Origin of the sequence: Sphingomonas molluscorum (assembly GCF_039522995.1) — a bacterium.
Classification (GTDB): Bacteria; Pseudomonadota; Alphaproteobacteria; order Sphingomonadales; family Sphingomonadaceae; genus Sphingomonas; species Sphingomonas molluscorum.
The window spans coordinates 57,672-115,342 of record NZ_BAAAEL010000004.1; the positions used below are offsets into that span (position 1 = coordinate 57,672).

At 67.2% G+C, this 57,671-nt stretch carries 35 protein-coding genes (2 of these 35 cut by a window edge); 12 read left to right on the top strand and 23 right to left on the bottom strand.

The features are described from left to right. Both ABDZ92_RS07540 and ABDZ92_RS07545 read left to right on the top strand, forming a co-directional pair. On the top strand, positions 1 to 663 hold the final stretch of the coding sequence (locus ABDZ92_RS07540; protein WP_125961911.1) for a glycoside hydrolase family 9 protein. It extends 1,893 nt beyond the left edge of the window; only the last 663 of its 2,556 coding nucleotides appear in the window; the start codon falls outside the window, past its left edge; its stop codon occupies positions 661 to 663. Positions 664 to 703: 40 nt separating this feature from the next. Then, the gene (locus ABDZ92_RS07545) at positions 704 to 2,350 is read left to right on the top strand and encodes a glycoside hydrolase family 43 protein (protein WP_125961913.1); all 1,647 of its coding nucleotides are present in this window, start codon (positions 704 to 706) and stop codon (positions 2,348 to 2,350) included. 86 nt (positions 2,351 to 2,436) lie between these two features. Here ABDZ92_RS07545 and ABDZ92_RS07550 read toward each other — a convergent pair whose 3' ends face one another. Then, positions 2,437 to 3,873 carry a sugar porter family MFS transporter gene (locus tag ABDZ92_RS07550; protein WP_125961915.1) on the bottom strand — a complete coding sequence of 479 codons (1,437 nt, stop codon included), beginning with the start codon at positions 3,871 to 3,873 and terminating at the stop codon, positions 2,437 to 2,439. 130 nt (positions 3,874 to 4,003) lie between these two features. Beyond that, on the bottom strand, positions 4,004 to 5,089 hold the full coding sequence (locus tag ABDZ92_RS07555) for a LacI family DNA-binding transcriptional regulator (RefSeq protein ID WP_125961916.1): 1,086 nt from the start codon (positions 5,087 to 5,089) through the stop codon (positions 4,004 to 4,006). Positions 5,090 to 5,277: 188 nt separating this feature from the next. Here ABDZ92_RS07555 and ABDZ92_RS07560 point away from each other — a divergent pair, with 188 nt between their 5' ends. The 4 genes from ABDZ92_RS07560 (at position 5,278) to ABDZ92_RS07575 (ending at position 10,465) form a co-directional block, all read left to right on the top strand. Beyond that, complete coding sequence (locus ABDZ92_RS07560; RefSeq protein WP_125961918.1) at positions 5,278 to 6,384, top strand: glycoside hydrolase family 43 protein; 1,107 nt, start codon at positions 5,278 to 5,280, stop codon at positions 6,382 to 6,384. Between the two features lie 7 nt (positions 6,385 to 6,391). Next, positions 6,392 to 7,834 carry a xylulokinase gene (xylB, locus tag ABDZ92_RS07565; protein ID WP_272695593.1) on the top strand — a complete coding sequence of 481 codons (1,443 nt, stop codon included), beginning with the start codon at positions 6,392 to 6,394 and terminating at the stop codon, positions 7,832 to 7,834. Beyond that, entirely contained in the window at positions 7,831 to 9,141 is a 1,311-nt protein-coding gene (gene xylA, locus ABDZ92_RS07570; protein ID WP_125961921.1) for a xylose isomerase, read from the top strand. The genes xylB and xylA overlap by 4 nt, the downstream gene beginning before the upstream one ends. 217 nt (positions 9,142 to 9,358) lie before the next feature. After that, positions 9,359 to 10,465, top strand: a complete 1,107-nt coding sequence (locus ABDZ92_RS07575) for a Gfo/Idh/MocA family protein (protein WP_125961923.1) — start codon at positions 9,359 to 9,361, stop codon at positions 10,463 to 10,465. Positions 10,466 to 10,600: 135 nt separating this feature from the next. On the opposite strand, the gene ABDZ92_RS07580 is transcribed toward ABDZ92_RS07575, so the two are convergent. The 5 genes from ABDZ92_RS07580 to ABDZ92_RS07600 form a co-directional block, all read right to left on the bottom strand. Continuing rightward, positions 10,601 to 13,819, bottom strand: a complete 3,219-nt coding sequence (locus ABDZ92_RS07580; protein ID WP_241211969.1) for a TonB-dependent receptor — start codon at positions 13,817 to 13,819, stop codon at positions 10,601 to 10,603. Positions 13,820 to 14,001: 182 nt separating this feature from the next. Continuing rightward, positions 14,002 to 15,633, bottom strand: a complete 1,632-nt coding sequence (locus tag ABDZ92_RS07585) for a GH35 family beta-galactosidase (protein WP_206432242.1) — start codon at positions 15,631 to 15,633, stop codon at positions 14,002 to 14,004. A 38-nt stretch (positions 15,634 to 15,671) separates the two neighbouring features. Further along, positions 15,672 to 16,988, bottom strand: coding sequence for an MFS transporter (locus ABDZ92_RS07590; protein ID WP_125961926.1), 1,317 nt, complete (start codon positions 16,986 to 16,988; stop codon positions 15,672 to 15,674). 1 nt (position 16,989) lies between these two features. After that, positions 16,990 to 18,201 (bottom strand): D-mannonate dehydratase ManD, encoded by a 1,212-nt coding sequence (gene manD / locus ABDZ92_RS07595; RefSeq protein WP_125961928.1) that lies wholly within the window; start codon positions 18,199 to 18,201, stop codon positions 16,990 to 16,992. An 8-nt stretch (positions 18,202 to 18,209) separates the two neighbouring features. Then, positions 18,210 to 18,491, bottom strand: coding sequence for a hypothetical protein (locus tag ABDZ92_RS07600; protein WP_125961929.1), 282 nt, complete (start codon positions 18,489 to 18,491; stop codon positions 18,210 to 18,212). Positions 18,492 to 18,603: 112 nt separating this feature from the next. Between ABDZ92_RS07600 and ABDZ92_RS07605 the strand changes: the two genes are divergently transcribed. The 3 genes from ABDZ92_RS07605 (at position 18,604) to ABDZ92_RS07615 (ending at position 23,919) form a co-directional block, all read left to right on the top strand. After that, positions 18,604 to 20,703 carry an alpha-glucuronidase family glycosyl hydrolase gene (locus ABDZ92_RS07605; RefSeq protein ID WP_125961931.1) on the top strand — a complete coding sequence of 700 codons (2,100 nt, stop codon included), beginning with the start codon at positions 18,604 to 18,606 and terminating at the stop codon, positions 20,701 to 20,703. A 34-nt stretch (positions 20,704 to 20,737) separates the two neighbouring features. Next, the gene (locus ABDZ92_RS07610; protein WP_343762235.1) at positions 20,738 to 21,970 is read left to right on the top strand and encodes an SGNH/GDSL hydrolase family protein; all 1,233 of its coding nucleotides are present in this window, start codon (positions 20,738 to 20,740) and stop codon (positions 21,968 to 21,970) included. A gap of 98 nt (positions 21,971 to 22,068) precedes the next feature. Further along, positions 22,069 to 23,919 (top strand): M1 family metallopeptidase, encoded by a 1,851-nt coding sequence (locus ABDZ92_RS07615; RefSeq protein WP_125961934.1) that lies wholly within the window; start codon positions 22,069 to 22,071, stop codon positions 23,917 to 23,919. 43 nt (positions 23,920 to 23,962) lie between these two features. Here the strand turns inward: ABDZ92_RS07615 and mnhG are convergent, their stop codons facing one another. Genes mnhG through ABDZ92_RS07645 form a run of 6 tightly spaced genes read right to left on the bottom strand, consistent with a single transcriptional unit; the run spans position 23,963 to position 29,972 of the window. Continuing rightward, positions 23,963 to 24,340, bottom strand: coding sequence for a monovalent cation/H(+) antiporter subunit G (mnhG, locus tag ABDZ92_RS07620; protein WP_206432243.1), 378 nt, complete (start codon positions 24,338 to 24,340; stop codon positions 23,963 to 23,965). Then, a complete protein-coding gene (locus ABDZ92_RS07625) occupies positions 24,337 to 24,618 on the bottom strand; it encodes a K+/H+ antiporter subunit F (protein WP_125961935.1) in 282 nt (93 codons plus the stop codon). The genes mnhG and ABDZ92_RS07625 overlap by 4 nt, the downstream gene beginning before the upstream one ends. Then, positions 24,615 to 25,103 carry a Na+/H+ antiporter subunit E gene (locus tag ABDZ92_RS07630; RefSeq protein WP_125961936.1) on the bottom strand — a complete coding sequence of 163 codons (489 nt, stop codon included), beginning with the start codon at positions 25,101 to 25,103 and terminating at the stop codon, positions 24,615 to 24,617. The genes ABDZ92_RS07625 and ABDZ92_RS07630 overlap by 4 nt, the downstream gene beginning before the upstream one ends. Then, positions 25,100 to 26,710 (bottom strand): monovalent cation/H+ antiporter subunit D, encoded by a 1,611-nt coding sequence (locus ABDZ92_RS07635; RefSeq protein WP_343762239.1) that lies wholly within the window; start codon positions 26,708 to 26,710, stop codon positions 25,100 to 25,102. Before ABDZ92_RS07635 ends, ABDZ92_RS07630 begins: the two co-directional genes overlap by 4 nt. Then, positions 26,707 to 27,045 (bottom strand): Na+/H+ antiporter subunit C, encoded by a 339-nt coding sequence (locus ABDZ92_RS07640; RefSeq protein WP_125961939.1) that lies wholly within the window; start codon positions 27,043 to 27,045, stop codon positions 26,707 to 26,709. Before ABDZ92_RS07640 ends, ABDZ92_RS07635 begins: the two co-directional genes overlap by 4 nt. Continuing rightward, positions 27,045 to 29,972 carry a monovalent cation/H+ antiporter subunit A gene (locus ABDZ92_RS07645; protein ID WP_125961941.1) on the bottom strand — a complete coding sequence of 976 codons (2,928 nt, stop codon included), beginning with the start codon at positions 29,970 to 29,972 and terminating at the stop codon, positions 27,045 to 27,047. Before ABDZ92_RS07645 ends, ABDZ92_RS07640 begins: the two co-directional genes overlap by 1 nt. A gap of 288 nt (positions 29,973 to 30,260) precedes the next feature. Here ABDZ92_RS07645 and ABDZ92_RS07650 point away from each other — a divergent pair, with 288 nt between their 5' ends. Continuing rightward, the gene (locus ABDZ92_RS07650; protein WP_164521334.1) at positions 30,261 to 34,085 is read left to right on the top strand and encodes a Mur ligase family protein; all 3,825 of its coding nucleotides are present in this window, start codon (positions 30,261 to 30,263) and stop codon (positions 34,083 to 34,085) included. Here the strand turns inward: ABDZ92_RS07650 and ABDZ92_RS07655 are convergent. The 7 genes from ABDZ92_RS07655 to ABDZ92_RS07685 form a co-directional block, all read right to left on the bottom strand. After that, positions 34,024 to 35,034: an alpha/beta hydrolase family protein gene (locus ABDZ92_RS07655; RefSeq protein ID WP_272695596.1), complete on the bottom strand. Its 1,011-nt coding sequence runs from the start codon at positions 35,032 to 35,034 to the stop codon at positions 34,024 to 34,026. The two genes, ABDZ92_RS07650 and ABDZ92_RS07655, sit on opposite strands and share 62 nt — an antisense overlap. A 17-nt stretch (positions 35,035 to 35,051) precedes the next feature. After that, positions 35,052 to 36,245, bottom strand: coding sequence for a beta-barrel domain-containing protein (locus tag ABDZ92_RS07660; protein WP_125961944.1), 1,194 nt, complete (start codon positions 36,243 to 36,245; stop codon positions 35,052 to 35,054). Continuing rightward, on the bottom strand, positions 36,245 to 38,455 hold the full coding sequence (locus ABDZ92_RS07665) for a type I secretion system permease/ATPase (RefSeq protein WP_125961946.1): 2,211 nt from the start codon (positions 38,453 to 38,455) through the stop codon (positions 36,245 to 36,247). Before ABDZ92_RS07665 ends, ABDZ92_RS07660 begins: the two co-directional genes overlap by 1 nt. After that, positions 38,452 to 39,723, bottom strand: a complete 1,272-nt coding sequence (locus ABDZ92_RS07670) for a TolC family protein (RefSeq protein WP_241211971.1) — start codon at positions 39,721 to 39,723, stop codon at positions 38,452 to 38,454. Before ABDZ92_RS07670 ends, ABDZ92_RS07665 begins: the two co-directional genes overlap by 4 nt. A 130-nt stretch (positions 39,724 to 39,853) precedes the next feature. Then, positions 39,854 to 44,590 (bottom strand): BapA/Bap/LapF family large adhesin, encoded by a 4,737-nt coding sequence (locus ABDZ92_RS07675; RefSeq protein WP_343762244.1) that lies wholly within the window; start codon positions 44,588 to 44,590, stop codon positions 39,854 to 39,856. A gap of 253 nt (positions 44,591 to 44,843) precedes the next feature. Beyond that, positions 44,844 to 46,640 (bottom strand): PAS domain-containing protein, encoded by a 1,797-nt coding sequence (locus tag ABDZ92_RS07680; protein ID WP_125962331.1) that lies wholly within the window; start codon positions 46,638 to 46,640, stop codon positions 44,844 to 44,846. 508 nt (positions 46,641 to 47,148) lie between these two features. Continuing rightward, the gene (locus ABDZ92_RS07685) at positions 47,149 to 48,768 is read right to left on the bottom strand and encodes a DUF5597 domain-containing protein (RefSeq protein ID WP_125962332.1); all 1,620 of its coding nucleotides are present in this window, start codon (positions 48,766 to 48,768) and stop codon (positions 47,149 to 47,151) included. Between the two features lie 194 nt (positions 48,769 to 48,962). Here ABDZ92_RS07685 and ABDZ92_RS07690 point away from each other — a divergent pair, with 194 nt between their 5' ends. Next, positions 48,963 to 50,627: an alpha-L-fucosidase gene (locus tag ABDZ92_RS07690; RefSeq protein ID WP_125962333.1), complete on the top strand. Its 1,665-nt coding sequence runs from the start codon at positions 48,963 to 48,965 to the stop codon at positions 50,625 to 50,627. A 259-nt stretch (positions 50,628 to 50,886) separates the two neighbouring features. Next, positions 50,887 to 51,237: a hypothetical protein gene (locus ABDZ92_RS07695; RefSeq protein ID WP_125962334.1), complete on the top strand. Its 351-nt coding sequence runs from the start codon at positions 50,887 to 50,889 to the stop codon at positions 51,235 to 51,237. Between the two features lie 219 nt (positions 51,238 to 51,456). Here ABDZ92_RS07695 and ABDZ92_RS07700 read toward each other — a convergent pair whose 3' ends face one another. The 3 genes in view from ABDZ92_RS07700 to ABDZ92_RS07710 are tightly spaced (at most 35 nt apart) and all read right to left on the bottom strand, a layout consistent with a single transcriptional unit that may run on beyond the window. After that, on the bottom strand, positions 51,457 to 54,327 hold the full coding sequence (locus tag ABDZ92_RS07700; protein WP_125962335.1) for a glycoside hydrolase family 31 protein: 2,871 nt from the start codon (positions 54,325 to 54,327) through the stop codon (positions 51,457 to 51,459). 35 nt (positions 54,328 to 54,362) lie between these two features. Further along, on the bottom strand, positions 54,363 to 56,093 hold the full coding sequence (locus ABDZ92_RS07705; protein WP_125962336.1) for a DUF5597 domain-containing protein: 1,731 nt from the start codon (positions 56,091 to 56,093) through the stop codon (positions 54,363 to 54,365). Beyond that, positions 55,979 to 57,671: the 3' portion of a WD40/YVTN/BNR-like repeat-containing protein gene (locus ABDZ92_RS07710; protein WP_272695599.1), read on the bottom strand. It continues 515 nt past the right edge of the window; 1,693 of the gene's 2,208 nt are visible here — the last part of the coding sequence; its start codon lies off the right edge, out of view — the gene reads right to left on this strand; it ends in the stop codon at positions 55,979 to 55,981. Before ABDZ92_RS07710 ends, ABDZ92_RS07705 begins: the two co-directional genes overlap by 115 nt.

Below are 57,671 nucleotides of genomic sequence, written 5' to 3' on the forward strand. Positions count from 1 at the left end.
CTGGAGGCAGAGCGCTTCTCGGCGGCGGTGGAGTTGCTGCGCGCGACAAAGGACCAGCGCTATGTCGCGGCCGTCCAATCAGCGTGGCCAGCGATCGAGAAGACCTTTGCGTCGAACCTGCGCGACGCCGTCGCGGCTCTGCCCTTCATGCCCGCGAGCTATCGCGACGGCATGATCCCGGCAGTGCGGACCTATGCCGAGGCCACCCGCACGGGGGCAGCAGCCAATCCGTTCGGCGTGCCGATCACCACCGGTGGCTGGGCCGGCAGCGGCGCCGTTTTGGGATCGGCATTCAACGCCTATGCCCTGCACAAGGCGTTCCCGGACATCATGCCGGCCGATCCGGTATTCCGCGGGATCGAGTTCCTGCTCGGCCATCACCCCGGCTCCGACATCTCGTTCGTTTCCGGCGTCGGCACCGTCTCCAAGGAAGTGGCCTATGGCAACAACCGTGCCGACTTCTCCTTCATTGCGGGCGGCGTCGTCCCCGGCGTTTTGATCATCAAGCCCGACTTCCCCGAGAACCATGAGGACTGGCCCTTCTTCTGGGGCGAGAACGAATATGTGATCCCCGAAGGGGCGATGTGGATCGAGCTGGCCCATGCTGCGCACGAGCTCGCCACTCAGGGCGCTGCGGCCAAAGCGGCACCGAGCAAGCAATAAGAGCAAGTTCGTCCCGAACAGGATCACGGAGAGGATCGACATGCATTTTCACACGCTTGTCCTGGCGCTGGCGGGTCTCGCCGCCGGCTCCGCGGCTCTGGCGACGGAGCCGGCACGGTTCAGCCGCTTCACCTACGACGGCCGTACGCAGGAACGGGTGACCGTCCGTGCGGGGCAACACCGCAACCCGATCCTCTCCGGCTATTATCCCGATCCGTCGGTCACGCGGGTCGGCGACGATTATTACCTCGTCCTCTCCTCCTTCGCGCACTTCCCGGGGTTGCCGATCTTCCGCTCGAAGGACTTGGTGAACTGGACGCAGATCGGCAACGCGATCGATCGGCCGGAGCAGCTCGACTTCACCGGCATGCGGACTTCGCAGGCGGTGTTCGCCCCCGACATCTCGTACCACGACGGCACCTTCTACATCGCGAACACCTGCGTGGAGTGCGGCGGCAACTTCGTCATCACGGCGAAGGATCCGGCCGGGCCCTGGTCGAAGCCGGTCTGGCTGCCGTTCGAAGGGATCGATCCTTCGATCTACTGGGAAGGCGACCGCGCCTATATCGTCAACAACCGAGCACCCGCCGAACCGCCGCGCTACGACGGCCATCGCGCGATCTGGATCCAGGAGTATGACTGGCGCGCCGGCAAGATGGTGGGCGAAAGCACGCAGCTGGTGAACGGCGGCGTCGATATCTCCAAGAAGCCGGTGTGGATCGAGGGTCCGCACATCCTCAAGAAGGACGGCTGGTACTATCTGACCGCTGCCGAGGGCGGGACCAGCGTCAACCATTCCCAGGTGGTGCTGCGATCGAAGAACCTGCGCGGCCCCTTCGTACCCTATGCGGACAACCCGATCCTGACCCAGCGGGATCTCGATCCGGCACGTCCAAATCCGATCACGTCTGCGGGGCACGCCAAGCTGGTCGAGACGCAGAACGGAGAGTGGTTCGCGACCTTCCTCGCCGTGCGCCCCTATGAAGGCGACTTCTACAACATCGGGCGCGAAACCTTCCTTCTGCCTGTCACCTGGAAGGACGGCTGGCCGATCATCCTGCCCAAGGGCGAGGCCATCCCCTTCGCAAGCAGGGTGCCCAAGCTGCCGGCCCAGGCGCCCGGCCCGGTGCCGACGACCGGCGACTTCGGCTATGTCGACGAGTTCGAGGGCGACAAGCTGGCGATGCAATGGATCGGCGTACGCACGCCCAAGCGCCCCTTCTACCATCTCGAGGCCGGTGACCTGGTGCTCGACCGCGGCACACCCATCGGGGACCTCTCGGGCGTGCCCGCCTTCGTTGGCCGACGGCAACAGCATCATGTCGCCACGGTGAGCACTACGGTGCGCTTCGATCCAGGGGCGGACGGGGAACGCGGCGGGCTTGCGGCGATGCAAAGCGACCGGAACTACCTGTTCTTCGGCGTGACGCGGATCGCAGGCAAGCCGGTGGTGGCGCTCTATACGGCCGACCAGGGCCAGGAGCGGCTGGTCGCCTCGGCTCCGATATCGCCCGGAAACCCCGTGACGCTGACGATCCGGGCCGATGGGGGGACCATGGCGTTCGACTATGAAGGCGCGGCTGGCAGGAAGACGCTGGCAGCCGACGTGGACGCGCGGTTTCTGAGCACCAAGGTCGCGACGGGCTTCGTCGGAACGCTGATCGGTCCCTACGCCTGGAGGAAGTAAGCCTCCCCAGGCGCCAGAAATGAGAAAGGCGGGAGTACCGGTGTGGTACTCCCGCCTTTTTCTGTGTTGGTGACGAGCAGGAGGGCTTAGCCCGCCATGTCCTCCAGCTCGCGGCCACGGGTCTCGTTCACCATCGCCTTCACGAAGAAGAACGACACGGCCGCGAAGAACGCATAGCCGAAGTAGGTGACGGCCAGGCCCGGCGAGACGGCAAGCGCCGGGAAGCTCACCGAGATCGCCGCATTGGCGATCCACTGCGCGAAGCCCGAGACCGCGAGGCCGGAACCGCGGATCTGGTTCGGGAACATCTCACCCAGCATCACCCACATGACCGGGCCCCAGCTGGCATTGAAGAAGATCACGTAGAGGTTGGCCGCGACCAGCGCGATCATGCCGTTGTGGCCCGGCAGCGAAACCGCGCCGGACGCATCGGTGACTGCGGTCGAAAAGGCATAGGCCACCACGGCCAGGGTGACGGCCATGCCGGCCGACCCGACGAGCAGCAGCGGCTTGCGACCGATGCGATCGACGGTCGCGATGGTGAACAGGCAGGCTGCGATCGACAGCACGCCCGACAGGATGTTGATCTGGAGCGCGTTGTCCTCGGTGAAGCCAACCGCCTCCCACAGCACCGCGCCATAGTAGAAGACGACGTTGATGCCGACGAGCTGCTGGAAGATCGCGAGGCCAATACCGGCCCACAGGATGGGACGGATCTTGCCGGTTGCCTTGTCGCGGAGGTCCGACAGCTTGGGCTTGTGATGGTCGGCCGCGAGGGAGTTGCGGATTTCGACGACCTTGCGGTCGGCCTCCGCACTGCCGAACAGGCGGGTGAGCACCGCATGCGCGTCCGCATCACGTCCCTTGGCAACCAGGAAGCGCGGGCTTTCCGGAATGACGAGCAGCGCCAGCAGATAGATGGCGGCCGGGATGGCCTGCAGCCAGAACATCCAGCGCCAGGCCGGGAAGCCCAGCCAGAACTCGGACGTCGAGCCACCGGCATAGCGCGCCAACACGAAGTTGGCGACGAACGCACCCGTCAAACCGGTGATGATCATCACCTGCTGCACGCTCGAAAGCCGCCCGCGGATCGACGCCGGAGTGACTTCAGAGATGTACACCGGGGAGATGACGCTGGCGGCGCCGACGCCCAGGCCGCCGACGATGCGGGCGAGGATGAAGACCAGCGAGCCGTTGGCTGCGCCGGCAAGGACGGCGCTGACCAGGAACAGGACCGCCGACAGCATCATCACGTTGCGGCGACCGATCGCGTCGGCCAGCCGTCCCGCGCCAAAGGCGCCGATGGCGGAGCCCACAAGGATGGCGCCGACGTTGACGCCGATGCCCAGGCGGCCGAGGTCGAATGCCGACTCTAGCCCCTTTTGCGTGCCGTTGATCACGCCCGAATCATAGCCGAACATGAAGCCGCCGATCGTCGCCACTGCGACGATTGCGGCGATGAAGCCGTGGTTGGTGGCGATGCCTGCCCCCCCCTGCCCCGGTCCCCTAAAGCTGTCAGTCATCGTCTCTCCTCGCCCGGCCCACGCCGGATTGATCAATTGTGCGGCTTCTTGCTCCCCGCGGCTCGTCGCTCGAGGTGGCCAACTGCCCGTCCGCCTTAACCTGTTATCGCTATCAAGTTGCCTGCTGCCGTCAAGCGCCGAGCGCGCGTGGCCGGCGACGCGGCGGCGCGTCCGATTGACGGCGGATCAGCGTGTAATCGAGAACCTGCTGCTCTGCGGCGCCATCCAGCCGCTTCTGCTGGCGCAGGGTGGCAACGAGCAGTTCCACCGCGGCGCGGGCCATGTTGGCGATCGGCTGGTGGATGGTCGTCAATTCCGGCCAGATCGCGGTCGCCAAGGTGGTGTCGTCGAAGCCGCAGACGGTAAGGTCACCCGGCACGTCGAGGCCGCGGCGATGCGCGATCGCGACCGTCGCTGCCGCCATGTCGTCGTTCGAGGAGAAGATCGCGGTGGGCGGCTCCGGCAGGTCGAGCAACTGCTCGGCCGCGTCCAGCCCGGAGCGGTAGGTGAACAGCCCGTCCACGATCAGCGCCGGATCCTCGGCCATGCCGGCAGCGGCCAGCGCTTCCCGGAAACCTTCGAGCCGCTGCGCACTGGCGGACAGGTTGGGGTTGCCCGCGATGAACCCGATGCGGCGATGCCCCAGGTCCATGATGTGCCGGGTCATCATCGCCGCGGCTTCGCGATCGTCGATACGGATCGCCAGCTGGTTTTCTGCCGGCAGGCCGGTGGCGACGGCGACCGTCGGGATCCGCGCCGATCGAAGCAGCGAGAGCAACGCCGGCGCCTCGCACAAGGGAGGCGGCAGGATGATGCCGTCGATGCCGCCGCGCACCAGATGCTGGGCGACCTCGAGTTCATGTTCGCCGAGTTCGCACCGCTCCACGACGATCTGGACGTCGCTGCGGCTCGCCTGGTCCAGGCTGCCCAGCAGGAACTCGCTCAGGAAGCCCGCGCTCGGGTTGCTGTATAGCAGGCCGATCCGGACCTGCCCCGCCCCGGCCAAGCTGCGCGCTGCCCGATTGGGCGCATAGTTGAGTTCCGAGATGGCCGCATTGACGGCGTCCCGTGTCGCCGGCCGGACGTTCGCCTCGCCGTTGATGACGCGAGACACCGTCATCGGAGACACTCCGGCCCGCTTGGCGACGTCGCTGATGGTGGGGGCCGAACCCGCGCGGCGGGAAGAACGTGTCGGTGCGGCGGAGATCGGGTCCATGGGGCGGTTGGCGCATTCCAGGTTCGAGACCGCGCAGGCATGAACGCAAGCGGCAGGATGGGCAAGAGCGACGCGCGTGTGCAATCTCCTTGCAGGCGCTGAGATCCCGCAATATGGTAGCGCTATCTAGGTTGCGTCAGCGGCCCGAGGCCTCGCAAGAAGGTCCGAAAAGAGGAAGGAGAGCCTGAATGCGCCTGCGCCTACAACTCTGTCTGGCGACCGCCGCCATTGCCGTTACGGCAACGCTGGCCGGCGCGCAGACCCACACCGCGGCTCAGCATGCGACGCACACCGAAGCACGTAGCCCGGAGGGGCGCCGGTACGTGGCGCAGCCGCTGGTGACCGACAAGTTCTTTGCCGATCCCTCGGCGCATGTCTTCAACGGGAAGCTCTACGTCTATCCCAGCCATGACGTCGACGCGGGGATTCCGGACGACGACCTCGGCAATCAATATGCCATGCACGACTATCATGTGCTGAGCATGGATCGCGTCGGGGGCCCGGTGACGGTTCATCCGGTCGCGATCGACGTGAAGGACATTCCCTGGGCCTCCAAGCAGACCTGGGCGCCGGACGCTGCGTACAAGAACGGCACCTATTATCTCTACATGCCGGCCCGCGACAAACGGGGGGTCTTCCGCATCGGTGTCGCCACGTCCAAGTCGCCGACCGGGCCCTTCAAGGCCGAGAAGGAGCCGATCCGCGGCAGCTACTCGATCGACCCGGCTGTGTTCACCGACACCGACGGCGCGAGCTACATGTATTTCGGCGGCATCTGGGGCGGCCAGCTCCAGCGCTGGACCAGCGGCCGCTATGATCCGAACGGCGGCGACACCGACCTGAAGCAGGACGACAAGCCCGCGATCGCGCCCAAGATCGCGCGCATGTCCGCGGACATGAAGCAGTTCGCCGAAGCACCGCGCGACGTGATCATCACGGACGAGGCGGGTAAGCCGGTCCTGGGGGGCGACCACGACCGGCGCTTCTTCGAGGCGGCGTGGACGTTCAAGCGCGGCGGCAAATACTACTTCACCTACTCCACGGGTGACACGCACTTCCTGAACTATGCGATCGGGGACTCGCCTTATGGGCCGTTCCGCTACACGGGGCACATCCTGAAGCCGGTGCAGGGCTGGACGTCGCATCACTCGATCGTCGAGTTCCAGGGCCGCTGGTGGCTGTTCTATCACGATACCCAGCTATCCGATAAGAACCACCTGCGCTCGGCCAAGGTGACCGAACTGACCTTCAACACGGACGGCACGATCCAGCTGATCGATCCGTTCAAGGACTGATCGGCCCATGTTCCTCGGCATCGATATCGGCACCTCCGGCGTCAAGGCGGTGGTGCTGGACGAACACGGCGCAGTCGTTGGCCAGGGTACCGCCGCGCTCAGCGTGCAACGGCCCCAGCCGCTCTGGTCGGAGCAGGATCCGGACGCCTGGTGGCATGCCACCACGGCGGCGGTGCAGGCGATCGATCCGGCGGTGCGGCGGGCCGTGCGGGGCATCGGGCTCGCCGGCCAGATGCACGGCGCGACGGTCCTGGGCGCAGACGACACGCCGCTGCGGCCGGCGATCCTCTGGAACGATGGCCGCTCCTATGCGGAATGCGCGGAGCTCGAGGCAACGGTCCCGGAGCTGCACGCGATCGCCGGCAACCTCGCGATGCCGGGCTTCACGGCACCCAAGCTCCAGTGGCTCCGGCACCATGAGCCGGCGATCTTCGACCGCATCGCCACCGTGCTGCTGCCCAAGGACTATGTCCGGCTGAAGATGACCGGCGAGAAGGCTTCCGACATGTCGGATTCGGCGGGCACCCTGTGGCTCGACGTGGCCGGCCGGCGGTGGAGCGACACGCTGCTCGCGGCCACGGGCCTCACCGAGGCGCAGATGCCGCAGCTGGTGGAGGGTAGCGAGATTGCCGGCCGGCTGCTCCCCGCCATCGCCGCGCTGTGGGGCATGGCCGAGGTGCCGGTCGCCGGTGGCGGCGGCGACAATGCCGCCGGTGCCGCGGGGGTCGGTGCGGTGCGCGACGGCGACGCCCTGCTCTCGCTCGGCACGTCGGGCGTCATCTTCGTGGCGACGGACCAGTTTCGGCCGAATGTCGCCGGCGCAGTCCACGCCTTCTGCCACTGCCTGCCGGCCATGTGGCACCAGATGGCGGTGCACCTGTCGGCTGCGGCCTGCATTGATTGGGTGGCTCGCCTGACCGGCGCGGCCGGTGCCGCCGACCTGTTTGCCCGCGCCGAACGCGCCGGGCCGGCGTCCGGGCCGGAGATCTTCCTCCCCTATCTCTCCGGTGAGCGGACGCCGCACAATGATGCGCAGGTGCGCGGTGCGTTCCTGCGGCTCGACCATGACACCAGCCCGGAACGGCTGGCGCAGGCGGTGCTGGAAGGCGTCGGCTTTGCGCTTGCCGACGGCGTTCGCGTGCTGCGCGAAGCCGGCACCACCATCGATCGCCTGTCGGTGATCGGGGGTGGCGCCCGTTCGCGCTACTGGGGCGAGACGCTTGCGGCGGCGATGGACGTGACGCTCGTGTACCTGCAGGGCGGCGAGGTTGGGCCTGCCCTGGGTGCGGCCCGTCTCGCCCAGCTTGCCGTCGATGGCGGCACCGCAGCAGACGTGTGCCAGGCACCGCCCGTCGCCCACGTCATCGAACCCGATCCAGCGCTCGTCGAGCGCCTGGCCCCCAAGCGCGCCACCTTCCGCGACGCCTATCCCCGCATAAGGAACCTGTGATGGCCGAGTTCTTCGCCGACATTCCCCAGATCCGCTACGAGGGTCCCGATAGCGAGAACGAACTCGCCTATCGCTTCTACGACAAGAACCGCGTCGTGTTGGGCAAGACGATGGAGGAGCATCTGCGCTTCGCCGCATGCTTCTGGCACACCTTCTGCTGGCCCGGCAGCGACGTGTTCGGTGGCGGCACCTTCAACCGCCCCTGGCATCGTGGTGCCAACGACAGCAATGCAGCGGCGCAGAAGCGCGAGGTGGCGTTCGACTTCTTCCAGAAGCTCGACGTGCCCTTCTACTGCTTCCACGACGTCGACGTGATGGCGGACGCCGCCAACGTCGCCGAGCACCGTCGCTATTTCGCCGAAGCCGTCGATCACCTGGAAAAGCTGCAGGCGTCCTCGGGCCGCAAGCTGCTGTGGGGCACCGCCAACCTATTCAGCCACCCCCGCTACGCCGCCGGCGGCGCGACCAACCCGGACCCGGAAGTGTTCGCGTTCGGCGCGATGCAGGTCCGCGACGCGCTGGAGGCGACCCATCGCCTCGGCGGCACCAACTATGTGCTGTGGGGCGGCCGCGAGGGCTATGAGACGCTGCTCAACACCGACCTGAAGCGCGAACTCGACAACCTTGGCCGCTTCCTGAACCTGGTGGTCGAGCACAAGCACAAGATCGGGTTCACCGGCACGATCCTGATCGAGCCGAAGCCGCACGAGCCGACCAAGCACCAGTACGACTTCGACACAGCGACCGTGTACGGCTTCCTGAAGCGCTACGGCCTGGAGAACGAGGTCCGCGTCAACATCGAGGCGAACCACGCCACGCTGTCCGGCCACACCTTCGAGCACGAGATCGCGACCGCAGGCGCGCTCGGCATCTTCGGCTCGATCGACGCCAACCGCGGCGACCCGCAGAACGGCTGGGACACCGACCAATTCCCGAACTCGGTCGAGGAAATGACGCTGGCGATGCTGGAGATCCTGCGCGCCGGGGGCTTCACCACCGGCGGCTTCAACTTCGACGCCAAGGTCCGCCGCCAGTCGATGGACGCGGCCGATCTCTTCTATGGGCACATCGGCGGGATCGACGTGGTGGCCAAGGGCCTGTTGAACGCCGCAGCCCTGATCGAGGACGGTCGCCTGGATGCGTTCAAGGCGGAGCGCTACGCCGGCTGGACCGGTCCGTTCGGCGAACAGATCGCCGACCTCGATCTGGCCGGCATCGCCGACTTGGCCATCGATCAGTCGATCGACCCGCAGCCGCGCTCGGGCCGCCAGGAGCGGATCGAGAACCTCATCAACCGCTTCATTTGACAAGGCCTTTCTCCGGGCGAGCGTGCGCTCGCCCGGAGGAGCCAATCGGCCACCGCGGGTTGGGGCGCATGCCCCTTCCCCACGGCGGCAATGCTGCTAGCTTCGTCCCGAAGCCCCATCCGAGGACGCGCCACACCGCAACATCCGATAGTCGCCTAGCTTTGCGCTTGTGCGTGCGCCTTCCCGATCGATCGACCCGAACGCCAGGGAGCCTGCTATGGAAGTTGCACGACGTGATCTCATCCTATCGGCCGCCGCACTCGCACTCAGTCCCCGCGCCTTCGCGGCCGAGCGCCCGAACCGCCCCTTGGGCTATGCGATCGTAGGGCTCGGCTACTACGGCCTGAACGTCATCATCCCGCAATTCAAAAATTGCGAGCACAGCCGCCTGGCAGCGGTCGTCAGCGGCGACCCCGCCAAAGCAAAGAAGGTGGCAGCCGAACACGGCCTGTCCCCCCGCTCCATCTACTCCTACGCGAACTTCGACAGGATCCGCGACAATCCCGACGTGGACATCGTCTATGTCTGCCTGCCCAACTCCCTGCACGCGGAATACACGATCCGCGCCGCCAAGGCGGGCAAGCACGTGATGTGCGAGAAGCCGATGGCTGTCTCCGTCGCCGAATGCGAAGCGATGATCGCCGCCTGCAAGGCGGCGAACCGCAAGCTGATGATCGGCTATCGCTCCCATTTCGAGCCGTTCAACCTGGAGGCCATGCGCCTGGCGCGCGCCGGTGAGGCAGGAAAAATCCGCTACGTCCGGTCCGAACACGGCTTCGTGCAGGGCGATCCATCGGCATGGCGGCTGAAAAAGGCGATGTCGGGCGGCGGCTCGCTGATGGACATGGGCGTCTACAGCCTGCAGGCCGCACGCTACATGACCGGTGAGGAACCCGTGGCGGTGACCGCGCGGGAGTCGACCGACCGCAAGGACCCACGCTTTACCGAGGTCGAGGACATCATCGACTGGACGCTCGAATTTCCTTCCGGCGCGATCGCCAGTTGCCAGTCGATGTACAGCGCCTACCAGAACCACATCCTGCTGATGGGCGACAAGGGCCGCATCGAGCTGGAGCCGGCGACCCGCTATGATGGCAACCGCATGTGGTTGGGCAAGGATGGACGCGAGCGCGAGGTGACGCCGCCGCCCGGTCCCGGCAAGACGCAGTTCGCGGGCCAGCTCGACCATCTCGTCCAATGCGTCCGTACCGGTCAGGAGCCGATCGTGTCGGGCGAAGAAGGCCTGCGCGACATGCGCATCGTCGAGGCCATTTATCGCTCTGCGCGCGAGGGCCGGACCATTCGGCTCGACGGACGTACCTGAGCAACCACGGGCGCTGGGCGGGGTTGATCCGCTCCACCAGTGCCCCCCACTGCCGGCCAGACTGGCCGACCCGCCACAAACGACAACGCCGCCCCGAGGGGCGGCGTTGCGCGTTCTTCGTGCGGATGGCGGCGCTTAGAAGCGTCCGCGCACGCCGACCAAGACGGTGCGGCCTGGATTATATTCGCTGAACGTCGCGTTCGGGAACTGGAAGTACGAGCTCTGTGCTTCCTTGTTGATGTTGATCACGTTCACCACGACGGTCGGCAGATAATCGTTGCCCAGGATCTTGCCGAGATCGATGTTGCCCGAGAAATCGAGCTGACCGTAGTTGCGGCCGATGATCGCGGCATCCGGGATACCGTTCTGGTTCAAGCCCGAGTTCACCGAACCTTCGTTGTAGGTGTAGGTCAGGCGTGCCGACAGGCCGTTGCCTTCGTAGTAGCCGGTCAGCGTGTAGGTGGTCGGCGAGACGCCCAGTGCGACCGGCGCAACGGTTCCCTCGCCGCGCTGATCGATCAGGGTTAGGTTGCCCTGCACGCCGAAGCCTTCGACGCCGATCAGGCGGGTGGCGAAGTCGAGCGGCTGGGTGACCTGGAACTCGAGCCCGTTGACCTTGAGCTTCCCGTCCGCGTTCACCTGCTGCTGAAGCTGGATCGGAACGTCCTCAGGCCGGATACCTGCCGGGGTGGCGCGATCGATCAGAGCCTGCTGCTGCGCCGCGGTGAGCGAAGCGAAGGTGATCCCGAAGGGGGCCAGCGTCGAGAACGGCGCAGTGGTGATGCCGTTGATCGTGAAGCCGGTGATCGACTTGCGGAATGCCGCAAACGCGATCACGCCTTCGCCACCCGTGTAATATTCGAAGCCGAGGTCGATGTTGTCCGAGATGTACGGGTCGAGCGCGTTGTTCCCGAGCGTGCCGACGTCCGCCGACGGCTGGACGAACGATGCACCCGGCAGCAGCTGGTTGGGGTCCGGACGGGTCATCGTCCGGGAGATCGAGGCACGCGCCACCGCCTTGTCGCCGAAGCTGTAGGCGAGGCTCGCCGAGGGCAGGAAGTTCGAATAAAGGCGCTGCGTCCGTGCGAAGTTCACGATCGTCGGATAGCAGGAGCCGTCGAGCACGAACGTGGGGCTCTCGCCCGGGCAGGTAACGCCGCCCCGAACGTTCAGCGGGTTCGGGATCGTCGTCCGGCCGCCGACCCGCTGGTCGGTACGAACATAGCGGATGCCGCCGTTCAGGCGCAGCGTGTCGCCATCGCGCACATCGAACACGCCGTTCATTTCGATGAACGTGCCGGTCACCTTTTCGCGGATCAGGCCGCCGTTGGCGCCGCTGCTGCCGGCACCGGTCTCCGTCGCCCCGGCAAGCAACTCGTCATAGTTGGTCGCATCCTTGAACCTGTTCCAGTCGACCGTGACGAAGCCGGCGCCGGTGGGCATGAGGAAGCCCGGCACCGCTGCGGTCGGAACCAGCGACCCGCCATAGCTGAGCGGCGGCAGTCCGGTCGAGAAGCCGGTCCCGTAGGCCGGATAGGACGGATATCCCGGGGGCGTGGCCGTACCGGGCAGGTTGGCGCCGTCGCAGACCGGCTGACGGTTCGGACCGGGCAGGACGACATTGGGATTGTTGCCGCAAACCGCTGCCTGCCACGGGTTGGTGTTGTCGAACGGCGTGATCCGCCGGCTGGTGTCGTCATAGGCCGCGCCTACACGGACGCTGAACCGCGACTCGTCGCCGAACAACAGGCTGCCGCGGACGCCCTTGGTCTCGGTCTCGCGCTCTTCGCCATTGAGGTTCAGGCGGCCGCCACCGGCCCAGCCAAAGCTGGCCGGATTATTCAGGTCGATGTTGGGCGAGATATCCGGGATGCCGCCGTCGTTGGTGTAGTCCACCGTCACGCCGCTGTTGGGTGGCGTAATGACGAGAACGGTCGGGCTTTCCCGACGGAAGGTGCTCTTCGTATAGTTCGCCTGCAGGTCGCCCTTGATGAAGTCGTTGATGACGAACTCCATACCCGGGTTGACACCCCAGTAATCCTGACGGTCCTTGTACGGGCGGAATTCGAGGAAGAACTGCGAATTGGCGTAAGTACCGCTGGTGACGGTGCAGCCGTCAGAACAGTCGGACTTGTCGTAGGTGGTGTTGAGCGGGATGGCGGCGCCATTGCGGACCGCCCAATTCATTGCCGAACGCTGGAAGTCGGTGTCCCGCTTGGCGTACATGCCGTCGACATAGAAGTGCAGCGCATCGCTCGGCCGCCATTCCACGGATACCAGGCCGTTATAGCGGGTGCGTTCCCCGATCTCGGTACGTGGGCGGCCCAGGCGCGGCAGCAGGCCGTTGTCGAGCTGCTCGATCGTGGCGCCCGGATTGTTGGCGAGGAGAAACGCCTGGTCGATCACCGTGCCTGGCGTGAGGCCGTTGCCGGCGTTGACCGGAACGGTGCCGGGGATGGTCCAGTTGCCGCCGCCGGTGTTGTTGCGGGTCGGGCTGCTGCTCTGCGCGGCGGTCAGGTTCGGGTTGGTCCAGCCGATCGTCTCAAAGCCGTCGACCCGGAAGCGGTTCTTGACCGCCGCGCCGCCGACCAGGATGCCAAAGTCGCCGAACGTGGCGCTCGCCAGGACGTGCCCACGATAGCCCCACTTGTCAGCCGAGCTCACCTTCGAACCCTGGAGGCCGTAGCTGATATAGGGCTTGGGATTGTCGAAGGGCCGAGCCGAGCGCAGGTTCACGGTGCCGGCCGCACCGCCCTCAATCTGGCTGGCAGTGGGCGACTTGCTGACGGTCAGCTGGGTGAACAGCTCGGTCGGGATCAGGTCGAGATCGACCTCGCGGTTCGTGCTCTGCGCATCGAACCGCACGGACGCGATGGCAACCGGCGCACCGTTCAGCAGCACGCGCGTGAAGTTGGTGCCCAGGCCGCGGATCGCCACGTTCGCGCCTTCGCCCGTCACTTCACGGCTGATGGTCACGCCCGGGATGCGGTTCACCGACTCCGCGATGTTGGTGTCCGGGAACTTGCCGATATCCTCGGCGAAGATCGTGTCGGTGAAGCCGATCGAGTTGCGCTTGGCGTTGGTCTGGCTCTGCAGCGATGCGCGGTAGCCGGTGACGACGATGTCTTCATTGCCGGTGGCAGAAGGGTCCGCCGGTGCCTGCGCCGCGTCGTCGATGGCGGTAGGCTGGGTCTGTCCGGCGCCGTCCTGGGTCGGGGCGCCTGCTTCCGTAGTCGCGCTGCTCGAGGAAGAGGCGGTGGGCTCTCCCTGGGTCTGGGCCATTGCAGGCCAGGCGACGGTGGTAAGCAAAAGCGCGGCAAAGCCGCTCGCGCGGCGAATCGGTACAGTCCGCATGGGTTCCTCTCCCTGTGAAGCCGGGGCGTGGACCGCCCTCGTTTCTGGATGTGCTATGCTTTACTGGTAGCGCTACCCAGCGCAAGCACGTTTTTTTACACGACGTTGCTATCGATGTTCGCATTGCAGCCCGGTGTCACCTTGCAGACACGGCGACCTCTTGGGCCACCCGCCGAGGTACGTCACCGGTAGCGGTACAAACGTACTCTCTGGATCCCCCATTGCCCCGCCGGCAGCCGGATGTGGCGCCCTTGGTGCGTCTGGTCGCCGTTCAGCAGGCGTCCCGCCACCCACTGGCCAGCGGCGTTGAACACGCCCTCTTCCGCGCGTTCGATCCCGGCGAGCGATGGCCCCTCTCCCGCACCGGCGAACCTAACCGTGATCCCCTGCCCCGCGATCAGATACTCGTCCGCTCCGATCTGGATCACCATGCCGCCGTAGCCGGCGGTCTCCGGGGTCATGGCAGGCCGCTCGATGTCCGCGAAGGCCACGGTGAAGCGGTAGTTGCCCATCCGCCGGGCCTGCGGCTCGTAATCGAGCGTATCGTCATAACGCTGCCGCGGCTTGAAGCCGGCGATCCGGTCGCTGCCCTGCGCCTGCAGGATGTACGACTGGAGCTGTCGCAGCACGCCATATGCTGCTCCGAGCTCGCCCGGCGCATCGTCCACGGAGTCGATCGAGAACGGCCCGAAGCCGATCGCGTCCCGCTCGCCAAAGGCATAGAAGGCGTTGGCCGGCACGATCGGATTGTCGGCGTTGTGCGCCTCCGGCACGAACAGCGGATTGTCCGGCCGGTGATAGCGATCGACGATCTGGGTGAAGTTCGAGAAATAGATGTCGGGCGCGAGCAGGTCGATCGAGGGCGCCCCGGCCTTCCACACGTCGATCAGGTGCGGCAACGGGCCGCCGCTCGGATATTGGCCGGGCGCGCGTCCCGGTCGATTGAGCGCGACGTTCACGTACATCGGCAGCGCATAGGCCGCCTTGCCCGCGCGGGCGAGCGCATCGGCGAAGCGCGCATAGTGCCAGGCGGTGAATACCTCCGCCGCGGCGTCGCCGTCGCCGAACAGCTCCGTCCAGCTGCCCTGGGTGCGGGCACCGCGCTCTAGCCACATCGCCTTCATCTCCGGCACCAGCGTGTCGCGGTGCTGGGCGAGATAGGTGGTGAGTTCCGCCGGCACCGGCTGCGCGAAGGCTGCATTGGCGGCGGAGGAATAGTCCCGCGCCACCGGGAGCATGCCGATCTCGTTCTCCACCTGCACCATCACCACGGTGTTCCGGTCGCCGTCGACCGCCTTCAGGTGCGCGAGCATCGCCGCATAGGCGCGCGCATCCGCGCGGATCATCTCCTCGCCAAACGTCGACAGGATCTCCACCGACTGCCCGTTGGGCAGCCCTGCCCGCGGGAAACGCGCCTGATCGCGCTTCACCCATCCGGGCACATAGGTGGACATGGAATTCTTGTAGGCGCCGAACCAGAGCAGCACGAGCTTCAGGTCGTTCGCGCGCGCCTCGCGGATCATGGAGTCCAGGCTGGACCAGTCGAACCGCCCCTCGACCGGCTCGATCAACTCCCAGGAGACCGGCGCGAGCACCGTGTTGAGGTTCATCGCGCGCAGCTTGGCCCAGTGCGGCGCCATATAGGTCGCGCTGGAGGCTGCCGAATTGCTGAGCTCGCCGGCGATCAGGAGCATCGGCTTGCCGTCGACGACAAGCTGGGTCGCCTCGCCATTGCGCTCGAGGCGCGGCGTCTCGGCCAGAACAGGCGTGGCGATGAGGAGCGTTGCACCCAGTCTTGCAGCGATATGCTTCACGTCAGTTCCCTTGTTCGGTCGGCGACGGCGGAGAAGGCTCATTGCGCGATCTTCACGTCGCGGTAGCGCGGGTTGAGGAGGTGGAAGACCAGCAGCGCGACCAGGTAGGCGACGCCGCAGGCGACGAAGAACGGGCCGTAGCTGCCGACCTTGTCGAGCAGCGCGCCCAGCGTCTTAGACGCCAGGAAGCCGCCGACCGCGCCCGCGAAGCCACCCAGGCCGATCAACGTTCCCTGGGCGTAGCGGGGGAACTGGTCCCCCGGCAGCGCAAACAAGTTGGTCGAAAAACCCTGGTGCGCCGCGCAGGCGAGGCCGATCAGCGCCACGGCGATCCAGATGCTGCTCGCCTGTGCCGCAAACATCACCGGCAGCGCGAACAGCGCACACACCAACATCGCGCGCTTGCGGGCGCTTCCCGCGGAGGCACCCCGCTTCAGCTGGCGCGACGAGTACCAGCCGCCGGCCACCGCACCCAGATCCGCCAGGATGTAGATCGCCACCAACGGCGGGCCGAAACTCTTGAGGTCATAGCCGTAGCGGGTGTGAAAGAAGTCCGGCAGCCAGAAGAGGAAGGTCCACCAGACCGGGTCGATCAGGAAGCGGCCGGCCATGTAGGCCCAGGCCTCCCTATGGCGCAGCACGGACAGGAAACCGGCACGACCGCTGTCGTCCGCCGGCTCCGCCTCGATCCAGGCGCGCTCCTCGGTCGTGATGCGCGGATGGCGACCCGGCGGATGATAGAGGCGCCACCAGGCCACGAGCCAGACGATGTTGAAGAGGCCGGTGACGATGAACGCCCAACGCCAGTCGAGAACCAGGTCGGCGACGATGAAGCCGACCAGCAACGGTGTCACGACAGCACCGACATTGGCGCCGGCGTTGAAGATGCCGATCGCGAGCGCGCGTTCCTTCTTGGGGAACCATTGCGAGGCGGCGGCGAGCGCGGAGGGATAGGTCCCCGCCTCCCCGAACGCGAGCGGGATGCGGGCGACGACGAAGCCGGCGGTGGAGGTGACCAGCGTCTGCGCGAAGTGGCCGACCGTCCAGCTGCCCATCGCCAGCAGATAGCCCCATCGCGGTCCCACCCGGTCGATCAGCCAGCCGAACAGCAGGAAGCCGACGCCATAGAAGACCTGAAAGTAGCCGGTGATGTCGGCATAGCCGGAGTTGGTCCAGCCGTAGAGGCCCTGCAACTGCGGCTTCAGCACGCCCAGCACCAGCCGGTCGATGTAGCTGAGCACCACGGCGGTAAACAGGAGGCCGCAGATCACCCAGCGGATGCGCCCGCGCGGCGGCCGCACCGCATGCGCGGCGGTTTCCGGCGCCTGTGCGGCGGCTTGGGTGAACTCGCTCACCTCACCAGCTCCACAAGGTACCGTCCTCCAGCCGGTTCACCGGCAGGAAGGCGCGCTTGTACGCGTGGGTGCTGGCCAGTTCCTCGTCGATGTCGACGCCCAGGCCAGGCTTGTCGCCCGGGTGCATCAGCCCGTTCGCGAAGGAATAGGCGTGCGGGAAGACGCGGTCGGTCTCCTCCGTGTGCGGCATGTGTTCCTGGATGCCGAAGTTCGGGATCGAGAGGCCGAAATGCAGCGCCGCGGCCATGCAGATGGGGCTGAGGTCGGTTGCGCCATGACTGCCGGTGCGGACCTGATACAGGTCGGCAAGCGCCGCGATCCGGCGCATGTGGGTGATGCCGCCGGCATGGACCACGGTCGCCCGGATATAGTCGATCCACTGGTTCTCGATCAGCGTCTTGCAGTCCCAGATCGAGTTGAAGATCTCGCCGACGGCAAGCGGCGCCGTGGTGTGCTGGCGGATCAGGCGGAAGGCGTCCTGGTTCTCGGCCGGGGTCGCATCCTCCAGCCAGAAGGGACGATAGGGCTCCAGGTCGCGGCCGAGCCGCCCCGCCTCGATCGGGGTCAGGCGATGGTGGATGTCATGCAGCAGGTGGACGTCCCAGCCGAGTGCCTCTCGCGCGACCCGGAACAGCTCGGGGACGACGCGCAGATATTTTGAGGTCGACCAGACGCTCTCGCTCGGCAGGTCCGCGTCGGCGGGCTCATAGCGCTCGCCGTGCTTGGCGACGCCGTAGGTGGACGGCAGCCCCGGCACGCCGCATTGCAGGCGCACGGCCAGATAGCCCTCGTCCATCGCCGCCCTGGCTGCGGCAATGGTATCGTCGATCGTCGTGCCGTTGGCATGGGCATAGACCATGCACCCCTCTCGCGCGGCACCGCCGAGCAACTGGTAGACGGGAAGCCCCGCGATCTTGCCCTTGATGTCCCACAGCGCCATGTCGACGGCTGCGATCGCGGTCATGGTGACGGGGCCGCGCCGCCAGTACGCACCCTTGTAGAGATACTGCCAGATGTCCTCGATCTGGTGCGCCTCGCGCCCGATCAGGCAGGGCACCACATGCTCGGCGAGGTAGCTGGCCACCGCGAGTTCCCGGCCGTTGAGCGTGGCGTCGCCTACGCCGGTGGTGCCGTCGTCGCACTCGATCTTCAGGGTGACGAAGTTGCGCCCGGGGCTGGTGACGATGACGCGGGCTTTGACGATCTTGGGCATCGGGTTCCTCAGGCGATTTCGAGCACGACGGGCTGGAGGCCGCGGCCGTTCGAGCGGGTCAAAATGTGCAATTGGCGGATGCGATTGCCTCGCGCGTCCCATCCCGCAGCCGGAATGCGTGTGGACTGCGAGTTGCGCAGTGTCGTGATCGGACGCGCGCCAGAGGAGACTTGATTGCAGCCATACTGCCGGGCGACCGCTTCGCCCGCGCGGCTATCGAGGATCGTAGACCCGCGGCGCGCGGACGGCTGGCGGTCGCTCGGCTCGATCTTCCATTCTGCGCGCGTCACGATCCGCTCCCCGTTGCGGCCTCCGTCTTGCGCGGCTTGCCTGTTCAACTGATACCGTTACCATGGCCAGCGACGCGGCGGGCTGTCAACCGCCGCGCACCGGGAGAGAGTAATGAAGGCAATGAGGACGCTGGTGTGCGCCAGCGCCATCGCGGTCACGGCGGCCCTGCTGACAGCACCGGCTGCGGCGGAGGACGGTTACCGGCTCTGGCTCCGCACCGAGGCGCCGGCCGAAGGAAAGACCGCGATATCCCGCCTTGGCGACACGCCCACGTTGCGGCTCGCCGAAGCCGACCTTCGTCGTGATTTGCCCGCCGCTGCGAATCTGCCGGTCGTGGTAGCGCCAGCGAGCAACCCCTCGGTTTCGGCGCTCCGGCTGCCCGTCGCGAGCTTGGGAGATGAAGGCTATCTGGTCCGCCCCGCCTCCTTGGGCGGACGGCAGGTCTTGTTGGTCACGGGCAACACCGATCGAGGCGTGCTCTATGGCGCCTTCGCCCTGATCCGCCATGTCGCCAGCGGCGGACAGGTCGCGAACGCGACGCTTCGCTCGGCACCCAAGGTGAAGCTGCGCGTCCTCAACCATTGGGACAATCTCGATGGCACGGTCGAGCGCGGCTATTCCGGCGAGTCGCTGTGGGACTGGTGGAAGCTGCCGGACTACCGCGATCCGCGCTACACCGACTATGCCCGCGCCAATGCCTCCATCGGCATCAACGGCACGGTGCTGAACAACGTCAATGCCAAGGCCGACAGCCTCACCGCGCCGTATATCGCCAAGGCAGCGGCGCTGGCCGACGTGTTCCGCCCCTGGGGCATCCGCGTCTATCTCTCCGCCCGGTTCTCGGCACCGATCGAGATCGGCGGCCTGAAGACCGCGGACCCACGAGACCCTGCCGTTGCGGCCTGGTGGAAGACGAAGGCGGACGAGATCTACCGCGCCATTCCCGACTTCGGCGGCTTCCTGGTCAAGGCAAACAGTGAGGGGCAGCCGGGTCCGCGCGACTATGGCGCGAGCCATGCCGACGGCGCCAACATGCTCGCCGCGGCGGTGAAGCCGCATGGCGGCATCGTGATGTGGCGCGCCTTTGTCTACGCGGACACCGATCCCGAGGATCGCGCCAAGCAGGCCTATACCGAGTTCAAGCCATTGGACGGCAAGTTCGCCGACAACGTTATGGTGCAGGTGAAGAACGGCGCCATCGACTTCCAGCCGCGCGAGCCCTTCCATCCGCTGTTCGGCGCGATGCCCAAGACGCCGCTGATGATGGAGTTCCAGATCACCAAGGAGTACCTCGGGCAGGCGACCCACCTCGCCTATCTGGGGCCGCTCTTCACCGAGGTGCTGGAGGCGAAGACCGGACGTGGCAAGGAGACGGTGGCAAGCGTCGTCGACGGCGAGAGCGAGCGCCACCAGCTGACGGGCATGGCCGGCGTAGCAAACATCGGCGACGATCGCGACTGGACCGGGGGCACGTTCAACCAGGCAAACTGGTACGCGTTCGGACGGCTGGCATGGGATCCTTCCCTCGATGCGGCAGCGATCGCGCGCGAATGGGCGCAGCAGACCTTCGGCACCGATCCGCGAGTGGTTGCGCCGATCGTCGACATGATGATGCGCTCGCGCGAAGCGGTGGTGGATTACACCGGGCCCCTTGGCCTCGCCCATGTCATGGCGACGGGACATCATTATGGGCCGGGGCCGTGGGTGAGCGAGCTGCAGCGGCCCGAGTGGAACCCCGTCTACTATCACCGCGCCGACCGCCAGGGGATCGGGTTCGACCGGACTCGGACGGGCAGCAACGCCGTCGGGCAATACGCGCCGGCGGTGGCGAAGCTCTATGCGAACCCGCGCACCACGCCCGAAAGCGAGTTGCTGTGGTTCCACCACCTTCCCTGGGACTATCGCCTGAAAAGCAGCGAGACGCTGTGGGAGGGCCTGGTGCGGCGGTACGACCGGGGCGTGGCCACCGTGGCAGCGATGCGGCGTGAATGGGACGGACTGCGCACGCTCGTGGATGCCGAACGCTGGGAGAAAGCGGCCGCTTTCCTTGCCATCCAGGAGCGCGAGGCGCGGTGGTGGCGGGACGCGAGCCTCGCCTATTGGCAGTCGGTGAACGGGCTGCCCCTCCCGGCCGGCGCAGCGGCGCCCGAGCACGACCTCGCCTGGTACAAGGCGCAGAGCTTCCCCCATGCGCCCGGCAATCCCCATTGATCCGCCACCGACCCCGGCATTGAGGAACCACCCCATGGCAGCACCTTGGAAGACGACGATTGCGGCCGCCGCCCTTCTTCTGGCGGGCGGCGGCGCCGACGCGCGCACCAGCGCCACCCGCTGGGTCGCGACCTGGGGCTCGGCACAGATGATCCCGGAGGGCGAGAATGCGCTGCCGGCGGATGCGACACATGCCGTCACCCTGCGGCAGGTGGTCCGCCTCTCGGCAGGCGGAGGCGAAATCCGCGTGCGGTTCTCCAACCGCTTCGGCACACGTCCGCTGCCCATCGGCGCGGCCCATGTCGCCCGCGCGGCAAGGCCGGGGACGCCCCGAATTGAAGGCGGCGTGGCGCTCACCTTCTCGGGTCACGCCGATGCGGTGATCCCGGCCGGGGCGGAAATCTATTCGGATCCGGTCTCGCTGAACCTCGCCCCCGGCGCGGATCTCGCCATCAGCCTCTACCTGCCCGAGGCACCGGAACCGCAGACCGGCCATCCGGGGGCGCGGTCCACCAGCTTCCTCCTGACCGGCCAGCATGTCGCGGACACGGACCTGCCCGGCGCGCGGCCCACCACCCGCTGGTACCTGATCGCCGACGTGGAGGTGGCGGCCGCAACGAACGTCGGCACGGTGGTGGCGATCGGCGATTCCATCACGGACGGCTATGGTGTCGAGCCGGAACGGAACACCCGCTGGACCGACGTCTTCGCGCAACGGCTGCGGAGCGAAGCGCGGACACGGGGCATCGGCGTGGTCAACGCGGGGATCGGCGGCAACCGCATCCTTCTCGATGGGCTCGGCCCCAATCTGATGGCCCGTTTCGACCGGGACGTGATCGCCCGCAGCGGCGTCCGCTGGGCGATCGTCCTGGAGGGGATCAACGATCTCGGCACCCTCACCCGCGACGCGCCGGCGACCCCGGAGCAGCATCGCGCGCTGGTGCGGCAGATCACCGCCGCCTACCGCCAGCTTGCCGAGCGTGCGCACGCCCATGGCATCAAGCTGATCGGCGGAACGGTCATGCCGTTCGGGGGCAACAGCTATTATCACCCCGCGCCCGAACTCGAAGCGGCGCGACAGGAGATCAACCGCTTCATCCGCACCTCCGGCACGTTCAACGCGGTCATCGACTTCGACAAGGTGACGCGCGACCCGGCACAACCGGATCGGCTCGCCCCGGCGCTCGACTCCGGCGATCACCTCCACCCGTCCGAAGCGGGCTATCGGAAGATGGGCGAAGCGGTGCCGCTGGGCCTGTTCTCATAGGCGCACGCGCGAGCGGGCGGAGCGCAAAGTCGCGCCGGCCCTTGCGCGCGGGGCGGTCAGCAGCGACACGTGCGGCTTCACCAGAACAGTGGATCCCCATGCGCCGCTTCCTCCTTGCTTCCGCCCTGCTCGCCACGCCCGCCATGGCGGCGCCCGACGCGCCGTCGCCGATCCTGATGACACCGGATGCGCGCGACGTGCTCACCTATGCGCGTCCGGAGATCGCGCGGGTGGCGCATGTCGACCTCGACCTCGTCGCCGACTTTGCGAGCCGCACGATGCGGGGCACCGCGACCCTCGACATTCTGGCGCGCCCGGACGCACGCGAGATCGTGCTGGACGACAAGGGGCTTGTCATCAGCCGCATCACCGATGGCGCGGGCAAGCCCCTCAAATGGACGGTCGGCGCGGAGGACCCGTACAAGGGCGCCCCGCTGACCGTCGCGATCGGAAGGGCCCGCCGGATCGTCATCACCTATAGCTCGCGCCCCGACGCGCGGGCGCTCGGCTGGCTGCCGCCCGAGCTCACCGCCGGCAAGCGCAAGCCCTACCTGTTCAGCCAGGGCCAGGCGATCAACAACCGCAGCTGGATCCCGACCCAGGACAGCCCCGGCATTCGCCAGAGCTGGAGTGCGTCGATCACCGTGCCGGCCGATCTGGTGGCGGTGATGAGCGGCGAACGGCTGACGCCCGAGGGCGAGGCTGCCGGCGAGGGCCAGCGCCGCTATCGCTTCCGCATGGACCGCAACGTCCCGCCGTACCTGATCGCGCTTGCGGTCGGCGACATCGGCTTCCGCGCGGTGGACGGCCGTACCGGCGTCTTCACCGAGCCTACCGATCTCGACCGGACGGCGTCCGAACTGTCCGACACGGGCAAGATGGTGACCACTGCGGAGGCACTCTACGGCGCCTACCGCTGGGGCCGCTTCGACGTCCTCGTCCTCCCGCCCTCCTTCCCGTTCGGCGGCATGGAGAACCCCACCCTCACCTTCGCCACCCCGACGATCATCACTGGCGACAAGTCCAACGTCGACGTGATCGCGCATGAGCTGGCGCACAGCTGGTCGGGCAATCTCGTCACCAACGCGACCTGGTCCGACAGCTGGCTCAACGAAGGGTTCACCACCTACTTCGAGAACCGCATCGACGAGGCGCTGTATGGCCAGGAGCGGGCAGCAACGCTCGCCGACCTGTCGTGGGACGACCTCCAGCGCGACCTGAAGGAGGCGAAGCCCGAACAGGCCCGCCTTCACGGCGATCCGGAGGGGACCTTCGGGCAGCTCGACTATACCAAGGGGTCGACCTTCCTGCGGACGATCGAATACACGGTCGGGCGTGCGCGCTGGGACGCCTATCTGCGCTCCTACTTCGACCGGCACGCTTTCCAGCCGCAGACCAGCGCCAACTTCCTGAAGGACCTGCGCGCCAACCTCATCCGGGGCGATCGCGCCCTGGAGGAGAAGCTGCAGCTCGACGCATGGGTGTACCAGCCCGGCCTTCCGGCCAATGCGGTGCATGTGAAGTCGGCGACGCTCGCAAAGATCGACCAGATGCTGGAGCGCGTGAATGGCGGCGCGCCATTCGCTTCGATTGATGCGAGCCGCTGGTCGACGCAGGAGTGGCTCCGGTTCCTGAACGGCCTGCCCCGCCAGCAGAGCGCCGCACGCCTGGCCGAGCTCGATCAGGCGTTCCGGCTTTCCACATCCACCAACGCCTATATCCGCTCTGCCTGGCTCGTGCTCGCGATCGGCAACCGCTACCAGCCGGCAATCGCCTCGGCCGAACAGTTCCTGCCAAGTGTCGGCCGCAACCTGCTGATCACGCCGGTCTATCGCGCGCTGAAGGCGCAGGGCGACTGGGGCATGCCGGTCGCACGCCGGATCTTCGATCGGGCACGCGCGGGCTATCACCCCGTGACCGCAGGAGCGATCGCGCAACTGCTGGGTTGAGGCAGCGGCTGGCGTCGGTTTTCCGACGCCAGCGGCCCGCAGGCTAGTCCTTTCCCGGCACCTCGCCGCCCTCGTCCTCCTGATCCCACGGGAGGCTCAAACGTCCCCCCGCCCGGTCCCGGTACAAGGCCGAACGGGCGAGCAGCATGAACGCGACCGGGGCCGTGGAGGTCAGGAACAGCGCGATGACGATCTCGTGGACCGAAAGCCGGCCGCGCAGGACCGAGAAGCAGACGATGGAGGCGGCTACGATCAGCGCCATACCCAGCGTGCTGCCGAGCGTCGGCGCATGGACCCGCTCGTAGAAGGTCCTGAGCCGCAGCAGGCCGAGCGAGCCCACGAGGGTCACCGCGGCGCCGGAGAGGACCAGCAGCGCGACGATGAGCGCCGCCCATCCGGGCAGATCGGGCGCCTGGATCATTCGATCACCTCGCCGCGCATCAGGAACTTGGCGAGGGCGACGGTTCCCACGAAGCCGAGCAGCGCGATGATCACCGCCGCCTCCAGATAGAGCGTCCGCCCGGTCTGGATGCCGAAGGTCAGCAACAGCAGCATGGCGTTGGTATACAAGGTATCGAGCCCGAGCACGCGATCCTGCGCGCGCGGTCCCCATGCCATGCGCAGGAAGGCGCAGAACACCGCCAGGCCGAGCAGGATCTGCGCGGCGGTGATCGCGAGCGCGAGCGCCAGGGTCGTCATCGCTCGAACGCCTGGAGCAGGAGAACCTCGTAGCGGGACTTGATCAAGGTCACCCACTCCTCTTCGTCGATGAGGTCCAGCACGTGGAGCAGCAGCATGCGCTTCCGCTGGTCGTATTCGACCCACAGGGTGCCCGGCGTGGCGGTGAGGATCAGCGCGAGCAGCGCCAGCCCGCCGCGTTCGGTCAGTTCCAGCGGGATGCGGACGAACCCGGACGCGCGGCCCTTCCGCGGGAACAGGATGATCGCCGCCACTGCCAGGTTCGAGCGCACCACATCGATGGCGACCAGGGCACCGAGCTTCGCTAGCGGCGCCAGGCGGACACGCCGCCTACGGGGCGGACGCAGCACTGCCATGGCCTGGCTACCGATCAGAGCGGCGCCGGAACCGAGCAGCAACTGGCCGACCGATAGGGACTGCGACAGCAGCAGCCACACCAGCAGCAACGCGAGGGCGAGGCCCGGATAGGGTAGCCACCGCCTCATCGGCCCGCCGCCTCCGGCCCGAGCACCGCCTCGACATAGCCGTGGCGGTCTCCCAGCGACTGGCTGGTCCGCTCCATGTACCGCATCGCAGGCCCGGCGAAGATCGTGAGGGCGAGGCAGATGCCAAGCAGCAGCCCCACCGGCAGCAGTTCGGTCACGCGCAAGGCCGACTGGGGACGCTCGGAAGGGGCCCAGATGAGGTCGATGCCGGCGCGGGTCGTCGCGATCAACGTCGCGAGGCCGGAACCGACGATCAGGCCGATGAGCCACCAGACGGGTGCGCCGACCGTGTCCCGCAGATCCAGCAGGCCGTTGATCATCGCGAACTTGGCGAGGAAGCCGGAGAGCGGTGGCAGCCCCGCGATCAGCAGCACGCAAAAGGCAAAGCCCCCGCCAAGGATCGCCACCGATGCCGGAATGACGACGCCGACCTCACTCTCCTGCTCGATCGGCATCAGCCCGACATATTCATCGTCGAAGACGGGCTCGCCGCCCAGGGCCGTTGCGGCATCCCGGCGCTCGACGAGCTCGATCAACAGGTAGAAGGCGGCGACGCCAAGCGTCGAACTCACGAGATAGAAGAGCGCGCCGGCAAGGACCGAGCCCTCCCCCGCGCCTACCGCGGCCAGCAGCGTTCCGGCCGAGATGGTGAGCGAATAGCCGGCGATGCGCGAAAGCCTGCGCGCGGCGAGAACGCCGATGATGCCGAACGCGATCGTGCACACGCCGCCGAAGAACAGCCATTGCTGGGCGGCGCCCGCGGTCCGGCTGATCTCTGCGCCGAAAAGGAGCAACGGTACCCGAAGCACCGCATAGACCCCGACCTTGCTCAGGATGGTGAAAAGCGCAGCGACCGGAGGCGCCGCCGCGGCATAGGTGCGCGGCAGCCAGAAGCCGAGCGGCCACATCCCCGCCTTGACCAGGAACGCGACGCTCAGGATCGCCATGCCGGCTTGCAGCATGGGCAGGTCCTGATCGCTCACAGCGGCCACCTGCAACACCAGATGCGCCATGTTGAGCGTGCCGGTCACCCCATAGATGAGCGCGGCACCGATAAGGAAAAGCAGCGACGTCGCGACGTTGAGCGCCACATAATGGAGCGCTGCCTTGATGCGCGCCTTGCTCGACCCGTGCAGCAGCAGCCCGAAGGACGCCGCCAACAGCACCTCGAAGAAGACGAACAGGTTGAACAGGTCGCCTGTCAAAAAGGCGCCGTTGAGCCCCATCAGCTGGAACAGGAACAGGGTGTGGAAGCGAGGCCCGGCCTGGTCCCAGCGGGTCGCTGCATAGATCAACGCAGCTAGACCGACCACGCTTGTGAGCACCAGCATCAGCGCCGACAGCCAGTCCAGCACCAGCACGATGCCGAAGGGCGCCGGCCAGTTGCCGATGCGATAGACGAGTGTCGCGGGATCGCCGGCGAACCCCGCCCGAGCCACGCGCGTGAGCAGCAGCACGGAGAGGAGAACGAGCGCCGCGGTGGTACCGAGCGCGATGCCCCGCTTGGCCGTGCGTCGCTTCTCCTTCAGCAGCAGCAAGGCCGCGCCGGCGACCAGCGGCAGCAGGATGGGAGCGATGATCAGGTGCCCAGCCCAACCGCCGCTCATTCGCCGTCGTCCCCGTCGACATGATCGGTTCCGGTGATGCCGCGCGAGGCCAGCAGCACGACCAGCAGCAAGGCGGTCATCGCGAAGGAGATCACGATCGCCGTCAGGACCAGCGCCTGAGGGAGCGGATCATCGTATCGCGACGCTTCCACCGCACCTGACCCCACGATCGGCGGTGCATCCACCTTGAGCCGCCCCATCGCATAGATGAACATGTTCACCGCACAGGAGATGAGCGACAGGCCCAGGATCACCTGGAAGGTTCGGGGGCGCAGGATCAGCCATACGCCGGACGCGGTGAGAACGCCGATGCCGAGGGCAAGAACCAGTTCCATCAGCGCTTCTCCACCCCCGTCTCCTCGCGGCCCCGCAGCGGGCGCACCGGCCTGCGGATCGACTGGTGTGCGATGGCGATCAGGATCAGCGCCGTCGCCCCCACGACGAGCAGGAACACGCCGAGGTCGAACAGAAGCGCGGTGGCCAAGGGGATTTTCCCGATCAGGGGCACCTCCAGATAGTGGAACCAGGACGTGAGGAACGGATGGTCGAAGAGCAGTGCCGCAGCGCCGGTAGCAGCTGCGATCAACAGGCCGGCCGCGATCCAGTCGGTCGGGCGAACGCGCAGGCGCGCCTCCACACTGCGCGTTCCCGCCGCCATGTACTGGAGGATCAGCGCGATCGACATGGCGACGCCGGCCGCGAACCCGCCGCCGGGAAGGTCGTGCCCGCGCAGGAAGAGGTAAAGCGCCATCACGACGATGAAGGGGAAGGCCCACTCCAGGATGATGCGAGGGACGACCAGGTAATCCGACACCGTGTCCCCCGGCGCACGCCCCGCATGCGCTTCGTCGAAGGCGTCCTGCAGGCGCTGCTGCTCGGGGTCGCGGACGCTCTCCCGGGCCGGCCGGAAGCGGCGCAGCAACGAGAACACCGTCAGCGCGACGATCGCCAGCACGGTGATCTCACCAAGCGTGTCGAATGCCCGGAAATCCACCAGGATGACGTTGACGACGTTGCGACCACCGCCCTCCGCATAGGACCGCTCCAGGAAGAAGCGGGAGATGGTTTCGGGAAGCGGACGGGTCATCATTGCATAGGCTAGGGCCGCGACGCCCGCGCCTGCAGCAACGGCGATCAGGAGGTCGCTCCCCCGCCGCAGCACGACGCTCGCGGGCGTGCGCTTGCCAGGCCAGTTGTCCGGCAGCCGCTTGGGAAGCCAGCGCAGTCCCAGGAGGAGGAGCACCGTGGTCACCGTCTCCACGAGCAACTGGGTGAGCGCAAGGTCGGGAGCCGAGAGCCAGACGAAGCCGATGCAACTGGCAAGCCCGGTCCCGGAGACCAGAACCACGGCGGCGAGCCGGTGATATTTCGCCTGCCAAGCTCCGGCCACGGCGCAGGCGCTGCCGATCACCCAGATCAGGGCGAAGCCGGGATCGATCAGGGTTCGCGGCGCCGTTCCCGGCGCGTAGCCGTGCCGTAGGAAGGGCAGCAGCGCCACGGCACAGGCGACCAGCACCATCAGGCGAAGCTGCGGCTGCAATCGGCGCGTTCCCAGCCAATCCTCCAGCCACCGCGCCCCGGAGACGAGCACGGAGAGGACCGCGTCGAACATGCGCCGCCCCCTCAGCCGTCCGAGCAGGGGAACCGCATCGGCTGCGTTCAAAGCCCGCGCGAACACCAGATACGCCGCCGTGCCGAGCACAAGCGCGATGACGCTCAGCAGCAGGGGTTTGCTGAACCCGTGCCAGATCGCGAGGCTGTATTCCGGCGTCCCTCCCCCCAGTGCCGCGCGAACCGCGACGTCGAGGAATGGGCCGATGGTGACGGCGGGCAAGATCCCGATGACGACGCAGGCAAGCACCAAGACCTCGATCGGCAAGCGCATCCAGTGCGGTGCCTCATGCGGGCGCCGCTCCAGTTTCGTCGGCGGCGGACCAAAGAAGCTCTGGTGGATGAAGCGCACCGAGTAGAGCACGCTGAAGATCAAGCCGACGGTGACGAGGTACGGCAACGCCTGGTCGAGGAGCGTCTCGTTGGTGTCCTCCAGCGCCTCCGCGAGCAGCATCTCCTTGGAGAGAAAGCCGTTCAGCAGCGGTACGCCCGCCATCGCCGCCGCGGCGACCATCGCCAGCGTCGCGGTCACCGGCATGAACCGATAGAGCCCGCTCAGCTTGCGCAGGTCGCGGGTGCCGGCCTCGTGATCGATGATGCCGGCCGCCATGAACAGCGACGCCTTGAACGTCGCGTGGTTGATCGTGTGGAAGATGGCAGCCACGGCAGCAAGCGGGCTGCCGATCCCCAGCAGCAGGGTAATGATGCCCAGGTGGCTGATGGTCGAATAGGCGAGCAGTCCTTTCAGGTCCTGCTGGAAGATCGCCGCCCAGGCACCCAGGATCAGCGTGATCAGCCCGACGCTGGTGACGATCAGATACCAGGCCTCGCTCCCCGCCAGCACGGGCCACAGCCGGATCAGCAGGAACACGCCTGCCTTCACCATCGTCGCCGAATGGAGGTAGGCCGAAACCGGCGTGGGCGCCGCCATCGCGTGGGGCAGCCAGAAGTGGAACGGGAACTGCGCGCTCTTGGTGAACGCGCCGATCAGGATGAGGATCAGCGCCGGCAGGTAGAGGCTGCTCGCGCGGATCCGGTCCCCGGAGGCGAGCACCGTATCGAGATCATAGCTCCCGACGATCTTTCCGATCAGGAGAACCCCGACGAGCAGGCACAGCCCGCCCGCTGCCGTGACGACCAGCGCCATGCGGGCCGCGCTGCGCGCGCTTTCGTTCTGGTGCCAATAGCCAATCAGGAGGAACGAGGTGAGGCTGGTCAGTTCCCAGAAGAAGGCCAGCTGCACCAGGTTCCCCGAAAGGACTAGCGCGAGCATCGAGCCCATGAAGGCGAGCAGGAACGAGAAGAAGCGCGGGACCGGATCGCGCGGAGACATGTAGTAGCGCGCATAGACCACCACCAGCAAGCCGATCGCGAGGACGAGCATCGCGAAAATCCAGGTGAGGCCGTCCAGGCGGAGGATGATGTTGAGCCCCAGCGAGGGCAGCCAGGAAACACCGGTCTGAAGGCCAGTCCCATTCGCGACCTGCGGATAGAGCACCGCCATCAGCACCGTGCCCGCGAGCGCGACGGCTCCCGCGATCAACGCTGCAGCGTCGCGGCTTCGCGTCGGAAGCCCGGCAACCGCGAGACTGCCCACGAACGGCAGCAGCAGGACGAACCACAAGGTGACGCTCGACGTCGCGATAGACATTCTCCCTTTTCCTCCCCGCGGGCGCCGACGCGCTCAACTACCCCGGGGGTTTTTGATTGGCTCGGTTCGGCGCCGCCGAGCTGGTGCCTACCGAGTGCAGGATCTTCGGAGAGCAGGCCCGCGAAGCTTCTGGGATCAACGTAGGGCGCCGCGCCTGTGATGCAACTCGCCGCGGTGGCGCACGGCGCCGTCTTAGCATTGCGTAAACCTGCGCTCGCCAAATTCCCGTTTGGATTGCAGGATGTTGGCATGTCGAGCGCGGAAATGATGGCGAGCCTCTTCAGGCTCATGAGCACGAGGACGCCAGCGGCCCAGGGTTCGCCCCCGACGGTTACGCTCTTCGGCGCTTTCAGCTCGGGAAGCAGCAGAGCGCAGGTCCTGACCGCGCGCGGCGAGAGCCTGCAAGCGGCGTGGAAGCGGCTGGCCGCAGAGATCGAGACGGCCACTGCGGGAGATCCTCCCCGCTGGCTGCGCGTGGAGAGGGTCGACCAGGTCGAACCTACCAGCTGGGCAAAGCTGAAGGCCAGCCTGCGCCAGACCAAGCGCAACTATTTCCGTTACGGCATCGCGCTCGACGCGGAGTTCAAGCGTGCCTTCCTGGAGCAGGAACTGAACGCCAACGCCATGCTCTATGGCGGCAACGCCATCGCCCACGCGGTGGTGAACGAGGGCAACTTCACCATCTACGCGCGCCGCAAATACGGGCCTGCGACCCAGATCGACTTTGCGGACGATCAACCGTTGTTCGTGTTCACGACCAAGTCGGTATTCGCCGATGCGGACGGCACCTGCGTCGTCCTGCACGACAGCGGCCTCGAACGCGGCCGGCGGCAGCTCGACCCGCTGACGCCGGAGGACGTGGCGGCACTGGTTCGCAGCGGCGCCGGCCACCTTGCGCGACAGGTCGGGGAGGATGGCCGCTTCGTCTACGGCTACCATCCCTGCTTCGACCGAAAGATTGACGCCTATAACGCGCTGCGCCATGCCAGCTCCACCTATTCGATGATCGAGGCCTGGGAGATGCTGCGCGATCCGCAACTCGCCGCCGCGATCGAGCGCGCGCTCGGCTATCTGGTGCGCGAACTGATCCGCCCGGCCACGCTCGCGGACGGCAGCGAGGCGGCGTTCCTGGTGGACGTGGGTGAGGAGATCAAGCTGGGCGGCAGCGCGGTCGCGATCCTGGCGCTGGCCCGTCATGCCCAGGCGACCGGCTGCCGCGACCATCTGGCGCTGATGGAGCAGTTGGGGCTCGGCATCCGCTCGATGCAGGACCCCGCAACCGGTGCCTTCGCGCATGTGCTGCACTATCCCGACCTGACGGTCGTCCAGCCGTTCCGCACGATCTACTATGAGGGCGAGGCCGCATTTGCGCTGATGCGCCTTCACCAGCTGACCGGCGATCCGCGCTGGCTGGCGGTGGTGGAGCGCGCCTACGACCACTTCATCGCGGCGGAGCATTGGCGGCACCACGACCACTGGCTCGGCTATTGCACCAACGAGCTGACGCTGGTGCGGCCGGAAGCGCGCTATTTCCAGTTCGGCATCCGCAACGTCGCTGGTTACCTCGACTTCGTTCGGGACCGGATCACCACCTTTCCCACGCTGCTCGAACTGATGATGGCCGCGCATGCGATGCTGTCGCGCATCGCCGAGCTTCCGGAGCATCGCCACCTGCTCGCCGGAGTGGACATTGCGCGCTTCAACGAGGCGCTGGAGGCGCGTGCGCGGCAGCTGCTGAACGGGCATTTCTGGCCGGAGCTGGCGATGGACTTCGCCCGACCGGACCGCATCGTCGGGAGCTTCTTCATCCGCCACCAGGGCTTCCGGGTGCGGATCGACGACGTCGAGCATTATCTCTCCAGCTTGGTCGCCTATCACCACTATCGTACGGAGGGTCAGCCGCTGCGTCCGCTCGCAGCGCCCTCAGGTCCAGCGGACCTGTGGGACGCCGATCGCCTGGTCGCGGCGACCGGAGGCAGCTGGGAGGTGCCGCCGCCCGCCGGCTGGTCTGCACGCGGCGTCTGCATCCATCCGCCGACCTACCGCCCCGGCCAGCTGGCGGTGGTCCGCTCGAGGGACACCGGCCGCGGAATCCGCCCAGCCGCGCTTGCCAGCCTGTCGCCGCCGCCGGCCGCAATCGTCACCGATGGCCACCCCGGCGCCTTCCCGCCCCACATGCCGGTGCTGCGCGTCGCCGACACGGGCAATGCCATCCTCGAGCTTGGGCGCGCGGCGCGCCAGCGACTGTCGGTACCCGTGCTCGCCGTCACCGGAAGCGCGGGCAAGACGACGGCGGTGGCGATGCTCGCCCATGCGCTGGAGCCGTTCGGTACGGTCGGGCGCAGCGCTCACAACGCCAATCTGCCGCATGGCGTAGCCTGGAACCTCGCCTCGATTCCGGCCGACGCCAAGCACGTCGTGCTGGAGCTTGCGGTCGGGCGCATGGCGCACAGCGCGCGGCTGGCGCGGCCGGACGTCGCGATCTTCACCAACATCGCGCCCGCGCATTTGACCAATGGCAGCAGCGTGGCGGACATCGCCCGCACCAAGAGCGCGATCTTCCTCGGCATGGCGCCCGGCGGGACCGCCATCCTCAACCGCGACATGGACCAGTGGGACATCGTTCACTCTGCCGCCCAAGCGCGACGGCTGCGGGTGATCCACTATGGCCGGTCGGACGGATGCGAGCTGCGGCTGCTCTCCTATGACGGGGTGACGCGGGAAGTCGAAGCGGCGGTATTCGGCCGCCGAGTACGCTTCACGCTGGGCGCGTCGGGCGAGCACATGGCGTTCAACGCGCTGGCGGCCTTGGGCGCCGTGGCGGCACTCGGCCAGCCGATCGAATTGGCGATCGAAGCGCTCGCGAGCTTCCGATCGCTTCCCGGCCGCGGCGAGACACTGCCACTGGTGATCGACGGCAAGCGGGTGACGCTGATCGACGATGCGTATAACGCCAATCCCGCCTCCATGGCCGCCGTGCTGGCCGATCTGGCCCAGCGTCCGGGCATGCGGCGCATGGCGGTGCTGGGAGAGATGGCCGAACTCGGCGAGGCCGAGGAACCGCTCCATCGCCAGCTCGCCGACGCCGTCGACCCACGGATCGCGCGCGTGCATGCGGTCGGCGCCTTGTGGAACGGCTTCTGGGACGCGCTTCCGGGCGGGCAGCGTGGCGTGCACGCGGAAAGCCTGGAGGTACTTCGCGCTGCGGTCCGTGCGGAGCTTCGCGACGGCGACGTGGTCCTGTTCAAGGGATCGAACAGCCGCCGCATCCACGAGCTGGTCGCCTGGCTCAAGGCGGCCGCGAGCAGCGCTCCCCCTGCCCCACTGCTGCGAGCGCCCGCACCGCAGACGGCCCCGCCGCAGAGCCTGCTGCTCTACGATCTGGAAGCGGAGCGCATGGTCGTCTCCGAACACGCCGATGCGGTGCACCACCCCGCGGCCTTGGCGAAGCTGCTCACTCTCTGCCTCGTCGATGAACGCCGCCGCGAACTCGGGCTTGCGGAGGACGCGCCGATCTTAGTCTCACCCAAAGCTGCGACGGTGGACAGCCGGTGGCGGTTCGAGGCGGGGGAGCGCGTGACGCTCGGCGAGCTGATGGCCGCGACCGCGATCGTGGGCGCGAACGAAGCGGCGCACGCCCTGGCGGAGTGGCACAGCGGATCGGCTGAGGCGTTTACCGCCGAAATGAACGCGCGAGCGCGGGCGATCGGAATGACGGCGAGCCGCTTCGCCTCGCCCAGCGGCCTCGGCCTGGGCCAGGCGATCACCGGTGGCGATGCGATCCTGCTGGGTGCCCATGTGCTCACCCACGCGCCCGCCGTCCACGCGCTTTCGGCCAAGCCGTGGTTCGCGTGGAAGAGGGCAACCTACCCCAACACCAACCGGCTGATCGGCACGGTGGCGGGCGTCGACGGCCTGCGCACGGGCAGTGTTGGCGGGCGTGCCCATCACCTGTTGCTGTCGGTGATCGACGGGGATGGCAGGCGCTGGATCGCAGCCGTGCTGGGCGCCCCCACCCGCGGCGCGCGCGACGCAGCCGCGCGCGCGCTGCTCAGTTCTGCACTTCCTCCGGCACGGGCGGCAGCGGCGCCATTGCGCGCAACGCCGCGCTGATCGCGGCCGCGTCCTCTCCCCGCGCATAGAGTGCGGCACCCGCCTTCAGCGGCTCGGCGAGCAGGTGCCGGGTACGTCCCTCGCCCCGCAGCAGGATGTGGGTGGGGTGCAGCCCGGCGCTGCGCAGCCGCTCCACATAGTGGCGTTGGCTGAGGAAGGGCACGACCCGGTCGCCGGGGTCCGACAGGACGAAGATGTCAGGTCCCGGCTTCGGGATCCCGCCGACATGGGCGATCGGGTCATAGACCGCGGCCGGGTCCTCGACGGGACCGCCGTCGGGTCCGCGCCGTTTCTGGTAGGCGCGCATCACCTCTGCCGCCGAAACCAGCCCCGAGCTGATGAACGCGCCCGCGATGTCGCGCCGCCGGTCGAGGAGCGCCGCAACCAGGTGCCCGCCCCCGGAATGCCCCGCAAGGATGAAGCGCGACACCCGGTACCGCGCCTTGATCCGGTCGAGCGCACCGTCGACCAACCGCACCTCGTCCAACCGCCGCCTCGCGCCATGATTGCCCGAGGATCCGTAGAGGCCAGGCCGAGCGACGAAGATGGCGGGCGTGCCGCCGTCGCGAGCCCAGCCGGCCATTTCCTGCCGAATGTCGGCCGGAGAGCGCCGCGCATAGCTCCCCGCGATCAGACGGACGCCGCCGCGTCCGCGCAGCAGCACGTCACCCGGCAGGTACACCAGCATCGTGCCGCCAGCGCGCGGGTTGCCCGCCGGATAGGTTCGGATGCAGGCACCGCCGCCGCGGACCGGAACCCAATAGGCATCGGGCACGTCGGTGCAGCGCCGCCGGCTGCTGGTGGACCCGTTCAGCGCCTCGCGCGCGTCGAAGGTCTGGCGGCCGCGCGGGATGCGCAAGGATGCGGGTCGCTGGGCTTCGTTGGGCATCAGCCGTGGCGGCATCGGGGTCTCCAGTTGCGGCGACAGGAACAGGCTTGCCGCCCCCAACCAATGCCCGAGCACGCTCACCGCTCCCGCAACGCCTCCCGCCCCCGGTTGAACGGCTTCACGAGATACTGGAACACCGTCTTGCTGCCGGTGTGGATGTCGGCGGTCGCGACCATACCCGGTACGATCGGGAAACGGCGACCGGCCTTGTTGACCAGGGCGTCACTGTCGGTCCGGATCAGCACGCGGTAATATTCGACGTCGGGCTTTGCTTCGTCCTTGATCGTATCGGGCGAGATGGTCGCAACCTTCCCCTTCAACCCGCCGTAGATCGCGTAATCATAGGCGGTGATCTTGACGCTGGCGGGCTGGTTCGGGTGGATGAAGGCGATGTCGCGCGGCGAGATGCGCGCCTCCACCAGGAGCTTGTCGTCCAGCGGCACGATGTCCATCAAACGGCCGTTGGGCGGGATGACGCCGCCGATCGTCGACACCTCGATGTTCTTGACGATCCCTCGCACCGGGGAGCGCAACGTCAGGCGGGCAAGCGTGTCCGCCCGCCCCTTCACCACGGGCGACAACGTCGCCACTTCCGCGTTCGCCTTGGCCAGCTCCTCGCGGGCCTGAACGATATACTCGGAGGTGAGGTCGGCCTGCTTCAATTCCAGGTCGGCAAGCTGCCGCTGCAGCCGCAGCACCTCGACATTGCTGGCCGCGCCGACCGCGATCAGCCGCTGGCCGATCTGCACTTCGTTCGTCAGCAACGCGATCGAGCGGCGCAGCCAGGCGAGCGACTTGTCCAGGCTGCTCCGGCGGGCCTGGTACAGGCGCAGCTCCTTGGCCTTGAGTTCGGGATAGGGATCGAGTTCCGCCGGGAATATGGGAGCAGTCTGTCCGACCTCCGCTTCCAGCCGTGCGACGCTGGCAAGCGCAGCGCGGTACTTGGCAGCACTTTCCTCGAAGGTCGAGGCACTCTGGGTCGGGTCGAGCTGCGCCAGGATCTGGCCAGGCTGAACGATATCGTCCTGCTTCACCTCGAGCTTCGCGAGGATACCGCCTTCCAGCGACTGGATCACCTGCTCGCGCGTGGAGGGCACCACCCGCCCTGCCCCGGTCGCCACCTCGTCCAGCCGTGCGAAATACGCCCAGGCGAAGAGTGCGGCCATGCACGCGACGATCACCCAGATCAGCCGCGTCGCGCGGCCAAGCCGCGCACCATCGGCATCGCCGAACACCCAGGCGCCATTCAGGACGTCGGCGCTCGTCGCCATCAGATCCGATCCTTTCGCACCGGCACGACCTTTGCCGGCGGAGGCGGGGTACGAAGCCGTTCAAGCACCTCGTCACGGGGACCGTCCGCGACGATACGGCCGCCTTCCACCACGATCAGCCGGTCGACCAGTTCCAGCGCGCGGGTGCGGTGGGTGGCGATCACCACCGTTCGCATCGCACTCCATTCCCGGAAACGCGCGATGAAGTTCCGCTCCGCGGCGTCGTCCATTGATGCCGTGGGTTCGTCCAGCAGGATGACCCGAGGGTCGCGGATCAGCAGGCGCGCGAGCAGCAGTGCCTGGACCTGACCGCCGGAGAGGCCGGACCCGCCCTCGAAGATCAGATGCTCCAGCCCTCGCGGCAGGCGCCGGACGAACTCGTCGGCCCCCACGATCGCCAGCACCGAGCGGATATCCTCGTCGGTGGCGTGGGGCGCACCCATCAGCAGGTTGTCGCGGATGGTGCCGTGGAACAGCCGCGCGCGCTGCGACAACAGGCTGATGTCGCGCCGCACGTCCGCCGGGTCCACCTGGCCCAGCGCCACGTCGTCGACGAGCACTTCCCCCGAGACGGGCTCCAGCAGGCCGGACAGCGCCTGGAGGAGCGTCGATTTACCGGCGCCGTTGCGCCCGAGGATCGCGATCTTCTCGCCAGCCGCGATCTGGAGCCGGCTGACGGTCAGGGCGGCCGGAGACTGCGGGTCGCCGTACCGGAACACTGCATCCCGCACCGTCAGATCGCCGGCGATATGGGGCAGGTGCACGCGGGACTCACGGTCCGGGTGATCGACGGGCAGCGCCATGATCCGGTTGAGGCCCGCGATGCTGGTCCGCGCCTGCTGCAGGCGGCTGAGCACCTGGGTCACCTGCGCAAGCGGCGTCATCATCCGGGATCCGAGCATCGAGGCGCCCACCAGCGCACCCGTCGTAAGGTCTCCCGCCATGACCAGTGGCGCGCCGAAGAAAATGACTGCCGCATAGACGCCCGTCTGGACGGTTTGCGTCCAGGATACGAGGCGGGCGGTCAGACCCCGCAGCCGCAGCTGCGCCTCTCCCGTGACCGCGTTGAGATGGTTCCAGTGCTGTTGAAAGCGCTCCTCCGCCTGAAGGGTCTTCATGTCCTCCAGGCCCTGAACCACCTCCACCAGCATGCCGCTCCGGAGCGAGGCTTCACGGGCCGCCTCGACCGCGTAGGCGCGGAGCTTCGGCTGGGCGAGCACGGCTGGAACCACCAGCAGCACCAGCGCGACGAGCGGCACCAGCACCAGCGTGCCGCCGATGAACCAGAAGATCACCAGAAACAGGAAGAAGAACGGCAGGTCCGCGATGGCCGCCACCGTCGTGGAGGTCATCAACTCGCGTACCTGATCCAGGTCGCGCAGTTGAGCCGTGAAGCTTCCGGTCGACACCGGCCGCGCGCTGTTGCGAACCCGCAGGGCGTGCCCGAATACCCGATCGGAGATGCGCAGATCCGCCCGCTTCCCCAGCAGGTCGATGACGCCGGTGCGCAGCTGCCGCAGCACGAAATCGAAGCCGATCGCCAGGAGCACCCCGGCGAAGAGAACGTAGAGCGTGGGGAACGACTCCGCGGGCACGACGCGATCGTAGACCTGCATGGAGAACAGGACCCCGGTCAGACCCAGGAGATGTACCAGCAGCGACGCCGCGAGCACCGGCACATAGGCGCGGCGCTCCTGGAAGGCCGACTTCCACAACCACCTGGGTTCGAACGGTTCGACATAGGCGTCGATCCGGGCGTCCGACATGCCGCGTGCCGGGCGTGCCAGCACCACCAGTTCCGCAGCCTCCCGGAGCTCGGCAAGCCGCACTGTGACCGGAGGTTCGCCCGGGCCATCCAGCAGGACACTCGCTTCGCCTCCCTCGCCCGCGCTGGTCAACACGCCCACTTGCCCGTTCCGAAGCTGGACGATCATCGGCAGGCGCCAGGGAGACAGCTCCCCTTCCAGCACCCGCGGGCCCTCGAACTTCACCCGCAGGCCCATGCGGGCGGCCAGGTTCACGATCCGGTCGCGCGGCTCGGTTGCCCCGTCCCATGCGGAGAAAAGGCGCGCCGACTGCATCGACTGCGGAAGCCGGAACTGCGTCGCGACCTGCCGCAGGGCAGCCACCCAGCGCTCCGTCATCTCCTGCGCGGCGGCGGCCTCTGCGACGTCCTCCGACGCGACGCCATGGATCGGCTCGTACTTCATAAGGTCACTCCGCGGACCCGCATGCCGTTCAGCGCGAAGCGCTCGCGCGACTGGCCCTTGTTGAACATGCAGTCGAGCCCGAGCCGCCGCAGGTCATGTTCCGCATTCACGCCATCGAACAGCACCTGGTGGAGTTCCTGCTCGGCATTGAGCAGGTCGATCAGCGTGCGTGTCCCCATCTCCAGATACTGCAGGCGGTAGAGCTTGCCGGTCTCGCGCATCATCGCTTCGCGGGTCTCCAGCGAGGCTCGCCGCTGGCGAAGGCTAGGGATCTGCTGGCGTGCCTCCGCCAGGGCACGCTCGGCGGCCAGGTTGCTGGCCTCCACGGCGGCGTTGGCCGCGCGCAGCGATTGCTCCGCGCCTGCCCGTCGCGCCTTGGAAGCGCCGCCCTGGAACAAGCTGCTGGAGAGCGAGAGCCCAAAATTATAGTTGCTGGAGGACGAGATCGGGTCGCGCAGGTCCGCGGCAGCGCCTGCGTCCAGCGACAGCGTCGGCAGGGCGTCGGCGCGACTGCGGCGCAGGCGCGCGGTCGCTTCCTCCCGACGTGCGCTCGCCTCCTGGATGGTCGGCACCTGGGTCCAGTTCGGGTCGGGCCCCTCGCACATCTGGTCGAGCCAAGCGGGCGCCTCGGACCGGACGGCCGTGACCGGTGCTTTGCTGCCGATCAGGTAGCTGAGAACGCCGCGCCACCGTTCCAGCTGGCCGCGGATCTCCAGCACAGAGACGCGGGCGGCCTCCACCCGTGCCTCCGCCTGTACCGCGTCCGACCGGGTGCTGGCGCCGTTGCGGGTCCGGTGCTGTACCAGCGTGTTGATCGCCAGCACGCTTTCGAGCTGGGCGTCCGCGACCGCGAGCAGCGCCTCATGCCGCTGAATCTCGACGACCACCTGGGCGGTGTCGCGAACCAGGCTGTCCACTGCCAGCAACATCTGAGCGCGGCTGATGTCGACGCCCGCACGCGCCGCCGCCACGTCGCTGGAGACCTTCCCGAAGTCGACGATCATCTGGGAGACGGAAATCTGCGGGCGCGGCAACCAGGCCGTGTTGCGCAAGCGGTTGTCGTACTGCGTGCCGACGCCGCCGCGGATCGTCGGATAGTAGCCCGCACGTGCGACGCGAACCTCGGCCTCGTCCGCGCCGATCCTCGCCACCGCCTCCTCGATCGACGGGTTCCACTCGACCGCCCGGCGAACGGCCACGTCCAGCGACAGCGCACCGAGCGGCTCGAGCCCAGGGGGTGCCGGTGGTCCGATACCAGACGCGGGCACTCCCTCTTGCGCGTAGGCCAAAGGGAACGTCCCGCCCCCGATCATCGCGAAGCCAACTGCCGCGGCAAGCCACCGCCGGCAGCGCGATGGCTGTCGGCGGTGGGGATTGCTTCCTTGCGATGCCCCTTGATCAGACGTGAGACGCGGCATTCGCCCACGGATCGTGCAAGGGGCTCTCGACCAGGATGACGGGTTCGATCTCGACGGCCACTTCCGTCTCGACATGAGGACCGTCCGCAGCGTCCGGAGTTACCGACGGGTCGGTCTCCTGATCCGCCACAGGCTCGACCTCCAGCACGTCCTCGAACGCCGGCAGAGTGATCCCGTCCGCATCCGGGCCGACGAGCACCGGCTGCGCGTCCGCGCCCTCAGCATAGCCAGGCAGGTGGTCCAACCCGGCCAGGACGACGGTGTCCCCATCGAGCGCCGGCAGGGTGGCATCCTGCATGGCCGGATCCTCCGCCGGAAGCGGCATTCCTGCCGGGTCCGACGGTAGCCTGGCTTCGTGCCCGCCATCGGTGGAAAGGGACAGCGCGGCCAGCCCATCCAGCGCCGTCACCTCGACATCCAGGTCCAGCAGCGCGACTTCGTCCGGCTGGACAGTGTCCGCCACCAGTACTCCGCCCGTGGCCTCCCCGATCGTGATCACCAGTTCGGCCGTGATCGTCTCGCCGTTGGGGTGCACGAGCTGATAGGTGAACCGGTCGGTCTGGTCGATGCCGGCATCATCCACGAGCGGGGTGTAGGTGAAATCCCCGTCTGCCTCGATGAGCAGCACGCCGTGGTCGCCGACGACACGCTGGCCGCCGTATCCCGGTGCCACGAAGTCGCCCTCGGCCCGCTCGATCCGCAGGATGGTGTTCTGCGACCCCAGCACGTCGCTGCCCGCGCCTTCGTCGCCGGTGAGCACGTTGCCGCTCGTCGCCACGACGCCCGTGGCCTCCAACTCGCCCGGATAGGTCGTCACGCGCGTGGCAGTGCCCGTGACGTTCGTCCCCAAGCCCAGTCCATCGACCGACACGCGTACCCGGTAGTTCCCGGGCCCGAGGTCCTCGGCTTCCGCCCGGATGCCGCCGCCGGTGAGGCCGAGCAACTCGATCGGCGAACCGCCGGTCGCACTCCGCACGTCCACCCACTGCGTGCCCTCCAGGCGCTGAAGCACGAAGGTCGTCTCGCCGAGCAAGTTCGCACCCGAATTCGAGACCACGTCGAGGGTGAAGTCCTCGGTCGTGTTGGGTGCGACGTCGAACCGGTACGTGTCGGATACCCTCCCCAACGTGATGAGCCCGGTGATTTCGATCGCGTCGGAAACCGTTCGGGGATCATCGACCCGCGGCCCCAGCACGATGCCGGCCTCGGCCGTGTCACCGACCGCCACCACCGCCGTGCCGGGCGCTTCGAAGTCCGTCGCGTCCCAGATGATGTCCGCGTCCGGGCTGTCGAGGCGGACATTCAGCGTCGCTTGTGACGGACCGTCCGGCCCGAGCAGCTGGTAACTGAAGCTGTCGACCTGGCCGATGGCACTCGCCTCCACGTCCGCATTCGGCGTGTAGGTGAAGCTACCGTTGGGATTGATCAGCAGCGTCCCGAATTCACCTGTGACCTCCCTGGGTTCCGTGACGGAGACATAGACGCCCTCGTCGAGCACCTGCAGCACTGCTCCGTCGTTCGGGCCGCGCTCGTCCGCAGGTCCGGCTTCCGACGCGTCGAACACGTTGCCGGTGATCGCCAGAGCGGACACGACCTCGAAGTTCGTCAGACTGGTGTCCTCCAGACCCGCCTGGAGATTGATCGTGGTGCCCACGCCCAGCGTACCGCCGCCCCCATAGGTGAGGCGGTAGTTGCCGGCCTGCAGATCGTCGGCAGTGACGGTGAAGCCGCGTCCTGCAACGGTAAGCAGATCAAGCAGCCCGCCTTGCGAGGCGTCCCCGATCCGCACCCAGCCGGCATCCGTCTGCACTTCCAGCACCGCCGTCGCGTTGGGCAGCACCCCAGCCAGGCCGCCGACCGTGATGTCGAAGGTCGCATCGGTCACCGCACCTGACGACACCTCGAACACGAAGGTATCGGAGAAGGTGCCCACGTTCAGCAGCACGGATGTGCTGTCGGAAGCGGTACGCGTCGTAACGGCCGCCGCGATGTCGATCTGCGCCGTGACGATGTCGTCGTAAGCGACGACGTCTGCGTCGGCGTCGGCGTCGGCGTCGGCGTCGGCGTCGGCATCCGCGTCAGCGTCAGCATCCGCATCAGCGTCAGCGTCGGCGTCAGCGTCCGCATCTGCGTCGGCGTCCGCATCAGCATCGGCGTCAGCATCGGCGTCCGCATCCGCGTCCGCATCGGCATCGGCATCGGCATCGGCATCGGCATCGGCATCGGCATCGGCGTCAGCATCCGCATCGGCGTCAGCATCGGCATCGGCATCGGCATCGGCGTCAGCGTCCGCATCCGCATCCGCATCAGCGTCGGCGTCGGCGTCCGCATCTGCGTCAGCGTCAGCGTCAGCGTCGGCGTCGGCGTCGGCGTCGGCATCCGCGTCAGCGTCGGCATCCGCGTCAGCGTCAGCATCAGCGTCGGCGTCGGCGTCCGCATCGGCATCAGCGTCGGCGTCCGCATCAGCGTCGGCGTCCGCATCAGCATCGGCGTCAGCATCGGCGTCGGCGTCAGCATCAGCGTCGGCGTCAGAATCAGCGTCGGCATCTGCATCGGCGTCAGCGTCAGCGTCAGCGTCAGCGTCAGCATCAGCGTCGGCGTCGGCGTCGGCGTCCGCATCGGCATCGGCGTCAGCATCGGCATCCGCGTCCGCATCAGCGTCAGCGTCCGCATCGGCATCGGCATCGGCGTCAGCGTCGGCGTCTGCATCGGCATCCGCATCGGCATCGGCATCAGCGTCGGCGTCCGCATCCGCGTCAGCATCCGCATCGGCATCGGCATCGGCATCGGCGTCAGCATCCGCATCCGCATCCGCATCCGCATCGGCGTCAGCATCAGCGTCAGCGTCCGCATCCGCGTCAGCATCCGCATCGGCATCGGCATCGGCATCGGCGTCAGCATCCGCATCCGCATCCGCATCCGCATCCGCATCCGCATCCGCATCGGCGTCAGCATCAGCGTCAGCGTCAGCGTCCGCATCGGCGTCGGCATCGGCATCGGCGTCAGCATCCGCATCCGCATCCGCATCCGCATCCGCATCCGCATCCGCATCGGCGTCAGCATCAGCGTCAGCGTCAGCGTCCGCATCGGCGTCGGCATCGGCGTCAGCGTCGGCGTCCGCGTCGGCGTCGGCGTCCGCATCTGCATCCGCATCCGCGTCAGCATCAGCGTCGGCGTCAGCATCAGCGTCGGCGTCCGCATCGGCATCGGCGTCAGCATCGGCGTCGGCGTCAGCGTCGGCGTCGGCGTCGGCGTCAGCATCAGCGTCGGCGTCAGAATCAGCGTCGGCGTCAGCATCGGCATCGGCATCAGCGTCCGCATCGGCATCGGCGTCAGCGTCGGCATCTGCATCAGCGTCGGCGTCAGCGTCCGCATCGGCGTCAGCGTCGGCGTCAGCGTCCGCATCGGCATCCGCATCCGCATCCGCGTCAGCATCAGCGTCGGCGTCAGCATCAGCGTCGGCGTCAGCATCAGCGTCGGCGTCAGAATCAGCGTCGGCGTCAGCGTCGGCGTCGGCGTCCGCATCCGCGTCAGCATCCGCATCGGCATCGGCATCGGCATCGGCGTCAGCATCCGCATCCGCATCCGCATCCGCATCCGCGTCAGCATCAGCGTCGGCGTCAGCATCGGCGTCCGCATCAGCGTCAGCGTCCGCATCGGCATCGGCGTCAGCGTCGGCGTCGGCGTCAGCGTCCGCATCCGCATCCGCATCCGCATCCGCATCCGCGTCGGCGTCAGCATCAGCGTCAGAATCAGCGTCGGCGTCAGCGTCGGCGTCCGCATCCGCGTCGGCGTCAGCATCAGCGTCGGCATCGGCATCAGCGTCCGCATCGGCATCAGCGTCGGCGTCCGCATCAGCGTCGGCATCAGCGTCGGCGTCAGCGTCAGCGTCCGCATCTGCGTCGGCGTCCGCATCGGCGTCCGCATCAGCATCGGCGTCCGCGTCCGCATCCGCGTCGGCATCGGCATCGGCATCGGCATCGGCGTCCGCATCCGCATCCGCATCCGCATCCGCATCCGCATCCGCATCCGCATCCGCGTCGGCGTCAGCATCCGCGTCAGCGTCTGCGTCCGCATCCGCATCCGCATCCGCGTCCGCGTCCGCATCAGCATCTGCATCAGCGTCGGCGTCGGCGTCCGCATCGGCGTCGGCATCCGCATCCGCGTCAGCGTCCGCGTCAGCGTCCGCGTCCGCGTCAGCGTCCGCGTCAGCGTCCGCATCCGCATCCGCATCAGCGTCGGCATCCGCATCCGCATCTGCGTCGGAGTCCTCGGACTCATCGCCGGTGATAGCCCCGCCGACCAGGCCGCCTGCAAAACCCGCAGCGATACCCGCGAGGGGGCCGGCGAAGGCGCCCAGGCCGCTGGCCGCGCCAGCACCTACCGCGCCGCCGACCAACTGGTCGCCTGCGGCGACTTCGATGAAGCTGAACTCGGTGCTGCCTACCGGCGCGCGCGCGAGCCAGACGCGGCCGTCGCTGCCCTGCAGCAGCAGGTCCTTGGGCGCGCTATCCGCACCCGGCGTGTAGAAATTCTCGACCCGCGCGGCGCCGCCGTCCTGCAGGCGAACCACCAGCGCATCGCCCTCGCGCGCGAAGCCCGCGACCTCGGCGGGCGTATAAGGGAGCTTTACGACGTCCGTCGTTCCCGGAGTGAAGTTGGTCGTGCCAGCAGGGGTGGCATCGGCAGCGACATTGTCACTCGTCTGTGGGCTCACGGCGCATCATCTCCCTCTTGGTCCCGGAAGTCTCGCCATCCGACGATCTCCGGTCACGTCCTTCGACGGCTCACGCCGCCTGCGGAGACAACGCCCTGTCTTGCCCGGACTTGCGTTCGGGAAAGTCGCGTCTCCGGACATCTATGTATTTGAGGGAAAAGGCCGATCCTATTGGACCAAGCCCCTAAGTGACTACGTAGAACCGCACGCCGGCATTTACTTTCTGGAAACCAGTTTCACCTGCCATGGCCGCTCAGGCCAGGCCGGCCGAGGCGGCCAGCGCCATCGCTTCGGACATGGTACCGACCTGCAGCTTGTCCTTGATGTTGGCCCGATGCACCTCGATGGTGCGGGGGCTGAGCCCGAGTTCCTTGGCGATCAGCTTGCTGCTCAACCCGGTGAGAAGCCGGCTGAGCACCTCTCGCTCGCGTGGTGACAATGCAGCGAGCCGCTCGCGCGCGGACTGTGCACCGGGAGCGCTGGCTTCCTCCCGCTCGGTCACGGCGTGAAGCGCCTCCCGCACCGCCCGCAGGAGCTGCTCCTCCCCGCCCCCGGTTCCGGGCAGCACATCGAAGGCGCCCATCTTCATCAGGGAGCGGACCTCCTGAGCATTGCCGTGCTCGGGCGTGAGGGCGATGATTCGGAACGACCGGCGCCGGTTCCCCAGAGCGCCCAGGATCCGCCCCAGGCTGTTGGGAGCGCTGGGAACGCTAAACAGGATGCAGCCCGCCTGGAGAGCAGTGGCGATCTTCACGAACTGCTCGATCGTCTCGAACGTGCGGGGCTTGTAGCCGCGCCGCCAGAAACGGCCGGCCAGGCGCGCCTCCTCACCCGGCTCCAGGCCGACCAGGTAGATCTGCTGATGGTCCTGCGCATCGATACGCTCGGCGATGCCGCCGACGCTGCGGATGCTGCCTTCCCGATCGGGTACCGCGAACAGCGTTTCCCGTATCTTGCGGATCTGCCCGTCGCCGCCGACCACGCGATATTCCTCGCAGATCAGTTCGCCTGCCTGCAGGCGCGGCAGGAAATCGATCTGGCGGTCCCGGTCGTCGGGATGGACCGTCTCCAGCCAGTCGTTCCAGCTCCGGAGCTGGGAAGCCGTCTGTTCTCCCCAAAGATGCGTGGTGTCGCCGGCCAGATACTCGATCTGCTGGGTTTCGAGATCGACGATCCAGAGCACATTGTGGCTGGAATGTGCGAAGGTTTCGAACAACTCCTCCTTCGAGTGGATCGACTCCATGGCGAGATGCCAATCGTGCACATCGGTCGCGGCACTGTACCAGCCCTCGATCTCGCCGTCTGCGTCCAGCACGGGTTCGGACCGCACCAGCACCCAGCGAAACTGGCCGTCGTTCCGCCGCAGCCGGTGACGGCTTTCGAAGGTCGTGCGCCGGGAGAGCGCCTTCTCGAAGCGCAGGCGGATCGCCTGCACGTCGTCCTGGTGGACGATGGATGGCCAATCGTCTCCGATGGTGGTCGGATCGACGCCGAGGAAGTCGATCATCCGCTGGTTCGCCCAGGCAACGTGGTTCGGAACCCGCGTTACCCAGAGCATCTCGGGCACAAGGGCGCTGAACCGCTCCAGTTCCTTCGCCTGACGCACGGCTTCGCGCTCTGCCAGGACCAGCTTGGTCGTCTCCCACGCGGTGACGAGAACGCCGCCCACCTCATCGTTGGCGTAGCGCACCGGCGAAACGGAGAAGGTCCACCAGCCCTTTTGTGGGCCGCTGCCCCGATCTAGCTCCAGCGGCAGGTTCTCGTGAAAGCTCGCCTCGCCGCGCATCGCTGCGTTGACGATCCCGCTGACCTCGTCCCAGGCCTCCGCCCAGATTTCTCGATAGGGGCGCCCTAGCGCATCGGGCTTCTTGCCCAAGATGACCGTGTAGGCGTCGTTGAAGAAGGTAACGAAGTCGTCGCCCCACAGGAGGCTTTGCGGAAAGGCAGAGTCGAGGATCAGGCCCAGCGTCGTGGTAAGTTCCAGTGGCCACTGCGGCCGCGGCCCCAAAACGGTCGATGACCAATCCTTTCCGCGGATGCGGGCCGCCATCAGGCTATTGCCGAGCTGCAGTGGGGCCTCCCTGAATCATCATCCGTCTCCCTGTTTTCGACCAATGCTCGCAGGCGGCAAGAATATGTCAATATCGGTCGAAGCGTCAGGCGCGGGAACGGGACTTAGGACTCTCAGCTACACCGAGCTGAAATAAGTTAACCGTTTAGGACAATGGAACGTCCGCTCTGCGATCGGAATAGCGTCGACGAGACTGCACCAAAACGGATGGTATACGTTTTACCCGCGATGCCGCGCGTGGATGAAATCCCTAGATGCTGCTTTTAATGTAGCTTCGACGTGTCTCACCGCTGGCGAGCACTGTCGCTAATCCGGCCTGCAGCATCGAGTAAGCGCCCCGCCGGGGGCAACGGGAAGTGCTCCGGGCGGTGTTCGCTGGCACCGCCAGACCGCGGAGCTTGAACGTCGTTCGGTCTACGCGGACGGCATGACCGTCGCGATCGCCGTCAAGGACGAACGCGTCTCCATCCCCTCTTTGCCTGCCGCACTATCGCTTCGGATAGCTGGCAAGCTTCACCCGCAGCAATTGCGGAGCGGCGGTGAAGTTCAGCCCCCAATCCGCCTGATCGCCGTTCCACACGCGCTCGAATACCCATCGGCCATGCTCGTCATAATGGCCTTGCTCGATGCGATCGTAGATCAGATTGGCGGCGCGCTTGTCCGCCAGATCAAAGTCGACCCGCGCACGAAAGCCCGTAACCAGATACTCGTTCGGCGCGAGTTCGGCGATCGCGACCCCGCCGGAAGGATCGGGATTGCCCTTGGGCGGCGCCATGCCGAAGTCGGGGCGACCGAAGGTGGCGGTGGCGACATATTTCCCGAGCTGCATCACCTGCTTGTGCTCGTCGGCCGGGTCATTGGGTTCGGCCGCGCCCCAGGTCTTGCGATCCAAGGCGAGCCTTGCCCACAGCCGCGCGATGGGTCGGAACAGGGCGAGATGCGCAGCGAACGGCGCGATGGCCTCGTCGTTCAGCTTGGCCGTCAGCGGCAGCGTGGAAAGATACCGGTTGCCGTCCACGCCGAACGGCGCCCAGCCGATCGCGCCCCGCCCGATCGCCTCGAAGAAGTAACGGGCATACTCCTTGCCGTGGCCGGTTTCCGGCACGAAAAGCGGATTGTCCGGCCGGTCATACGCATCGAGGAAACCCCGATAGGCTTTGTGATCGGGGTTGTAGATGTCGGGCGCCAGCGCATCGAGGTGCGGGGCCGCGGCCTTGTACACGTCGATCACCGTGTTGGCCGGTCCGCCGCTCGCGTAGCTTTTCGGCTCCTGATAGGTGAACGGATCGCCGGGAAGCGCCGCGTTGACATACATGGGGATCGGCTTGACCGCCTTCCCTGCCGCCGCGACCTGGTCGATGTAGCGCGCGACGTGCCAGGCGTGGAAATACAGCTCGGCATCGCGGCCGAACACCGTGGCCCAGTCCCCCGGCCGCTTCTTCATCTGGCGTAGCAATGCGGCGGGCACGGGGCCGGCGAAGGCCGCGTTGGCTTCGGGCGAGTGATCGCGCGGCAGGCCATAGGAGCCGGGCTCGTTCTGCACCTGCACCATCACCACCGTATTCTGCGGATCGGCTTCTTTCAGGTGGCGGATGAAGGCCGCGAAGGCACGGCGATCGGCGGCGAGCGTCTCGCGCCCGAACGGCGACAGGGCATAATGGTTCGTGCCATCCGGCGCGCGCATCCGGGGGAAGCGCTTGTTGTCCAGCTTCACCCAGGCCGGTGTATACTGCGGGTTGGTGTTCTTCCACGTACCGAACCACAGCAGGACGAGGCGCAGGTTCCGCTCGCGTGCCTGTGCCAGCAACAGATCGAGATAGGAGAAGTCGAACACCCCCTCCTTGGCCTCGACCTGCTCCCAGGCGATCGGCACCTCTACCGTGTTGACGTGCAGCGCCTCCATAGTCGGCCAGACCTTTGCCATCGCGGAAGGCCACGCACTGGAGTTGTTCACCTGCGCCCCCAGGATCAGAAAGGGTGCGCCGTCGACGATCAACGCGTGGCGGCCGTCCCGCGTGACGATCCGCGGCACCGCGGTCTCCTGCGCCGCCGCGACCGGTGTCGAAAGCGTCGCTGCGGCTGCGATAGCCGTTCCGATGATCCTCATGCGCCTCCCCTTCGTGTTGCTGTCTCGCGGCGGTCGACCCGGCAAGAAGCCGTCGCGGGAAAACGGCTGGGACCACGCGCCTGGTGCAGCAGCAGCTTGATAGCGCTATCGCCTTGTCCGTCGCGCGTCCATACGCCAGGAACAGGAGCGGCGGAGCAGCCCCGGCGCATTACTCAGGCGACGAGCGTGCCGCGATGAACGATCTTTCGGAACGCCCGGTTCGTGCCGGCGCTTTCGAGGTGGGGGAGGACGAAGTGACCGAAGGACCATCGCGGCGTACCGTGATCGCTGCCGCGTTGGCGGCCCCTGCCCTGATCGCCGCGCGGGGCGAGCGGGTGCAGCCGAACTGGCCGTCGCTGGTGCAGCATTACCGGTACCCCCACTGGTTCCGCGACGCGAAGTTCGGCATCTGGTCGCACTGGGGGCCGCAGGCGGTGCCCGAGCAGGGCGATTGGTACGGCCGGTTCCTGTACATGCAGGGCCACCCGATGGCCGACTTCCACCGCAAGACCTATGGCCATCCAGCCGAGTTCGGGATGAAGGACCTGTTCCCGCGCTGGACCGCCGCAGCTTGGGAGCCGGAGGCGCTGATGCAGCGCTTCGTCCGGGCGGGGGCCAAGTATTTCGTGTCGCTCGCCTGCCATCACGACAACCTGGACTGTTTCGACAGCAGCCACCACGCGTGGAATGCAACCGCGATCGGGCCGAAGCGCGACGTGGTCGGCATCTGGGAACGTGCGGCGCGGCGGGCCGGGCTGCGGTTCGGCGTGTCGAACCACATCTCGCATGCATGGCATTGGTACCAGCCGGCCTATGGCTATGATCCGGTCGGCCCGCGCAAGGGCGAGCGCTACGACGCGTACCGGCTGACCAAGGCGGACGGACGCGGGCAATGGTGGGAAGGGCTGGACCCGCAGGAGCTCTACACCGGGCGCCATATGGTGGCACCCGACGGGATCGACAGCATCGCGGCAATGAACGCCTGGCATGACCAGCACGACGGCCAGTGGATCGAGACGGCACCCCCGCACGACCGCCGCTTCGTGCGGCAATGGCTGCTGCGCCAGCAGGAGCTGATCGAGAAGTACCGCCCGGATCTCTGCTACTTCGACAACTACGAGCTGCCGTTCGGCCAGACCGGGCTCGAGGCGGCGGCGCACTACTACAACCGCTCGCTCGAGTGGCACGGCAACATCGACGTGGTGCTGACCGCCAAGCAGTTGAAGCCCTATGCCCGGTTCGGCGTGGTGCAGGATGTCGAGCGCGGCTTTTCCGACCGGCTGTGGGACGAGCCGTGGCAGACCGACACGTGCATCGGCGACTGGTTCTACAACCGCAGCCGCTTCACCGACAAAAGCTACAAGAGCGCCGAGGACGTGGTGCAGCGGCTGGCCGACGTCGTGTCGAAGAACGGCAACCTGCTGCTTTCCGTGCCGCAGCGCGGGGACGGCAGCATCGACGCGGAGGAGGAACGGATCCTCGACGATCTCGCCGGCTGGATGGCGGTGAACGGCGAGGCGATCTTCGGCTCGCGGCCGTGGCGCGTGTATGGCGAAGGCCCGACGCAGCTTAGCGCAGGCATGCAGAACGAAGGCGCGTTCAAGGGCTTCGACGAGCGGGACGTGCGGTTCACGGTGAACAAGGGTGCGCTGTACGTGCTGTTCCTGAAGCGACCGAAGCGGCCGGTGACGATTGCGGCGTTGGGGCGCGGGCGGTGGAACGGACGGGTTGCGCGGGCGACGCTGCTGGGCGGTGGGCCGGTGGCGATGGCCCAGCGGGCGGAAGGGTTGACGCTGACCGTACCGCGGGGCGACGGGTTCGTCCCGGTGGTGAAGCTGGAGGGTGTGGGATTGGTTTGAGGTGGCGGCAGTCCTTCCACAAAGGGCGGAATGAGCGCAGCGGTAACCCCCATCCGGCCTTCCGCGGAGGCCGAAATCCATATGTGCAACGTTCGCTTCCACCACGACGTCGGGAGCTTATAGCTCTCCGCCTGCGGGTGATAACGACGTGGCGGCTTCCGTCCACTTGCGGCCGCTCGCTACTTGCGATGCCTTGTCCGATAGCCGCTGTTCGTTCAGCTTATCGTAGATGGCAACACGCTCATCCTCGGTCGGACTGATGATGCGCCTCACGGCAGCGTGTCTGCTCGTGGCAATCTCGCAGATCGGCGAGGCGGCAAACTCAGCTCAAAACGATTTAGTGGTAAGAGGGCGATTGAACAATCAGTCTTACGAGCACGTCGATGTTCCTGACGATATCCTCGGTCACGGCTGGATCACCGCACGCCTTCACGTGAGGCGTGTCCTAAAAGGCCGACTATTGCATTCACGTACTGTGCTGACGGTCAAGTATTTCGCTCACACCTACATGCGCGAGGATCGGGAATTCCGCTTCCATTTGCGTCCGACCGAGGATGGCACTTATGTCGTCTGCGCTCAGCTTCCCGGCGACGGCGTGCGCTGCAACTGAGCGCGTCCGCGTTCTGCTTATTCTCGTCCGTGAGCGGACGGACGGCAAACCACCCACTTGTGGACATTCCCCTCCTCCCCAGTTCTGCTGAGGAGGGGAACCTAGCGTAGCATGGTGGAGGGGAGGCCGCGGCGTGGCGCTCGTGGCTCTGCCCCTCCACCACCGCCTATGGTGGCGGTCCCCCTCCCCATCAAAGATGGGGAGGATTGGGTTGCCGGCTTACTTCCGCGGGATCGTGAGGGCGCGGCCGTTGTACGTCACCTGCGCGTCAAACGCGTCGGCGTCTGTCACCGGCTTGCCTTCGCTCACCCAGCGAACGCGGATCGTGCGGCTGGCGGGCATACCGGTCCAGCCCTTCCCCTCGCGTGCGCCGAGCGTCACCGCGCCGGTGCGCTCGTCGTAGCGGATCGGGATGCGGCTGAACGCGCCTTGCTTGTAGGCGGTGCTGGTGCCGTCGTCCTCGTAGAGCGAGAAGCTGCCGTTGGCGCCCGTGTACACCGTGATCGTCAGCGGGGCGCTACGATCCTGATCGGTATATTGCATCACCGGCCCCATCGGCACGATCGCACCGGCACGGACGAACAGCGGCATGCGCTCCGCCGGCGCCGCAACGGTCGCCGTCTGCCCGCCCCGATAGGTCTGGCCCGAAGAGAAATCGTACCAGATGCCCGTGCCGGGGAAATACACCTGCCGGCTGCGCGCCTTGTATTCGACCACGGGCGCGACAAGGAACGCGTCGCCGAAGAGATACTCGTCGGCGAGATCCCGCGCGACCTTGTCCTGCGGGAAGTCGGCTGCGAGCGCACGCATGATGCTGCCGTCCTTCATGTAGGTGTCGGCGCCCACCGTGTAGATATACGGCATCAGGCGGTAGCGAAGCCGGTCGTACCAGACCATCGACTGCCGCATCGGCGAGCCTTCCGGGCTGATCTCGTAAATCTCGCGATACGGGAACTCGCCATGGCTGCGGAACAGCGGGCTGAACGCGCCGAACTGGAACCACCGCAGGTTGAGTTCACGCCATTCGTCGAGATCCGCCGGCTTGGGCGTCTTGGTGGCGTAGCGATCCTCCAGCGCGAAGCCGCCGATGTCGTGAGTCCAGTTGGGGATGCCCGACATGGACGCATTCACGCCAGCGGAGATCTGCGCCTTGAGGTCGTACCAGCGGCTGGCGATATCGCCCGACCAGATCGCCGAACTGTAGCGCTGCAAGCCGCCGAAGCCCGAGCGGGTGAGCAGGAACGGGCGCACGTCCGGCTTGAACGAGGTCCAGCCGTCGTAGAACGCCTTTGCGTTCATCAGCGGGAAGCTGTTGAAATACTGCGTCGCCGGTCCGATCGCGTTCGGCCCCATCGTCTTGATGCGCTCTTCGATCGAGAGGTTCGAGTGCATGTCGGGCTCGCTGGCATCCGCCCACCAGGCGTCGGTGCCGAGCTTTGCCAGCCGCTCCTCGATCTGCTTCCAGAAGAGGCGGCGACCTTCGGGCGAATAGGGATCGTAGAAGGTGCTGGCATAGCCGGGGCCGACCCAGTCCTTGTTCCCCATTTCCAGGTTGCCCTTGTACACCGCACCGGCGGCCTCGAGCTCCTTGTAGGTGTCGGTGGTCGGATAGAATTTCGGCCAGACCGAGATCATGAAGCGCGCGTGGTCGGCGTGCACCGTGTCGATCATCTTCTTCGGATCGGCGAAGCGCGTCGCATCGAAGCGGTGGCTGCCCCAATCGTCGTCGCGCCAATAGCGCCAGTCGAGCACGATGTTGTCGAGCGGGATCTTGAGCTCGCGGTACTTGGCGACGACGCCGGTCACCTCGTCCTGGGTGTCGTACCGCTGGCGCGACTGCCAGAAGCCGTACGCCCACTTGGGCATCATCTCGGACTTGCCGGTCAGCTGGCGATAGCCGGCGATCGCGCCGTCGATGCTGCCGCCGGGGATGAACCAGTAATTCTTGGCCTGGCCCACTTCGCTGGTGAACCAGATCGAGTTGCGGTCCTGCACGGGCAGCGGGTCGCTGTGCAGCAGCGCCATGTAGCCGGCGTTGGGCTCCCATTCGATGCGGACGTTGGCGGCCTTGCCGGCGGTCATCGGCACGTCGAAATTCGCGTACCAAGGGTTCCAGTTCTGCCGCCAGCGGTTCAGCACTTCCTTGCCGTCGACGAAGACCTTGAAATAGCTCGATCCGTAGAGCTGGAAGCGGTGGGTGCCGGTGCTGGTCGGCATCACGTCGCCGGTCCAGATCACCGTCTGCTTCTGCACCGCGTTGCCCGCGGTGTTCTGCCCGCCGGTCGCCGCCTCGGTCTTTGCCTTGGCGGCCTCGGGCCAGTTCGCCTGGTCGCGGATGTACTGGTAGTTGATCGTCGCTTCCTGGCGGGTCACCACCGGCTTGCCGTCCAGGAAATACTCGGCCTTCCAGCCGGGCTTGCCGCCGGACGAGACCTTCATCCCCTCGCCCACGAACTGGTAGGGCTTGGGGTTGCCGAAGCGGGTGATCGAATTGTTGTCCCACAACAGGCCGTAGCCCTTTGTGGAGACCATGAACGGCACGCCGATGTCCATGTTGTGCTGCGCGAGTTCGACGTCCTCGCCCAGGTTGTCCATGTAGGCGTTCTGGTGCTGGCCGAGGCCATAGACACCCTCGTCGGTGCCGCGGTTGAACTGCTGCGACACGGTGACGAACGGCTTGCCGTCGGCAGTGGTGCGGGCGAAGGTGGTGGCGCCGGCCTCGTTCAGCAGCACGTTGCCGGCCGGATCGAGGAAGCGCACCTCGCCGGTCGCGAGCGCGATCTGCGCCGTCGACTTGGCGGCCGCGAGGGTGACGTAGCCCCCCTGCTCCTGGACCGTGAACTTGCCGGCGGCGGGCGGATTGGGCGCCATCAGGCTGGGTACCAGCGGACCGCTCGCCATGTCGCGCGGCGTGGCGACGACGTGGATGATGCCATCGCCATGCACCGTCACCTCGACGCGCGAGGACGGGCCGGACGCCGGTGTCACCGCCACGCCGCCGGCGATCTTCTGGAACGCGCCGCTCTGCGCCAGCGCGGGCGAGGCGATCGCGCTTCCGACCAACAGCGCCGAGACGAAAACCTTGTTCATAATCATAGCTATCTGCATCCCCTCTGGCCGCGCATTCAGCGCGCGCGGCCCGTCGTGATCTTCAATACCTGCGGCCGGTCGATCAGGTTGATTCCATAATCGGTCTGGTCGCCGTTCCACACCCGCTTCATCACCCACTTGCCCTCGGCGAAGCTGCCTTCCTCGATCCGCAGCACCATGGCGCCAGGCGTCTCCGGCTCGAAGCGAACGCGGACGTGATCGCCCACCAGCAGGAATTCGGTGTCGGACATCTGTGCCACCGCAAGGCCGCCGATCGGCTGGGATGCCCAGGGTGCCGGCTCGGACTTCAACCAGGTCCACTCCTTGGTGCCGAACTGCCACTCGCCCCAGCTGCCGGTGATCTTCCAGCCGCCCAGAACGGTGGAGACGGCCGCGCCGTCGTCGGGCTTGGCCGCGCCCCAGGTCGGGCGGGTGGCGGCGATCCTGGCCCAGTCGCGCATGATCGAACCCACCGCCTTGTACGGCAAGGCGAAGGCGTCGAGCGTGTCCTTGTCGAGCCGGTCGGAGCCGAGCGGGTAGTTGAAGTAACCGGTGTCGTCCATGCCGAAGGGCCCAAAGCCGATCCCGCCACGGCCGATCGTCGGGTAGAAGAAACGGGCGAACTCCTTCCCGTTGCCGATCTCCGGCACCATCAGCGCATTGTCGGGGCGCGCGTACTTGTCGAGATACTGGACGATGTTCTCGCTCTTGCGGTCGTAGATGTCGGGCGCCTGGAAATCGATCGCCGGGGCGGCGGCCTTCCAGATGTCGAGCACGTCCTGCTGCGGCCCGCCGCTCGCCACGCCATCCGGGTCGGGCACGTTCGATGGCCCGGCGAGCGATGCGTTCACGTACATCGGCAGCGGCTTCACCTTCTTGCCCGCCGCCGCCATCGCATTGACGTAGGAAGCGACATACCAGGTGTTGAAGGCGCGATCCGCCTGGGCGCCGAACGCCTGCGACCAGGTCCCGGACTTCCCGGTCTTGCGGGCGAGTGCGGCAGGAATCTGCTGCGCGAACAGGCGGTTGCCGGTGGCGCCAAAGTCGCGCGGGTTGCGGTAGCTGCCCGTCTCATTCTGTGGCTGCACCAGGATGACGGTGTTTTGCTGGTCGTGATCCCGCAGATATTCCATGACCTTGACGAAGGCGCGCGTGTCCGCCGCCAAAGTCTGTTCGCCATGGGCGCTGAGCACGCCATGATCCTTGCCGTCGCGCGTCTTCATGCGCGGAAAGCGGCCGGGGTTCAGCTTCACCCAGTCGGGGGTGTAGGCGTAGCTAGTGTTCTTCCAGGTGCCAAACCAGAGCAGGACGATGCGCTTGTCGTGCGCGCGTGCCTGGTCGAGCAGCACCTGTAGGAACGAGAGGTCGAACTGCCCCTCGACCGGTTCGACCTGCTGCCAGGCGATCGGGATCTCGAGCGTGTTGGCGTTGATCCGGTCGAGCGTCGGCCACACCTCGGCGAGCATGGCGGGGTAGTTGCTGGAGTTGTTGGCCTGCGCCGCGAGCATCAGATAGGGCGCGCCGTCAACGATAAAGGCGTGGCGCCCGTTGCGGGTCTCCAGCCGCGGCAACTCGGTTGCCGGGCCGGCCTGTGCGGCTACGGTGGTGGCACTCGCGAGCGCGATAAGCGCCGTGCCTAGTTTGAAAACGTTCACTTCACCCCCTCTTTCGGATCGCCGTACAGGATCCCGCGTCCGTCGGTCGCCACATAGACCCGGCCGAACTGCCGCGGGTCGCCGCTCACCATGCGCAGGCGCAGACCCCATTGATGCGCATCGTCGTTGATACGTTGCCACCCCGCCCCGCCATCGAGCGAGCGGAACACGCCCTTCGTCGCCCCGAGCTGGCCGATGGCGTAGAGCGCGGGCCATTTCGCGCCAGGCGCTCCCTTGCCGAGGCCGTAGCGCGAAATGGCGATGCCGGTGGTGGCGCGTTCCCAACGCTCGCCGAAGTCGGTCGAGCGGTAGAGGTCGCTTCCAACCAGCAGCCACAAGGCCCCTGCCCGGCCTGGCGTCGCGACCAGCGGGTTGGCCGCCTCACGCCCAATCGCGCGGGCGCCGGACAGATCGGCGGGAAGACCGGTGCTCGCGACGGGCTTGAAGGTGGCGCCGCCATCGTCGCTGCGCACCAGATGGTTCGCGGCAAAATCGAGGGCATAGTAACGGCGGGGATCGGCCTTGTCCGCGGTCACGCGGACGCGCGAGGGCAGGCCCTGGACCGCCAGCCAGGTCTTGCCGCGGTCGCGGGTCAGGATGGGTCGGGCAGTCTCCACCACGAAGGTGCCGCCGTCAGCCGAGACGGTGATCGCGGCGTTGCCGGTGCGTTCGGGTGGGGGCGCGCCGTCGGTGGATTCGCTTGGCGGAACGCGCAGCGGCTGCCAGTTCGTCCCGCCATCGCCGGACCAGGCAAGCGAGGTGTCCGGCACCACCGGCTTGTGCGTGTTGCCGCTGCGCACCAGCACCGCCGGCGCCTTGCCGGCGTAATCGAGCGAGTTGGTGTTGGTGAGAAACGGATTGAGGTGGACCCGCGGCGGCGAGACGGTGAGGTCGTCGTGGCGGAAACCGCCGAGATCGCCGAACCCGGAGACGAGGTGCGCGCCGCCCGTGGGGCTGAGGAGGGTGATCACCGCGGTCTGCTCGATCCCCCTGGTCCATGGCGCCCAGCGCATGCTGCCGGTTTGGTGGAAGCCGTTGGTGGCGTACATCGTTGCGCCGGTGACATACGCCGCGTGGGTCGCATCGAACGGGTCGATCGCGAGCCCGGCGATCCAGTGACCGAAGTCGGCCTTCTTGTCGAAGTCGAGGAATGGCGTGGCGGACACGTCGCGCGTGCTGGTGCCCGAGAGTTCCTGCCACGTCCGCCCGGAATCCGCCGAGCGCCAAACCGTATCGCCACCCTGATAGCGGTTCACCGTGGCAACCGCGATGATGTTCGGATCGCTCGCGGCGACCGCCACGCCCATGTAGCCGCCGGGCACGACCGCCGCCCCTTTAAGCGGCGTCACGTCGCGCCACGCGTCCTTGCCCGGATCGTACCGCCAGACTTCGCCGCGCTTGATGCCATTGGGCCCGATATAGTCACAGTAGGTGATGGTGAGGACGCCATCGCGGCCAACCGCCGCCTTGACCGGCAGGAGATCGGGGGATGGCCCTCCCGCGACAGCGTGCCAGTCGTTGCCGCCGTCGTCCGACCGGAACAGGTGCTGCGCGCCCGGGTCTGCGCTCGCCACATAGATGCGGCCGCGCCTGGCGCGATCGAACAGCACGAAGGAAAGGCCGCCGTGGGTCGTGCGCGGGCGAGCGGGCTTGCCGAGGCCGGGGAGCGGGAAGCTCCCCACCTTCTGC

What these genes read in the sequence shown, in the direction of transcription:
- ABDZ92_RS07635 (WP_343762239.1), bottom strand. Translation starts at nt 26,710, where the DNA reads ATGAGCGGCGGTTGGGCTGGGCACCTGATCATCGCTCCCATCCTGCTG.
- ABDZ92_RS07580 (WP_241211969.1), bottom strand. Translation starts at nt 13,819, where the DNA reads ATGCGGACTGTACCGATTCGCCGCGCGAGCGGCTTTGCCGCGCTTTTG.
- xylB (WP_272695593.1), top strand. Translation starts at nt 6,392, where the DNA reads ATGTTCCTCGGCATCGATATCGGCACCTCCGGCGTCAAGGCGGTGGTG.
- ABDZ92_RS07690 (WP_125962333.1), top strand. Translation starts at nt 48,963, where the DNA reads ATGAACGATCTTTCGGAACGCCCGGTTCGTGCCGGCGCTTTCGAGGTG.
- ABDZ92_RS07700 (WP_125962335.1), bottom strand. Translation starts at nt 54,327, where the DNA reads ATGAACAAGGTTTTCGTCTCGGCGCTGTTGGTCGGAAGCGCGATCGCC.
- mnhG (WP_206432243.1), bottom strand. Translation starts at nt 24,340, where the DNA reads ATGATCCAGGCGCCCGATCTGCCCGGATGGGCGGCGCTCATCGTCGCG.
- ABDZ92_RS07610 (WP_343762235.1), top strand. Translation starts at nt 20,738, where the DNA reads ATGGCAGCACCTTGGAAGACGACGATTGCGGCCGCCGCCCTTCTTCTG.
- ABDZ92_RS07605 (WP_125961931.1), top strand. Translation starts at nt 18,604, where the DNA reads ATGAAGGCAATGAGGACGCTGGTGTGCGCCAGCGCCATCGCGGTCACG.
- ABDZ92_RS07615 (WP_125961934.1), top strand. Translation starts at nt 22,069, where the DNA reads ATGCGCCGCTTCCTCCTTGCTTCCGCCCTGCTCGCCACGCCCGCCATG.
- ABDZ92_RS07555 (WP_125961916.1), bottom strand. Translation starts at nt 5,089, where the DNA reads ATGGACCCGATCTCCGCCGCACCGACACGTTCTTCCCGCCGCGCGGGT.
- ABDZ92_RS07575 (WP_125961923.1), top strand. Translation starts at nt 9,359, where the DNA reads ATGGAAGTTGCACGACGTGATCTCATCCTATCGGCCGCCGCACTCGCA.
- ABDZ92_RS07630 (WP_125961936.1), bottom strand. Translation starts at nt 25,103, where the DNA reads ATGAGGCGGTGGCTACCCTATCCGGGCCTCGCCCTCGCGTTGCTGCTG.
- ABDZ92_RS07550 (WP_125961915.1), bottom strand. Translation starts at nt 3,873, where the DNA reads ATGACTGACAGCTTTAGGGGACCGGGGCAGGGGGGGGCAGGCATCGCC.
- ABDZ92_RS07625 (WP_125961935.1), bottom strand. Translation starts at nt 24,618, where the DNA reads ATGACGACCCTGGCGCTCGCGCTCGCGATCACCGCCGCGCAGATCCTG.
- ABDZ92_RS07640 (WP_125961939.1), bottom strand. Translation starts at nt 27,045, where the DNA reads ATGGAACTGGTTCTTGCCCTCGGCATCGGCGTTCTCACCGCGTCCGGC.
- ABDZ92_RS07545 (WP_125961913.1), top strand. Translation starts at nt 704, where the DNA reads ATGCATTTTCACACGCTTGTCCTGGCGCTGGCGGGTCTCGCCGCCGGC.
- ABDZ92_RS07650 (WP_164521334.1), top strand. Translation starts at nt 30,261, where the DNA reads ATGAGCACGAGGACGCCAGCGGCCCAGGGTTCGCCCCCGACGGTTACG.
- ABDZ92_RS07680 (WP_125962331.1), bottom strand. Translation starts at nt 46,640, where the DNA reads ATGGCGGCCCGCATCCGCGGAAAGGATTGGTCATCGACCGTTTTGGGG.
- ABDZ92_RS07660 (WP_125961944.1), bottom strand. Translation starts at nt 36,245, where the DNA reads ATGGCGACGAGCGCCGACGTCCTGAATGGCGCCTGGGTGTTCGGCGAT.
- ABDZ92_RS07560 (WP_125961918.1), top strand. Translation starts at nt 5,278, where the DNA reads ATGCGCCTGCGCCTACAACTCTGTCTGGCGACCGCCGCCATTGCCGTT.
- manD (WP_125961928.1), bottom strand. Translation starts at nt 18,201, where the DNA reads ATGCCCAAGATCGTCAAAGCCCGCGTCATCGTCACCAGCCCCGGGCGC.
- ABDZ92_RS07645 (WP_125961941.1), bottom strand. Translation starts at nt 29,972, where the DNA reads ATGTCTATCGCGACGTCGAGCGTCACCTTGTGGTTCGTCCTGCTGCTG.
- ABDZ92_RS07685 (WP_125962332.1), bottom strand. Translation starts at nt 48,768, where the DNA reads ATGAGGATCATCGGAACGGCTATCGCAGCCGCAGCGACGCTTTCGACA.
- ABDZ92_RS07665 (WP_125961946.1), bottom strand. Translation starts at nt 38,455, where the DNA reads ATGAAGTACGAGCCGATCCATGGCGTCGCGTCGGAGGACGTCGCAGAG.
- ABDZ92_RS07695 (WP_125962334.1), top strand. Translation starts at nt 50,887, where the DNA reads ATGATGCGCCTCACGGCAGCGTGTCTGCTCGTGGCAATCTCGCAGATC.
- ABDZ92_RS07705 (WP_125962336.1), bottom strand. Translation starts at nt 56,093, where the DNA reads ATGGGGTCTGCGCCTGCGCATGGTGAGCGGCGACCCGCGGCAGTTCGG.